The sequence below is a fragment of the Pseudoalteromonas luteoviolacea NCIMB 1942 genome (assembly GCF_001625595.1).
Taxonomy (GTDB): domain Bacteria; phylum Pseudomonadota; class Gammaproteobacteria; order Enterobacterales; family Alteromonadaceae; genus Pseudoalteromonas; species Pseudoalteromonas luteoviolacea_A.
Genome location: NZ_AUXT01000152.1, coordinates 1 through 57,671, shown reverse-complemented (window position 1 = coordinate 57,671; position 57,671 = coordinate 1). Strand labels below are relative to the sequence as shown.

The following is a 57,671-nucleotide window of genomic DNA, read 5'->3' as shown; positions in this document are numbered from 1 at the left end:
CTCTTGAGCCGCCTGCGCGATGGTTTGAGCACTCTGAGCAATTTGATTAATTTGGCTGACGCTTTGTTCTAGCAATGCCGCACTGTCATTTGCTGCCGCAATTGTTTCTCTCGTCGCTTCGGCTGATGCATGCATTTCAGATACAGCGGTTTGAGAGGTAGATTGCAAATTAGCGATCATAGTTTCAATATCCGCGGTAGATGCCTGCGTTTTTTGCGCAAGCTGCCGAACTTCGTCAGCAACCACTGCAAATCCGCGACCGTGCTCACCTGCGCGTGCGGCTTCTATTGCAGCGTTCAGGGCAAGTAAATTAGTTTGTTCTGTTACTGCTTGAATAACCTCGATAACGCGACTGATGTTTTGCGTGTTATATTCAACTTCTTTAATTGCTGATTCAGAATTCTCAACAGCACTGTTAAGTGACTCCATTTGTGCGACTGTTTGGCGCAAAGTCTGATTGGCAGAAAGAGAAGTTTGTTCAGCATCTAAACTGAGATCAGCCACATTACGCGCATTGTTCGCAACTTCGTCAATTGAATTAGAGGTTTGCTGAATGGCTTCTGCAACTTGCTCAATATTAGCATGCTGCTCTTGTAAGCTTGCATTTGCTTGCTCGCTCGCGGCACTTGTTTGTGTCGCAGTAGAGGCCAGCTGAGAGGTGGTTTCTACAATCGTGCCAATGACGCTAGTCAAATAAGTATTCATTTGCTTCATTGCACCGTAAACACCAATAGCGTGTTGCTCTGAACCAAAGTTCTCACGTAAATCACCAGAAGCAATACGCTCACTGATCATACGCATTTCAGTCGGTTCTCCACCCAACGGGCGCAGTACGGCACGTGAAATTATCACCGTAGCAACTGCAACACTTAACACCGTGAATACAAAGATGATTGCAATTACCCAGTACAGCTTATGAACAGGCGCAAAAGCTTCTGCTTTATCTACTTCTGCGAGTAAAACCCACTGTAAACCAGAGAAAGTGTAGGGGAGGTATGCAGAAAGTACTGGGTTACCGTTATAGTCGATAATGATCTCAGTATCTGAAATTCCTTGAAGCCCTTTTCTGACAGCTTCAGTGTCTGCTCCATTGGCTGCAACGGTACCTGCAAAGCTCGCGATAACGGTATGGTTAATTGGGTCTAAATAAGAATCTGAGCGCATGCGAAAATCATCACCAACAAGGTAAGACTCGCCTGTTTCTCCCATACCATCACGTTGTTGCATAATAGCATTGATGGCATCTATAGATAGCTGCAGAGCCATGACAGAATGGACTTGTCCATCAATCACAACAGGTATACCGATAAACGCTGCTGGTTCTTGGTTGCTCGGGGCGTACGGGCTGTAATCCGAAATCACAAATTGATTTGAGGTCACTACACGGTTAAAAAGATCTGCTAGACCTGAATCTCGGTAAGGACCAGTTATAAGGTTCGTCTGATAATCTGATTCTCTCGCAACGGTATAACTTATCAACCCGTTACGCTCTATTACAAACAGGTCGTAGAACCCTTTTTCATTGATAAAGGTGTCGAAAAGAGAGTGATAATTATGCGCGAGTTGAGCGTTAGTTTGACCTGAATTTTGTTGGACAACCAGTTGCCATTTTTTGGCGATGACCGACAAGTCACCTTTTCGAGCCGTTAAGTAGTCATCGATTTGCTTGTGTTTGATGTGTTTAATGGATGTGAGCTGATTGTATGCCTGTTCCTCAAGCGCCGAAGACGCAGTCCACAGTGAAATCATCGCGAGTATGCCCGCTGGCACTAAGCCAATAAGCATAAATGAAATGAGTAATCGGGTTTTGATTAGCATACTTCTTTTTTACCTTATGTGAAATTTAATATTGCTATTATGTCAATAAAATGAGTTACATATTTTAAACAAATGGGCCCGGTATGGATACACGCAAAAAGTATGGTTTAAATTAATATTACAATTAAATTAAGGTTAATTTTTAACCTTAATTTGAGGATAAAGCCATTTTGTTTAAAAATACTACGTAGTATTTACTGGATTTAATTATAAGAGATTTGTTTGAATGCTACTTTCGACTTAAGTAAAGGTTACGAACTCTATATGCCCTTGTCGTATAACAATATTATTTTTTATAACGGATTTGGGAAAATGACGTGGCGATAAATGACTAAATTTAATTAATTGTAAATCGTCTTGGAAAAGGCCCGAGTGGGCCTTTGGTTATTGTGTATACAAAATGTTTACATCGTGATTTATGACAATGCAGCAATTCTTTGCTCAAGTGGAGGGTGAGAAGCAAAAAGGTCCATCACACTTTTACCCGAAGCAATGCCAAACGCCATCATTGAGCCTTCAAGTTTCGATTCTTGATTGCTGCGAAGACGCTCTAATGCTGCTTTCATTTTGTGCGCACCCACAAGGTCAGCAGCCCCTTTATCCGCTGCATATTCGCGTTTACGGCTAAAGTACGCCACAATCATCGAAGCGAGGAAGCCAAATAGAATTTGGAATATGATATCGAAGATCATATATGTCCAGCTGAACCCTTCACTTTCTTCATCGCCATTTAAGAACCCGTCAACGATATTTGCAAGCACTTTAGAAATAAAGATCACGAACGTATTTACAACGCCTTGGATCAGCGTCAGTGTGACCATATCACCATTTGCAACATGTGACACTTCATGGGCCAATACAGCTTCAGCTTCACTTTGACTCATTCCCGCTAAAAGTCCGCTGCTGACAGCTACGAGACTGTCATTCTTGCTAGGGCCTGTAGCGAAAGCATTGATCTCTGGGCTGTCGTAAATTGCGACTTCAGGCATTTTAATACCCGCTTTTTGCGCTTGTTCGGCGACCGTTCTCACAAGCCAATGTTCAGTCTCATTGCGAGGTTGATCGATGACATACGCACCAGTTGATTTCTTTGCCATCCACTTAGAAATATACAGTGAGATAAAGGCACCACCAAAGCCAAATACAGCAGCAATAGTCAGCATACCGGCATAGCTTCTAGAGGAGACCCCTAGGATAGATAAGATAATGGACAAAACCACCATGATGGCTAAGTTTGTCGCTAAGAAAAGTAACACGCGTTTCATAGTCACCTCTTTAAAGTTTACTTACTAGTTTTATTCTTGCTAGATAAAAAACGTTTAACACACAACTACCAATATGGAGGCCGTGCGGAGTTTCTCAAGGGTAAGTATGACGAGGAAGTGTTACAAAATGTTGTGATGTGCAATTGTGCGTCAAACGACTTGGCTTATTTTGAAATAAACCTATGATACGAAAGGAGGATAAAAAAAATCCCTCTTACGAGGGATTTTGGGTAACTCAGCGCCTTTGGCACTGGGAATGAGGTCGGTACATTTATGCTAGCTATTGACTAGGTCTGTGACCATATTGATTAATCTATTCTGCAAACTGCATTTCTGGAATATCGCCATCGACGATAAGTTTACCCGCAGTTTTGCTGATAATTTCATCAACACTAACACCTGGCGCACGCTCAAGCAAATGAAATGCGCCATCTTTTACTTCTAACACAGCAAGGTCTGTGACAATCTTTTTCACACAATTTACCCCAGTCAATGGCAATGCGCATGACTCAAGTAATTTGGAATCGCCGTGTTTGCTAGCATGGGTCATGGTCACAACAATATTCTGTGCGCCAGCGACAAGGTCCATCGCGCCACCCATGCCTTTGATTAACTTTTTCGGGATCATCCACGATGCAATATTACCGTTCTGATCCACTTCAAATGCACCTAATACCGTTAAGTCTACATGACCACCACGTATCATGGCAAAGCTTTCCGCGCTATTAAAAATAGCTGCTCCTGTAGCAGCTGTCACGGTTTCTTTACCCGCGTTGATCATATCTGCGTCAACTTGGTCTTCAACTGGGTACGGACCCATACCTAACAGGCCGTTTTCAGACTGAAGCATTACTTCCATATTGCTCGGTACATAGTTTGCGACAAGAGTAGGAATACCGATACCAAGATTTACGTAATACCCATCTTGTAATTCTTGCGCGACGCGCATTGCAATTTGTTCACGATTTAAAGCCATGGTGATCTCCTTACTTGCGCGTTGTTACACGTTCGATGCGTTTTTCAAAGTTGCCTTTGATAACGCGATTGACATAAATACCAGCGGTGTGAATTTGGCTTGGCTCAAGTTCACCAGGCTCAACAATTTCTTCCACTTCTACCACAGTAATCTTACCAGCTGTCGCTGCCATTGGGTTGAAGTTCATTGCAGTGTGTCGGAAAACAAGGTTGCCATAGCGATCTGCTTTCCACGCTTTAACAATTGCAAACTCACCAGTAATAGATTCTTCAAGAATATACGGGCGACCGTCAAATTCTTTGACTTCTTTCCCTTCTGCAACGGGAGTACCGTAGCCAGTTGCGGTGTAGAAGCCAGGAATGCCTGCACCACCGGCGCGCATCTTTTCAGCTAATGTACCCTGTGGAGTTAATTCTACATCGATGATGCCATCAAGTAGCTGTTGCTCGAACAAGGCATTCTCACCGACGTATGACGCAATGATTTTTTTGATCTGGCGATCATGAAGCAAAATACCTAGCCCAAAATCATCAACACCACAGTTGTTAGATACAACTGTCAGCTCTTTAGTTTGCTTGCGCTTAATTTCAGCAATCAAACCTTCTGGAATACCACATAGCCCAAAACCACCTGCGATGATGGTGTCTCCATCTTTAAGACCCTCCATCGCTTCTGCGTAGCTGGAAACTACTTTATCGAAACCGGCCATTAGCCCACTCCTCGTTGTCAATATTGTCTTATTGTTAAGATTGGCAGGTATTTTTAAGTGCTAAAGATACCTTGCTAACAGGTGCCTTATTGAGTGCATCGCAAATTTGCCAACCTGCTTTTGCAAGCCTTTCTAAATCAATTTCGGTACGAATGCCAAGTCCTTGGAGTAAGTAAATAACATCCTCAGTGGCAACATTTCCTGACGCGCCTTTTGCGTAAGGGCAACCACCGAGCCCCGCGACCGCGCTATCAATAGTCGAGATCCCCATTTCAAGCGCTTTGTGAATATTTGCTAGGGCTTGTCCATACGTGTCATGAAAATGCACTGCAAGCCTTTGAGTTGGGATATGTTCGAGTAGCAAGCTAAGTAGGTTTTCTATTTGATTTGCCGTTCCAACACCAATCGTATCGCCAAGGCTTATCTCATAGCAGCCAAGTGCCAATAATTGTTTACAGACCGATAAAACTTGCTCTGGGTCTACTTCACCTTGATATGGGCAGCCAGCGATACAGCTAACATAACCTCTTACTTTTATGTTGTTTTTTTGAGCAAGTTCAACGACTGGCCGAAAGCGTTCTATGCTTTCTTCTATTGAGCAGTTAATGTTCTTTTGAGTAAAAGCTTCACTTGCGGCAGTAAAAATTGCAAATTCGTCGACTTTATTTGCAAGCGCGAACTCGGCACCTTTCAAGTTAGGTGTTAACGCGCTTATTTCAACATGGTCATGCCGAGTTAAGCCTTGTATCACATCTGCGGAGTCTGCCATTTGTGGCACCCATTTGGGTGACACAAATGCGCCGGCTTCAAGGTGTTTAAGGCCAGCATCAGCGAGAGCATTGAGCAATTTCACTTTGTCAGCGGTTGAAACTGCGGCTTCGTTTTGCAGGCCGTCACGTGCGCCAACTTCAACAATTTTCACTTGAGTCGGATAATTTGGCATATCATGCTTCCTCTACGATAGCGAGCATCGCCCCATGACTGACGAGCTCTCCCTCATCAAAACAGTAACTCGATAATGTGCCATTAAATGGTGCATTTAGCGTGTATTCCATTTTCATCGCTTCAATGACTACGATAGGGTCGCCCTTTGATACTAGAGCGCCAATTTCTTGCAAATGCTTAACCACTGTGCCGTTTAGCGGTGCTGCGAGTGGCGCTTCTTGATGCTCATGTTCACTTACATAGTGCTTGGTTTTGAGTTCAAAAGTGTGCTGATATGGGCCGTACATGACTGTGATGTCAGTTTCGCTGATGAGTACATCTGCAATCAGGCGCTTGCCATCGATATTTGCCGTAAGCTTATGGCCTTCAAGTTTGGCTTCAACACGATGTTCAAAATCTTGATAGTGCACCTGCCAATGGTGACCTTGCGCTTGTGCGACCACAAAATACTCAGTAAATGGCACGGTGAGTTTACGAGGCTGATTGAGCCTGAAACCAACTTGTTGCCATGGCGATTGCATTCTTGTCGCCTGTTTATGTGCAAGATAAGCAATACTTGCTAAACATACCAAAGTATCGCTAGGTGCTTTGGAGGCAGTTAATTCATCCGTTTGAGTATCAATGAAATGCGTATCAGGTGCACCTTCCATAAAGATGGGATGCTCCGCAAGGTGATGCAAAAACGCAATATTACTTTTTACGCCCGCTAAATGGACTTCATTTAGAGCAGAACGCAATTTAAGCAGGGCAGTGCGCCTGTCATGACCGTGAACAATGAGTTTAGCTATCATCGGATCGTAAAATGGGCTGATTTCATCGCCTTGCTGAACACCTGTGTCGATGCGCACACCGCGTTGTGCGGCTGGGAAACTCAAATGTGCAAGATTGCCAGAGTAGGGCATAAAGTTCTCTTCTGGATCTTCAGCATAAATACGTGCTTCGAAGCTGTGGCCTTGTAAAGTGATTTGAGCTTGTTCAAGGGGTAAGTGTTCATTGTTGGCGACGCGAATTTGCCACTCTACAAGGTCCTGACCTGTCACCATTTCTGTTACAGGGTGTTCTACTTGAAGACGCGTGTTCATCTCCATAAAGAAAAACTCATCACCACACAACAAGAACTCAACAGTCCCCGCACCGCGATAATTTATGGCTTGTGCACAGCGCACAGCCGCTTCACCCATTTCTTTGCGAAGTGCATCGCTCAAGTCTGGTGCAGGGGCTTCTTCAATTACCTTTTGGTGGCGACGTTGCAACGAACAGTCACGGTCACCTAAGTAAACGCAATTACCGTGATTGTCTGCAAATACTTGTACTTCAACATGACGAGGCTTATCAACAAAGCGTTCTAACAAAACTAGGTCGTTACCAAAGCTTGCGAGCGCCTCACGTTTAGCACCTTCCAGTGCACTGAGGAATTCATCCGCGCTTCTCACTACGCGCATGCCTTTACCACCGCCGCCAAAAGCCGCCTTGATGAGTACAGGGTAACCAACTTTCTCGGCTTCGGCAGTTAAAAATTCAGTATCTTGCTGTTGACCGTAATAGCCAGGTACTAGAGGCACACTGGCCTGTGCCATGATCTCTTTTGCGCGAGTTTTCGAACCCATAGCTTCAATGGCACTCGCAGGCGGACCCACAAAAACAATATTGTTATCATCACATGCGTTAGCAAAGGCGTCGTTTTCTGAAAGAAAACCATAACCTGGGTGAATGCAATCTGCACCACTTTGTTTTGCGACTTCCAAAATACGTTCGCTAACCAAGTAGGAATCTTTACTGGGAGCTGCGCCAATGCAGTAAGCTTCGTCCGCATTTTGTACGTGAAGTGAATTTGCGTCAGCGTCTGAGTAGACCGCGACAGTGCTCATTCCTAATCGTTTTGCAGTGCGCATAACACGACAAGCAATTTCACCACGGTTAGCGATTAAAATCTTTTTCAACATGCTGAACTCCTTATTCGCTTGTGGCAGGTTGCCAATTGGGTGCGCGTTTTTCAAGAAAGGCGCTGAGGCCTTCTTGCCCTTCTTCACTAACACGGATCTTTGCAATACGTTTAGCTGTATGTTCAATCAGAGACGCTTCAACCTGTTTACCCGCAACTTCGTCAATCAGTGACTTCGCACTTTTCACAGCCATTGGCCCGTTATTAAGCAACACTTCGATAAAGTGAGTTTCGCTTTGACTTAGGTCATCGGCAATTTCATGTATTAAACCTAGTTCAAGGGCCTTTTCAGCTTTAAATATCTCAGCTGTTAAAAAGTAACGGCGTGCTTGTCTATCTCCAATAGCTTTGATGACGTATGGGCTGATAACTGCCGGAATAAGTCCCAGCTTAACTTCACTTAGGCAAAACTTTGCGTCGCTTGTCGCTACCGCAATGTCACAGCATGCGATTAGGCCCAGCGCCCCACCAAATGCTGCTCCTTGCACTAAACAAAGTGTAGGGTGAGGTGAACTGGCCAGCACGTGCATTAACTTTGCAAGCTCCATTGAGTCGGCGATGTTTTCTTCATAATTGTTATCCGCCATTGACTTCATCCAGGCCAAATCTGCACCTGCTGAAAAGTGCTTACCTTGTGTCTTTAAAACTAAAGCTCTGACGTCGAGTTCATTCGCGTACTCAATTGTTTTGATGAGTTCTGCGATGATTTCTGCGTTGAATGCATTATGTTTTTCAGGGCGACTTAATTCTAAAATCGCCACCTTGCTTTTTGTAATATTTAAAGTGACAGACATGTACGCCCCCTACATTCTGAAAATACCAAACTTAGATTCTTTGCTCGGTGCATTAGCAGCAGCCTCTAGCGCTAATCCCAATACGTTTCGTGTCTCGGCTGGGTCGATGATGCCATCATCCCAGAGTCGTGCACTCGCATAGTATGGGTGACCTTGTTTCTCGTACTGTTCAACAATTGGCTTTTTGAATTCAATGACTTCTTCATCACTCATGCTCATGCCTTTGCGTGCTAACCCATCTTGACGAACCTGTGTCAATACGCCTGCGGCTTGCTCACCACCCATTACTGAAATACGCGCGTTAGGCCACATCCACATCATGGTCGGCTCGTATGCTCGACCACACATGCCGTAGTTTCCAGCGCCGTATGAGCCACCGATTAAAACGGTAAATTTAGGTACGTCTGCACAAGACACCGCAGTTACCATCTTGGCACCATGCTTTGCGATACCCTCGGCTTCATATTTCTGGCCAACCATAAACCCTGTGATGTTTTGTAAAAACAGCAGTGGAATGTCACGTTGCGCACAAAGTTGAATAAAGTGAGCACCTTTTTGTGCAGACTCAGAAAATAGAATGCCATTGTTGGCCACAATACCAACCGGACGGCCAAATATCTCTGCAAACCCAGTAACTAGGGTTTCACCAAAATAGCGTTTGAACTCGTCAAATTGAGAGTCGTCTACAATGCGTGCAATCACTTCACGGACATCAAAGGGCTTTTTGAGATCTGTTCCGACAATGCCGTAAACTTCACGGATATCATATCTGGGTGGTTTAACGTCTTTTAGAATAGGTTGGGTGGGGCGTTGGTGGTTCAGCCTTTCAATACATTGGCGAGCAATGGAGAGCGCATGCTCGTCATTTTCTGCATAGTGATCGGCTACGCCGGATACTTTACAGTGGACATCAGCACCACCAAGGTCCTCAGCACTCACTTCTTCGCCAGTGGCGGCTTTAACAAGAGGTGGACCAGCCAAGAAAATTGTCCCTTGCTCTTTTACGATGATGCTTTCATCTGCCATCGCTGGCACATATGCGCCGCCAGCTGTACACAAGCCCATTACTACCGCAATTTGCGGTATACCTTTTGCCGACATGCGCGCTTGGTTGTAAAAGATGCGCCCGAAGTGAAGTTTGTCAGGGAATACTTCATCTTGCTCGGGTAGGTTTGCACCACCAGAGTCGACAAGGTAGATACAAGGCAAGTGGCAACGCTCGGCAATTTCTTGTGCTCTCAGATGCTTTTTAACGGTCAATGGAAAGTATGTACCACCTTTCACCGTTGCATCATTACCTACAATCATGCATTCGACGCCTTTAACACGGCCAATGCCTGCAACAACGCCAGCACAAGGTATGTCTTGCTCGTACACACCAAACGCTGCAAATTGTGAAATTTCTAAAAATGGAGAGCCTTCGTCGAGCAGGGTGTCTATACGGTCACGGACAAATAGCTTTCCGCGACTTTGGTGGCGTGCGATGAGTGCTTCACCACCACCTTGACTAAGGTTTGCGACCTTATCGTTTAAATCAGCAACCAATGACGCCATCGCGTCATGGTTGTCTTTAAACTGTTGGTCATGCGTATTAATCGATGTATTTAATACTGTCATGCCAATTCTCCTTAGCGGCTTTCGTTGAATAGCTCACGGCCGATAAGCATGCGACGGATTTCTGAGGTGCCGGCACCAATCTCATAAAGTTTTGCATCACGTAGTAAGCGACCAGTTGAGTACTCGTTGATGTAACCGTTACCACCAAGAAGTTGAATTGCATCTAATGCTAATTTGGTGGCTAGTTCGGCAGCATATAGAATAACGCCCGCTGCATCTTTACGTGTTGTTTCGCCACGATCACATGCTTTTGCTACGGTATATACATAAGAACGAGCAGCATTCATTTGCGTATACATATCTGCGATTTTACCTTGAACAAGCTGGAATTCGCCGATTGATTGGTTGAACTGTTGACGCTCATGGATATAAGGTACAACGACATCCATACAAGCTTGCATAATGCCCAGTGGACCACCAGCTAGCACAACGCGTTCGTAATCTAGACCACTCATAAGTACTTTTACGCCTTCGTTCAAAGTGCCAAGAATATTTTCTTTTGGCACTTCACAGTCTTCGAAAACCAGCTCACAAGTATTGGAGCCTCGCATGCCCAATTTATCTAGCTTTTGAGCAGTAGAGAACCCAGGAAAGTCGCGTTCTACAATAAAAGCAGTAATACCACGAGGGCCGGCATCTAGCTCAGTTTTTGCGTAGATAACAAAAACATCTGCATCTGGACCATTTGTGATCCACATTTTATTGCCGTTGAGGACGTAATTGTCGCCCTTCTTCTCAGCTTTTAGTTTCATAGAAACAACATCAGAACCTGAATTTGGCTCACTCATAGCCAGTGCGCCAATATGTTCACCAGTGATAAGCTTTGGCAAATACTTTTCTTTTTGAGCTTGATTACCGTTGCGGTTAATTTGGTTTACACACAGGTTTGAGTGTGCGCCATAGCTTAAACCAATTGACGCACTTGCACGGCTTATTTCTTCCATCGCAATGACATGCTCAAGGTAGCCCAGGTTTGCGCCGCCAAACTCTTCTGGCACCGTAATCCCAAGTAAACCCATTTCGCCGAATTTTGGCCACATCTCATTTGGGAAAGTGTTTTCTTGGTCTGTCTTTTCAGCCAGTGGCGCGATTTCACTAGTCGCAAAGTTATTTACATGATCACGGATCATGTCTGCTGTTTCGCCAAGTCCAAAATTCAATTCTTTATATAATGATACAGTGCTCATTTGTTGTCATCCTGTGTGAGATTGTGTACTTCGTCCCCAGTTGGGAACCGGAGTGTGATTGATAAAGCCACTCCGGACAGACACTTACTGTCTAATAATTAGTCTTGTAATTCTTTTAGTGTATCTAAGCAGCGTCTTTCGGCAGTGACAAGTTCCATCAATACGACTTTTATGTCATCCATCTGTTGGCTAAGATCTGCTTTTTTTTCTTCAATTAGTTGCAGCATTGTATGTAGCTGCTTTTCGCTGGACTTGTCTGCATCATACAACTCAAACAATCTACCAGTTTCGGCAAGCGTAAAACCAAGTCGCTTCCCGCGCAGAATAAGTTTGAGACGAACTTTGTCCCTTTTTGAATATATTCGGGTTTGGCCATTACGTTCTGGTGAAAGTAATCCTTGATCTTCATAAAAACGAATACTTCGTGTGGTAATGTCAAATTCTTTAGCGAGCTCGCTTATTGAGTAGGTTGGTTCTTTATTGGTGTCTTGCATTATTTACACACTTAATTCGAAACTGATTAGACCAATATAAGTGAAGTTTACGTAAAGGTAAAGTGTCGTTTTTGCATCATGCTTTAGTCGCATATGCAAAATCTGGATCTTGAACTACTTTTAGCTCGCATAAGGCACTATATGCTTTGTTAAATTGCTCTTCAACATCGGATATAGCAAGGGAATACGCAGTAAAATGCCACCGTGGCAAGATAACTGTGCAAGTAAACTTTACATTTTTAATAAACGCAAAATGCTTGATTTTAGATTTACGTTGGCGTAAACGTAAATTTTAGGTATGCTCGACGTAATAGATTACTAAAAGCAAGCTATTTGCTTGTTAACAGGAGTTTTAAATGAGTAACGAAGCCGTAGTCATTGTAGCAGCAAAACGTACACCTATGGGTGGTTTTATGGGGAGCCTTTCAGGTGCAGCAGCAACTGATTTAGGTGCAACTGCAATAAAAGCTGTAATGAATGATACTGGTTTATCGGATGCCAGCATCGATGAAGTTATCATGGGATGTGTATTACCAGCAGGACTTGGCCAAGCACCTGCGCGCCAAGCGATGTTACATGCGGGCCTTGCTCGTTCTACTGGTGCAACAACTATCAATAAAGTGTGTGGTTCAGGTCTAAAAGCGGCGATGTTTGCACATGACCTAATCAAATCTGGTAGCATTAAATCAGCAGTAGCGGGTGGTATGGAAAGTATGACCAATGCGCCATATTTCATGCCAAATGCTCGTGGCGGTATGCGTATGGGCCATAGTCAAGTAGTAGATCACATGATGGCTGATGGTCTTGAAGATGCATATGATAAAAAAGCAATGGGATGCTTTGCCCAAGACACTGCAGATCAGTATGGCATTACTCGTGAAAATATGGACGAGTTCGCACTGAATTCACTAAGTAAAGCCAATGCTGCAATTGAAAATGGTAGTTTTGACAATGAAGTTATTCCACACATCATTTCTACACGTAAAGGTGATGTTGAAGTAACTATCGATGAACAACCAGGTAATGCGCGTCCTGCAAAAATTCCTTCGTTACGCCCTGCGTTCAAAAAAGATGGCACCATTACGGCTGCTAACTCTTCATCAATCTCCGATGGCGCGGCGGCACTTCTTTTAATGAGTGAGTCAGAAGCGAAAGCTCACGGCTTAACACCACTTTGTAAGATTGTGGCACATACGACACATTCTCAAGCTCCAGCAGAGTTCACAATTGCACCAGTTGGCGCGATGAACTCGCTTTTAGATAAAGCTGGTTGGTCAAAAGATGATGTTGACCTTTGGGAAATAAATGAAGCATTTGCCATGGTAACTATGCTTGCTATCAATGAAATGAAACTTGATAGCGCAAAAGTTAACGTCAATGGCGGAGCATGTGCATTAGGTCATCCAATTGGTGCAAGTGGCGCCCGAATTTTAGTTACACTTATTCACGCACTTCGCAATCGTGGCCTATCAAAAGGTATTGCATCACTATGTATTGGTGGTGGTGAGGCGGTTGCAGTAGCAGTAGAAGTTTAAATCGTCAAAGCGCCGTAACTATACTAAATTTTAACGCGGCGCTACTTTCAGTTTATTTGGGGAGGAGTGCAAAATGCACCAGGTACCATTATACATCAACGGTGAATTCACACAGTCGCAGTCTGACAAATGGTTAGACGTCGTTAATCCAGCAAATCAAGAAGTACTTGCACAGGTACCTTGCGCAACGTCACAAGAAGTACAGGCAGCAATTAACTCTGCTCAAGAAGCATTCCAAACTTGGAAAAACGTGCCAGTACCTGAGCGTGCTCGCATCATGATGCGCTATGCTGCGCTATTAAAAGAGCACCAAGAAGAGATCGCTACCATCATTTGTCATGAACTTGGCAAAACGTTTGAAGACGCTAAAGGTGATGTTTGGCGTGGGATTGAAGTAGTTGAGCAAGCAGCTAACGCGCCTGCAATGATGATGGGTGAGACTGTTGAAAATGTCGCGCGTAACATCGACACTTACTCTTACATTCAACCTTTAGGGGTATGTGCGGGTATCACGCCATTCAACTTCCCAGCAATGATCCCATTGTGGATGTTCCCAATGGCAATCGTATGCGGTAACACATTTGTTCTTAAGCCATCTGAGCAAGACCCTCTGACACCAATGCGCTTAGTAGAATTATTCGAAGAAGCAGGCGCACCAAAGGGGGTGCTTCAAGTTGTTCATGGTGGTAAAGATCAGGTAGACCAAATTTTAGAAGCACCTGAAATTCGTGCTGTATCGTTCGTAGGCTCTTGTGGTGTAGGACAATACATTTACAGTAAAGGCACTGAAAATCTAAAACGTGTTCAGGCATGTGTAGGCGCTAAAAACCATATGGTAATTATGCCAGACGCAAGCAAAGAACAGACAATCAACAACCTAGTGGGGGCATCTGTTGGTGCTGCAGGTCAGCGTTGTATGGGCATTTCGGTTGCTGTATTTGTGGGCAAATCTCAAGAATGGGTTGATGATTTAAAGGCTGGTCTTGAAAACGTACGCCCAGGTGTTTGGAATGACCCTGAAGCTGCTTATGGCCCTCAGACGTCAACTGCCGCCAAAGCTCGTATATTGTCTTTAATCGAATCAGGAAAACAACAGGGTGCAACCTGTTTGCTTGATGGCTCAGACTTTACAGTTGAAGGTTATGAAAACGGCAACTGGGTAGGTCCCACATTATTTACCAATGTGACAACAGACATGGACATCTACAAAGAAGAAATCTTTGGTCCAGTATTAAATTGTGTATTTGTTGACACGCTAGAAGAAGCTATTGCGCTTGTTAACAACAGCCCATACGGTAACGGTGTTTCATTGTTTACCGCAAGCGGTGCTGCTGCTCGTAAATTCCAGCAAGAAATTCAAGTTGGTCAGGTTGGTATCAATATCCCAATTCCTGTGCCACTACCATTTTTCTCATTCACTGGCTGGAAAAATTCATTCTACGGTGATGTTCACACTTATGGTAAACAAGGCGTGCGTTTCTACACCGAGACTAAGACCATTACATCTCGCTGGTTTGCTGATGAAGCAGTAACAGGCCCGAACATGAGTATTAACCTTCGTTAATTCTGCAATATCCCTAAGCCCAGTACCTATGCTGGGTTTTTAGTAGTACCGCCTGACGCTGTCAGGTGCAACAAGAATAAAAACAAGTGATTTGAATCACTTGGTATGACAACAAAGAGAGGTCTTTTATGGACTTTAATCTGAATGAAGATCAACAGGCATTCGCTGAAACCGCTTACCAATTTGCAATGACCGAGCTCGCACCAAATGCTGCTCGCTGGGACCAAGAGCATATTTTCCCTAAGGACGTGATTAAACAAGCTGGTGAGCTGGGTTTTTGTGGTTTATACACACCAGAAGAGGCCGGCGGCCTTGGCTTGTCTCGCTTAGACTCAAGCATCATTTTCGAGCAACTTTCAATGGGCTGTACCGCAACGACTGCTATGTTGACGATTCACAATATGGCGACTTGGATGATTGCAAGCTTTGGTACTGAAGAAGTGAAGAGTCAGTACATGGACCAACTAGTGATGGGTGAATTACTCGCGTCCTACTGCTTAACGGAACCAGGATCCGGTTCTGATGCTGCTTCACTTAAAACCAAAGCCGTACTAGAAGGTGACGAATATGTCCTAAACGGGTCGAAAATGTTTATCTCAGGTGCTGGTGAAACCGATGTATTGGTTGTTATGGCCCGCACTGGTGAAGACGGCCCTAAAGGGATCTCTGCGTTTGTTGTAGCTGCTGATGCAGTTGGTGTGATTTATGGTAAAGCAGAAGAGAAAATGGGCTGGAACGCACAGCCAACTCGTTTAATTACATTTGAAGACGTCAGAATTCCTGCTGCGAACCTAATGGGTAAAGAAGGTGAAGGATTTAAGTTTGCAATGCAGGGCTTAGACGGTGGCCGTATTAATATCGCGACATGCTCAATTGGCACTGCGCAACAGGCACTTAATACAGCAAAAGAATACATGCAAGAACGCCAGCAGTTTGGTAAACCATTGGCTGCATTTCAGGCGTTACAGTTTAAAATTGCTGACATGAATACAGAGCTTGTTGCTGCACGCCAAATGGTTCGTTTGGCTGCGTTTAAACTTGATAGCAATGACCCTGAAAAAACCACCTACTGTGCAATGGCCAAACGTTTTGCGACTGATGTAGGGACTAAAGTGTGTGATGATGCACTTCAGATCCATGGTGGTTACGGTTACATCAAAGAATATCCTCTCGAGCGCCATTTACGTGACGTGCGCGTTCACCAAATCTTAGAGGGCACGAATGAGATCATGCGAGTGATCATTGCCCGTCGAATTTTAGCTGAAGGCGCTGCGAGCGTTTTATAAGGAGCAAAAAATGTCTGCACAATTAAAACTTGAAAAACGTGGTCACATTGCAATTGTTACGATGTCTAACCCACCAGCAAATACTTGGACGCGAGACACGCTAGCTGGTCTTAAAGAGTTGGTAAATGAACTTAATGGGGATAAAGAAATTTATTCACTGATTATTACCGGTGAAGGTGAAAAGTTCTTCTCAGCCGGCGCTGATTTGAATGTATTCGCTGATGGTGACAAGGGTGTTGCTGCTGATATGTCACGCGTTTTCGGTGAAGCATTTGAGACTTTAAGCAACTTTCGCGGTGTCTCAATTGCTGCAATTAACGGCTTCGCTATGGGTGGTGGATTAGAAGTGGCGCTTGCTTGTGATATTCGTATTGCAGAAACTCAGGCACAAATGGCGCTGCCCGAAGCGAAAGTGGGCTTGCTTCCGTGTGCTGGCGGTACACAAAATCTAGCGTGGTTAGTGGGTGAAGGCTGGGCTAAGCGCATGATTTTATGTGGTGAGCGTTTAAAAGCAGATAAAGCAGAGAAAATAGGGCTAGTTGAAGAAGTGGTTGAGCAAGGTCAGGCGCTTGAAGCTGCACTTGCCTTGGCTACGAAAGTTGAAGATCAAAGCCCTGTGGCTGTTACAGCGTGTAAATCACTTATCCAAAAAGGTCGCACAGGCACGATTGATAGCGCGCTACCGCTTGAGCGAGAGCTGTTTGTAACGCTATTTGATACGCAAGACCAAAAAGAAGGCGTAAATGCATTCTTAGAAAAACGCAAAGCAAACTGGGTGAATCGCTAATGGTAGAATTACAGTTACTAAACCAAGAAGACGCGCCGGTCGTGTTCCAATTGGCGCACTGTAATAATGACATGAAGGTGGCTATTGCCACCTTGAATGCGCCAAAAGCGTTGAATGCGCTTAACTTGGATATGATCCGTCTACTTACACCGCAGTTAACTGCATGGGCCAATGATGACAGCATTGCTATGGTTGTGCTCAAAGGCGAAGGTGGAAAAGCATTTTGTGCAGGCGGAGATGTTGTTAGCTTGTATAATTCGATGGCTGCAAATGACGGCAACAATTATCTGGAAACGTTTTTTAGTGAAGAGTACCGCCTAGATTTTCAAATACATAATTACGATAAGCCGATTTTACTTTGGGGCAACGGCATAATTATGGGCGGCGGATTAGGCCTAATGGCAGGCGCTAGTCACCGAATTGTGACAGAAACCTCGCGTATTGCTATGCCTGAAATTACGATTGGTTTATACCCTGATGTGGGCGGTTCTTATTTCTTGAATAAAATGCCAGCGGGTATGGGATTATTCTTGGGTTTGACAGGTGCCTCTGTGAATGCGAATGACGCAAAGTTAGTAGGCCTTGCAGATCACTTCATCAATGCTGATCACTTTGACATCTTGCTTCATAATTTGCGTGAAGTGAATTGGGGTAAAACCAATGTGCTAAACCACGACAAGTTAACCCAGTTACTTCTTTCAATCGAAGACGGTGCCCACTCTTTACCTAATAGTGCGCTTAAGCCACTTGCGAAAGATATCGCCCACTTAGTAGAACTCCCCGATTTATCTGCACAAATTGATCATATTCTATCGATTGATAACAGCGAGAATAAATGGTTAAGCAAAGCGCAAGCTGGGTTAAAACATGGCTCTCCAATTAGTGCTGTGGTAGTGAGTGAGCAATTGAAGCGCCTAGCCGGAAAATCTTTAAAAGACTGCTTTTCACATGAGCTGACAATGTCCGTTCACTGTGGTGAGGTTGGTGAATTTCAAGAAGGTGTGCGCGCTTTATTAATTGATAAAGATGGCCAACCAAATTGGCGCTTTAAATCTATTAATGATGTAGAAATTGATGTAATTGAAGGGTTCTTTAAACCAAAATGGAATGAAGAAAACCACCCATTAGCGGATATGTAAGGAAATAAAAATGGCAAAAGTAGGATTTATTGGCCTTGGCAACATGGGTGGCCCAATGGCTGCAAATTTGGTTAAAGCAGGTCATCAAGTAACGGTATTTGACCTTAACGAAGAAGTTGTAAATCAACTAGTTGAACAAGGTGCGAGTGCAGCTTCAAAAGTTTCAGATACCTGTACAGATGCAGACTTTGTGATCAGCATGCTTCCAGCTGGAAAACATGTTCGCTCAATTTATACTGGCGAAGATGGATTAATCAACTACCTTAGTAAGTCGGCACTGGTTATTGACTGCTCAACAATAGATGCAGAATCAGCCCAGTTTGTTGGTAAAGAGCTAGCAAATGCGGGTGTATCTTTTGTTGATGCACCAGTGTCTGGGGGTGTGGCCGGAGCTGCTGCTGGGACGTTAACTTTCATTGTTGGTGGACGCGACGAAGATTTTGCTAAAGCGCACACAGTGTTGAAGGATATGGGTAAAAATATCTATCATGCTGGAGATATCGGTGCCGGGCAAGTCGCAAAAATTTGTAATAACATGCTGCTGTCAATTTTAATGGCAGGGACCAGCGAAGCACTCCAAATGGGTGTAGATCACGGCTTAGACCCCAAAGTATTAAGCGAAATAATGCTTAATAGCTCTGGGCGCAATTGGACACTTGAAGTGTATAACCCATGCCCGAATGTACTGGACAATGTTCCTTCTTCAAATGAGTACAAACCGGGCTTTATGGTGGATTTGATGGCAAAAGACTTAGGACTTGCAATGCAAGCAGCTCAGCAGAAAAATTCAGCCACCCCAATGGGCGCACTTGCAAAAAATCTTTACAACCTGATGCAAAACCAAGGCAAAGGGGCAGAAGATTTCAGTGCGATATTTAAACTTTTCTCTGAAAAGTCTTAAAACGTAAAGGTTTAAAAATTAATTATGAATGTAGAAAATAAAACGGTTGTTATTACTGGGGGCGCGCAAGGTTTAGGTCTTGCTATGGCACATAAGATGGCAAGCTTAGGCGCTAACCTTGCTTTGGTTGATATGCAAGAAGAAGTTTTGCAAGTAGCGGTAGAAGAGCTGAGCCAATTTGATGTAACCGTTAAAACGTATGTTGCAAACGTAAGTATTGAGAGCAATGTGGAAGAGGTCTTCGACAAGATCGTTGATGATTTTGGTTCTCTTTCAGTGCTTATCAATAATGCGGGCATTTTACGTGATGGCTTATTTGTAAAAGTCAAAGAGGGCGAAGTCGTAAATAAAATGTCTCTAGAGCAGTTTCAGTCATTGATGGATGTAAACCTAACGGGCGTATTTTTGTGCGGCAGAGAGGCTGCTGTAAAAATGATTGAGGCAGATCAAGGCGGCGTGATTATTAACATGTCTAGTGTGGCGCGTGCAGGAAATATCGGCCAAACTAATTACTCTGCAGCAAAGGCTGGCGTGGTGGCTATGACGACTACGTGGGCCAAAGAACTGGGTCGCTACGGTATTAGAGTTGGTGCAATTGCGCCAGGTGTTATTCGCACTAAGATGACCGATGCAATGAAACCTGAAGCGAAAGAGCGTTTGGTTAAAATGAAACCTGTAGGCCGCTTGGGCGAAACGCAAGAAATTGCACATACTGCTCAATATATTATTGAAAATGAGTTTTTCACTGGTCGTGTTGTTGAAATCGACGGTGGCATTAGACTTTAAAAATATCTAATATCTTCGTTATTTTGTAATAAAATATCGTTAGTATTCAAAGGATTCGCATACTTATGTTCCTTTATCTTCGAAAGAAGAGAGTGTGTAGAATAAAGCGGTGGGGGTGTGTCCCGCCGCTTTTTTATTTCAGTTGTCCATTCCTAACTATCTATAATTAAAAGTTTTAATTTGTATGGACTGATGTAACATGGCTTTTATGTTAAAAGTTGAGCACAACCCTCATATCTATCATGTATAAAATGCTCATCATCATATTAATCGCTGTGGTATTACCTGCTTGCCAGTCGAATAGAGCCATCATTAAAGATATCGATGCAATCCACAAGCAAGAGCGCAATGGGATCAAACTCTATCAACAAGGGCAGTATGCCAGCGCGTTTGAAGAGCTGGGTGAGCTTGCCACTTGGGGTTATAAAGATGCGCAATATTATTTGGCTTTCATGTTTTTAAAAGGCCAGCATGTTGAACAGTCTACTTTGATTGGTATGGGCTGGTTAGGCGTTGCCGCTGCGTCGGGCATTACCGAGTGGGTAGACTTTTACGAAGCATTGTATGCCAAAGCTACACCGCAAATGAGAGCTAAGATTGATACTGTGGTGGCTGATTACAAGCAAAAATTTGGCATGAAGGCACAATTTGTGTCTTGTAGGAGAACCCAAACGAGCACCTCTATGAAAGTTGTTATGATGTGTACCAAAGAGGATAAAATCATTAAGGTATATCCACTATACCTTAATGAATCTCAGCTCAATTTATCCTCGTTTCAATGAAGATAACGCCACTTTATACCAAATGACTTTACTTTTGCTGGTCGTTAATCAGTCTTTTTATTTCCTTGTAGGTAGAGGGACAAGTTCTAAGTTGTCATATGGAATCTCTGGAAAACGACGCTTTGCCAATCTAATTTGGCCTATTCAACACGTTCTTTGCTGAAAGACACAAGATTCCAGTATATATAAGGGACTACCTCCCATTTATCACCGCCGAGCAAAATCACCTTTGAGTCTTCTAAAGTTTTTACTTCGCTACTTAAATCATCTAATAGGACCAAGTCCCCCGGTTTGTAAACGTTACCTTCAATTCTAATTGCCCAAAAATAAGGCATATAGCGGTCTCCTGAGTATTACTGGGTAATTCTAATGTGTTATGTTTAGTTGTTATCAGATCCACATAAAACACTGGGGAGTATGTTTTGATTGGCGGCGTCACTCCATAAGCTTGTCCCGTAATCACGCGTTTCATGACACCATCTTTTACCAGTAGCTACACATGTATGTATGCCAACATGTTCAAAGCTAGGCGCAATGTCAGCGTATTTTTCGGGTAGGGCAATCCACGACTGTAGGCCATTAATGGTGTGGGGCTTTCCTCGTGTTTCAAAGCATTCTTGCTCTGAGTGGACACAATCCTCTTGCCAGCAGTCATCCAATTTGCATCACGGGCGTGATTTCAATATGGTTGCACAGAGAGTCTCGATGCATTAGGCTGCCCTTGATAAGATAAGTCAAGGTTGATAGCCCTGCGTGAGGGTGAGGTTGTACCTCTAATACCTTACCCTTGAGGAAAGTGGCTAGCGCCCATGTGGTCAAAAAAGATAAATGGTCCCACCATCTGCTTTTTCATGTGGGGTAATAGGCGATCAACCTCAATGCCGCCAATGTAGACTTGCTGTTAGTAACTGCGCCACAGATTTTCTCCTCGTATAAAATCAATACACGTCAATGATTATGGGTTTATTTTAGTATCAGATTTTTTGAGCGTAAAAAAGCAAAAATTGGATAGAAAGTTCTATTTTTGAGAGTTTTTTTAAAAATAACAAAGCAAGGACCAGCCGATTTGACGTTTTTTTCACATAAGACTTAGTAACGTGACTGCACACGATAGTTAAAAGGATATGTGTTATGAAGTTACTTTTCACTTTGCTATGTACAATGACTTTGAGTGGTTGCAGTGTCGCAAACTACGTTCGGCTCAAGTATGAGAATGATGACATCAGACCGCAGTGGCAAGCTCAAAAAAACAAAACTCAGTTGCAAGCAGACACGGGGCTTAAACCCTATGTGTACATGTCAATCAATGGCATTCAGGGGTTTAAAATGATGCTAGATACTGGCGCGTCAGTATCGATTTTAAAGGACTCGGAAAAAGTTAAAAGGCTCGGACTAAAAGAAGGTTACTCATTGGAACTGGGAGGCTGGGGAGATGGCGAAAATTCTTATGGGTTTCAAACTGATGTAAAGAGTATCAAGCTAGGTGATGTTCACTTCAATGATGTTAGCTTTGCGTACATGCTAGTAACAAAAAGCGAGTACTTTTTGAGGCCAGATGAGGCTGTGTATGACGGTGTTATTGGACACGACATATTAAAACATTTTGCCTGGCATATTGACCCCAGAGCAGGCACGATTGAGATCTCTAGTAATGCTTACAATGCTGAGTATGCGGGCGTATCCATACCAATGCGGATCTTTCTGAGCAAGCTGTACCTTGATAGTAAAATTGATTTAGGAGGTAACCAAACGATGGAGCAAGAAGTCGTTTTGGATACGGGGAGTCGACACTACTTTAAACTAAATAACTATTTTGTTCGTGATGCGGGGCATGCATATAGGGGCAAAACGGTTACAGGTTCAGATTTTGGTTTGAGTGGCCAAACAATTCATCAACGTGGCACTATCCCAAAATTACAAATCTCAGACTTAACGTTAAAAAATGTCAAAACTAATTTCATTGAGGGCGGTGATGATGGAAAGTCCGTTATCGGCAGCTCTATTTTAAACCATTTTAGTTATGTAATTGATTACCACAATTTAAAGCTACATTTAAACCCATACGAAAATAAGAGTTTTAAGGCGAAGTACAATTTATTGGGGATGGAGCTTAGAAAGCTGACAAACGGTGCGTTTGTAGTGCGTTATGTCATGCCTGATATGGCTGCGTTTGGCTCTGGCATTCAGGTGGGTGATGAAGTACTTAGCTTTAATGGCGTGAATGCGAGCGAGTTGGCACAAAAGGAGTGGTTAGCATTGTCAGCGACCGAGGGCGAACATCGATTATGTATTGCCAGAGACAATCTTTGTTTCGAGCTGCTTGCAAAAAATATTGAAGGGTATAGTCAGTGGTAGAAGCCTCATTCAAGTCCAATATCATGAAATAGATTTCAATTTTTATTACATACTCAATTAGGAGCGGTAGAGACAGGTACCTGCCGCCCATTTTTGCTAAATTAGTAGAACTAAGCGAGACCCTAGGCAAGCTACCATATATCTTATGGTATGTTATATTATATCATTTTGTGGGGCGCAAAAAGGCATGGGTCAAGAAAAAGTAGCAAGTGTCCTTGCTGAGAATACAGTTAAAGCATTTACCGATACACTGATCGATCAGGGGTTTAAGGGAGAAGTCGATACCAGGTACTCAACTCAAGTGGTGCACTCAACAGACAACAGTATTTATCAAGAAATACCGCAGGCTGTGCTTTTTCCTAAATCGAATTCAGATATTCAAATGGCACTGTCTCTTTCTGAGCGAACTGAGTTTAGCGAACTGTATTTTGGTCCGCGAGGAGGAGGCACAGGCACTAATGGCCAATCACTTACGAGTGGTATTATCATCGACTTGTCTCGTCATATGCGCGGTATTTTGGAGATTAACACTGAGCAAAGGTGGGTGAGGGTCCAAGCTGGTGTAATTAAAGATCAGCTAAATGATTTTTTAAGGCCGTACGGTTTTTTCTTCGCGCCTGACTTATCAACTAGTAATCGTGCGACGGTCGGAGGCATGATCAACACAGATGCTTCTGGACAAGGTTCTTTAGTTTATGGAAAAACCAGTGACCACCTTTTAGCGTTGAAGTGCTTTTTACCTGATGGCTTTGAACTAGATACGCAAGAAACCACAACAAAACAAGCGAAGGAAAGTGCCAAGAAAGACGATAGAGCAGGGAAAATATTAAATACCGTCCTCACTAGCTGCGAAAAAAATAGAGATAAAATCCTGTCTGTTTTTCCTAATTTAAACAGGTTTTTGACAGGGTATGACCTTAAAAATGTATTTAGTGATGATCTAACGTCGTTTGATCTAACTCGTATTATTGCTGGCAGTGAGGGGTCACTGGCAGTTGTAGCGGAAGCGAAACTCAATATTTTACCGATTGAGCCATACAAAACGTTGGTAAATATTAATTACGACAATTTTGATTCAGCGCTTAGGCACTCCCCATTTTTGGTTAGCGCAAAATCGACTTCAGTAGAAACTGTAGATAGTAAAGTCCTGAACTTGGCGAGAGAAGATATGGTTTGGCGCAGCGTATCGGACTTTTTAGAAACTCCCGCACATATTACATCCGATGGTCTAAATATGGTGGAGTTTAATGGTTCTGAAAAAAAAGGCATCGAAGAAAAAGTGGAGGCTTTAACTACCCAACTAGACTCGCACATCGCAAATAAGCAATCGGGCGTTTTATCATACTCGATCACCACAAATAAGACTGACATTCTAAAAATATACGCAATGCGTAAAAAAGCAGTGGGTTTATTGGGTAATAGTAAAGGCGCAAGAAAGCCTGTCGCATTTGTTGAAGATACCGCTGTTCCTCCCGAGAGTCTCGCGGATTTTATAACTGAATTTCGAGCACTGTTAGACTCTCATAATTTAACATATGGCATGTTTGGTCATGTCGATGCAGGGGTATTACACGTCCGTCCTGCACTAGACTTATGTGATGCCTCCCATCAGGCTTTGCTCAAGCCGATTTCGGATAAAGTCGCACTGCTGACCAAAAAGTACGGAGGGTTATTTTGGGGGGAGCATGGTAAAGGGTATCGCAGTGAGTATGGCCCTGAATTTTTTGGTTCAGAATTATTTTTAGAGTTACGAAAAATAAAAACTATTTTTGATAAACGTAACAAATTGAATCCAGGCAAAATATGTACACCACTGAATAATAATACTGGACTTGCCAAGGTTAATGGCCCTTTGAGGGCCCGTTATGATGCGTTAGTCCCCATTTACATCAAGACAAGTTTCCAAGATACTTTAAATTGCAATGGGAATGGACTTTGTTTTAATTATTCTGAAACGACCCAGATGTGTCCTTCATACAAAGTCACCAACGACAGAAGAGATTCTCCAAAAGGCAGAGCGACATTGTTTAAAGAGTGGGTTCGACAGCAAGGGCTGCAAGGGGTTGAACTGCCTGAGCTAAGCTCGGGCTACTATGACTCAAATTCGAACATGCCCAAAGTGGAGATTTCAGAAGCGGGAGTATTGAAAAAGCTAAACCATGAAGTAAAAGCAGCAATGGATACTTGTCTAGCATGTAAAGCCTGCGCCAGTGCGTGTCCGGTTAAAGTCGATATTCCTAATGCGAGGGCTTACTTTCTAGATTTGTATTATCAAAAGTATGGGCGGTCAACAAAAGACCATTTGGTCGCCAATATTGAGCGCTTGCTACCGGTCATGTCTAAATTTGCATCCCTACTGAACCCAATAATCGGCGCAAAATTTACGAATTCACTGGTCAAGAACGTTGTCGGATATCAAGACTTACCACTATTGAGTAAGCATAAACCAAATGCACTCAAATTTGATTTTGCTTCACTAAGTAAACTCAGTCAGCAGCAAAGAAACCAATTTGTGTTGATAGTGTCAGACCCATTTACCCGTTTTTATGAGGCCGAGTTGCTTGAATCAGCGATTAAATTGATTAATAAGCTAGGTAAACAAGCTGTACTGTTACCGTACCACCCAAATGGAAAGACACAGCATGTTAAGGGGTTCTTGAAGCAGTTTAAGGCGACCGCTACGAAAACAAGTGCATTTTTACAGCAAGTGTCAACGCTCAATATTCCAATGGTCGGGCTTGATTCGGCACTTGTGTTTGTTTATGAGGACGAATATCGCAAGGTGCTATCTGACACAGAGCGGGGAACCTTTGAAGTTCTAACCATCCATGAGTGGATACAGCGACAAGATTTATCGAGTCTTGAGTTAAAAGGCAGCTCTGGTGCAATAACATTGCTTTCTCATTGCACTGAAGAGACTAACCCAAGATCGTCCACTTCGATTTGGCAGTCTATTTTTAAGCAATTAGGTGTTGAACTAACTGCACCGAATGTCGGGTGCTGTGGAATGGCGGGTACATTTGGACATGAGTCGAAAAATCAATCTGCTTCTCGCCAGCTTTACGAAATGTCATGGGAAAAACATGTTCAGTCACAGGTTATTATTGCGACAGGCTTTTCATGCCGAAGCCAAGTAAAGCGCTTTGAAGGGGTTAAACCTAAACACCCCGTTGAATATCTTGCAGCACACATATCGTCTGTTCATTCATAGGCGTCCTTATGGCCGCCAGACTTTTTGATTAAGCGTCACTTAGTTTTTAGACGTTGTAGCTTATATTCAGCGCAGTCCTTATCTATATAAATATCATCTTTTAGATGCGTTAAATGTATACTCTGTGCGACACCTAGGACCTTTTGCGTCTCGGCTTTTGCTTTGTGATCTAATTTTGAAAATATCGGAATGAGTAACGTAACTAAGGCTATCGCAATTCCATCAACCACCATGAACCTAAATATGCCTATTAATACCTTCGCTCGTTTTCTATTTACGTCGTTGTTTTTGCTTTCTGGCATTACTCACTTTACGAATGTGCCTTATTATTTAAATTTAATACCACAAACTGTTCCATACAAAGTAACTTTAATTTGGGTCTCAGGTATTGTTGAGTTGGCAGGTGGCTGTTGGTGCTTTTCTTACTACCAGTGACTCTTGTTGTGCATGGATACGAGGTGCTTTATGCAGAACTCGAAGTCGTACGCGCTTTGCAACAGGCGCATTTCCTCAAAGGGTTTACACTGATTGGTGCTGCTTTGTTAATAGCTCAGATTGGCGTATCCCAAAAAGAGATAATGGGTAAAGTGACCAAGGATTAACTTGTCACCCAGTACATGTCAGCACAAAGATATTTGCGTCAACTTGATATACCTAGGCTTGCCGCGCTCGGGCGCACGGTTTTCATCTCAATTGTAGAATACGGACTGGGCACTCAAAGAGGGTTTTTGGAGTGGCCTGTTACTGCAATATAAGAGAAACTCAAAGCGCCAATAAATGCTCCCGTGACAAGTGCCCAAGTATACGCGCCTTTATATTCTCCAATCGTAATTATGAATAACATAACAGTTGTAATTACCCAAAGTGGGAATGCAAGAAATATGGCTAAAAACCTGATTACATTTCTAGTTAGTAACATTTTCATTTGGTGATGCTCCTTGTGTATAAGCTAGTCGTGTTTACAGTGGTTATGTATTTTTAGCTAGCGCGGTCGCAGTGTGCTAAGTCCGCAAGTACACTAGTCATGGCGTTTGGTGTATTAAATCGGTTCACCAGTCTTGGCCATATTTTTTTATTGGCTTCAAACGCCTCCACTTCTATGGGCGCACTGTTATAGCCGTATTGAGTAAGAACAGAAAAATGTCGAGTCACGACATTATCCAGCCCCATTCTTTCCATTTATAGTACACGAACAAGTTCATGAGCTAATTTGGGTTTATTTGAATCCAAGTCATTTCTGACATATATCGTGTAGCCAAATACTTGCGCATTATTGATAACCCCTTCACCTATAAATCCCAGTGTTTCGCCAAGTGTCTTTAGAGCAAAGTGTTCATAGGGGAAAGTAACTTCTTCAACATAAACAGTTTTAACTTTTTTCGGGTACTTGATACCAATTTCTTTCGCGCGGGCTTGTTCTTGCTCAGATAGTCCAATACCCACCTTCAGGCCTTGTTCTTCAATGGTATGGGCCCAGCCAGTATATTGCGGTAATAGAGTTAACGAGATGACCTTTTGGTGAAAAAATACCAGCACGAATAGGAGGGAGATAATAATTAAAGATAAGAGCTTTACAGTCTTCATAATCGATACATATATAATTTTTTAAATGGCACTCTCATTTATGTTAACATTTTATTTTATAAATTCTCTCATAAGGTTACCTATTGGAAAAGAACTGCTAGGTGTACGGTGTGCTTTTTAACATTGGGCGATTAAAGAGTCGCAACAAAGGCATGCCTTTGGGATTATTACGTACATGAATGCTTTTGATGCTTGTTCGAACTATGCCGCACCAAAATGTATTATTGAGAATAGCTAAAGCTTTTGAAGCACGAGCATACGATATCCAAATTCATTTGCATAATGTGTGCAAATATCAATTTCGTAATCAATGTCGTCATATGCTTTGACGCTCAGTCCATTCGCATTGAGCGCTTGCACTCGTTTTCGCAAAGGCTCATAATAATTTTCCGAAGCCTTGATGCTTAGAGGGAAGTCACTAACTATTTTTAATCCGATTTACTCTTTTAGAAACAGTTTGAATATCTGGATACTCTTTTTGCCAAAAGGCTATCGATTTGTCACTAGGAGTATCTGTTTGCCAAACTAATTCGCTGAATACTAGGGCTCCCGATTTAATTAAATTAGGCTTTCAGCGGCGTAAGGCATTTTCTACTCCCATAATATATGCGCTACCTTCCGACCAGATCAGGTCAAAGTACTCATTCGGATAGTCAAGTTCAGTCATGCTAATACTCCGTCTTGTTTGACGATGCAAAAGCTTCCGATACCGCATCGAGCGCAGATTGTTCGTTGTCTATCGTGGTAATATGGGCTTTACAATTTTGAGCTAGGACTCGAGTCGCTTGGCCTTTACCGCAGCCTATTTCTAAAATTTGTTGAACTGGTTTTGGCACTTTTTTAAAGGCTTTTAACGTATCTTGTTTACTTCCTGGCCCCCAACGTTCAAGGCCTTGGAAAACACGCATAAAATCAGCCATATATTTGTCATGTTCATTCATATCTTTTGATAACCACCTCAGGTGCAGTGCCTCCTTTTCTTCAAAACCTTGGTTTATCAACCAATCTGTGTGTATGTCTGGTGCGACTTTGTTTAGCTTTTCATGCCATGTCTTTAATTCTCCTTCGCTTAACAGTGCTGCAAGCAAGTTTCGTGACTGTTGTTTTTGTTCAATCTCTCTATCAAGTGCGTTAAGGCGACTTTTCAAAATGGCTTTATCTAGCTTTGTTTCAAGACATGCTTTGCATTCTTTCAGGGTTAAGCCGCCAGCGAGTAACTGCTGGATTAAACGCACCCGTTGTACATCTTTATGTGTATAAACACGATAACCATTTTCGAGACCGTTGGCCTGATATTAGTTGTTGTTTCTCGTAATACAGCAAGGCGGTTCTAGATATACCAACTTGTTTAGCGAGTTCAGATATTTTGTACATACCAAGCACACCTTCATTGGGGGAGAGTAGGGCCAAAGGCTAAGTTCCCCCCATTTATTATTGAAGGTACGCTACTGATTGAACTTTAGACTATAAAGTTGTAGGCAGGTCAAGACTCACTTGTTTGATAGGGACATTAGGAAAGTAATCATCTTTTAGAATGAGTACCCGCAGCGCAAATGTTGGCCGCGGGTAAATGAACTAATAGGCAATGTGAGCTAGACCCGTGCCAGTGGTGTTATTTTCTAGGGTGAAAAAGTCCATGGTTTTATTCATGTTGAGAGCTTGGTCGGCCATCGACTGTCCAGCAGCTGAGGCCTCTTCGACTAGGGCTGCGTTTTGCTGTGTCATTTCATCCATTTGAGTAACTGCGCTGTTTACTTGGACGATACCCTCGGACTGCTGTCTAGCTGACACTGCAAGTTCTTGCATCATCGCGCGAACTTTGGAAGTAGACTCGACTATTTCTAGCAAGGTTTCACCAGACTTATTGACTAAAGACGTACCTTCTTCTACTTTAGTTTGGCTATCACGAATAAGCTCCTTAATTTCCTTTGCTGCCTCTGATGAGCGTTGTGCAAGGTTTCTCACTTCACCTGCTACGACAGCAAACCCTCTTCCTTGCTCGCCAGCTCTTGCAGCTTCTACAGCAGCATTGAGTGCCAATAAATTGGTCTGGAATGCAATTTCATCAATAACACCAATAATTTCCGAAATTTCCTTACTTGAGTCACTGATCTCTTTCATAGCTGTCACTGCTAAGTTTACGACTTGCCCACCTTGTTCGGCGCGTTGTTCAGCCTCCATCGACAATTCACTGGCACTTTCGGCACGTTTACTACCTTGTTTTACACTATCTGTCATTGCATCCATACTCGCTGAAGTCTCTTCAAGACTTGAGGCCTGTTCTTCCGTACGTTGACTTAGATCCATATTGCCTTGCGCAATTTCGTTTGCGCTTTGTGAAATACTGCCTGCTGATGTGCGTATGCTTGAAATAATTTCAGTGAGCTTGTCTGCGGTGGCGTTAGTATCTTCTTTGAGCTTACCAAACTTACCTTGATAATCATTGGTGATCCGCTTTGATAAGTCTCCGTGAGCCAGTGAACCAAGCATCTGCATGACATCATCGAGGGCTACTTCAACCGTATCTAAAAGACCATTTAACCCCTGGCTTAGGTTACCAAAGAATCCTGACTTACCAGATAGGTCGATCTTTTTGCTAAGATCGCCTTTTGACGCAGCTTGTACTATTTTATCTATTTCTTTTTCAATATTGACTTCGGCGGTGCGGTCAACCCACTCAAGTACTGTGCCGATACGTTGTCCATCTACCTCAATTGGGTTGGCTGTTAACGCGAACACTTTGTTACCAATATGTTCCACGCTTCGATGGGTATTTTGTAAGTTTTCAAATACAAGCTTCTGTTGGTCTGGCTCAAGGTAAAAGTCTTGTATGCCAAAACCAATCAATTCATTTGCGCTAAAGTGGCCAACATGCACACGAATATCGCGCTCTGACTCGTCCATCATGTCTTGCAGCGCGTTATTTGCATAAATGACATTTAATTCAGGGTCGGCGATCATGACATTGCCAGATACACTGTCTAAAGCATACTTAACTCGAGCATTCTCAGATGCAACACGTGACTTTTCTTTTTCAAGTACCAGCCACTCAGTTTTATCTTGCCACTCGATAACCGTACCGACCCGTTTGCCTTCGACATTTACAGGGCTGGCAACAATGGAAAATGTTCTGCCGGCAATCACAAATTCACTCTCATGACTGGCGGTTAATTGATCATACTCGGCTAAATGTTGCGAGAAGTGGTCAAAGAAGTGGGTAAGGGACTGGTTCTTGACTTCAGCCGGGTTAAACTCTGGTAATGCCTTAATGATATCTGCGCTAGCAGTAACAAACATGTGTTCTAAAGCAGCGTTTAAATAAATCACTTGATATTTATCATCGGTTATCATCACTTGCCCAGATGAACCGTCTAAAGCGTATTTAACACGAGCATTTTCAGAAGCGACACGGGCTTTTTCTCGCTCGTTTGATAGCCAATCTGTTTTGTCTTCCCACTCATATACCAAACCGACCGTTTGACCATCAACAACAACGGGACTTGCAACTAAGGCAAAGGTTCTCCCTGCTATTTCGAATTCCCCTTCAAAAGCTTCAGCTAATTGTTGAAGTTGTTTTTCTATATCGGCGAATGAAGGCAATTGCTTACTCAAAGGGGTGTTGATGATTTTGGTATAGTCGAAGCTCGGATTCAAAATACAGATATCTCGGCTGGCCGCTTTAAACATAGTGTTGATGGCATCATTTAAATAAGTCACTTTACCATCGTTGTTGACTATCATGACGCAAGCACTGGCATTGTCCAGAGCACTTTTAATTCGCGCATTTGAACTTGCAATTCGCTTTTCCTCACGCTCTTTTTCACGACCTTGACGCAGGCTATCGCGCATCGATAGCATAGACTTGAATACCCCCTTCGGTGTATTTTCATCATATTTCAGGTCTAAATCACCGCGAGCGATTGCCATTGCAATTTGCTCTAACTCATTAGGATCTTTCCCCAATTGCGCCATAATATTGCGGGTTAAAATAAAGACCACGCATCCACTTAAAAGCAGTGCGATTGCAAAGGTCACTAGTATTTTATTAACGGCATATGCGTTGTCTGATTTTAACCTTGGGCCGAGCGCGTCTTGATCGGCTTTAACAGACAGCTTTAAGTCATCAACCAATTTGGCGAACTGCGGTCCAATCACGTCTAGCGTATTGGTCACTTTGTCATTTCGATCTACGATAATATCGTGAACGCTTTGATATGCTTGTTTGTACCCAGACTCCATAGACCTGATTTGACCAATCATTTGCTTGCTTGCATTAGAGGTGGTCAAAAGCTCAATTCTGTCCATTTGTTGTTCAAATTGAGAGAACTCCTGTCTGACTCTTTGGTCAGCACTTTCATCGTTACTCTCAAGATACTTTATTACATATAGGCGCGCTAACAGCAAGTTTCTCATTGCGACACCTGTCAGGTAGGCGAGTTGTGTATCATTACTCTCAGAGGCGCTATACATGAGTTTTGTTAATTCACGCTCCATTTGTGGGCCGAGCGCGTTCAGCTGCCCATTCACGAGCTCATCTCGTTGTACTCTATATGCTTTGATAACTTCAAACGTTTGATTGTACTGTGTAATTTCTTTACTAAGCTCTTTTACCATTGCGGCACGTTCGGGCTTATTAATTTCGCGCTTTGCGTCTCCTAGCAACTTTTCTACTTGTGTAAAGTACTGGCTGTACTGCTGTATATCTTTATCACTACCAGTCAACAAAAAGTCTTTCACATTCATGCGAACCATTAGCATATTTGACTGCAAAATACCTGCGAGGTTGCTGTCGCGAGCAAGTTCACGGTAGTCCTTAAAGCCATCTGATGCGGTTTTTAAAGCAAAGAAAGAAATTAAACCGATAATAGCCAGAGTGACCATAACGGCAGAAAAAGCTGCAATAAGTTTAGATCTTAATGTAGATAGCAGATTGAATCGGGCTGAATTAACCATGTTCAAAATTCCCTTAAGACGCTGGTGTAGCGAGAAATATCAAAAGTCCTGACACAAGTATAGAAGCTAAATAACAATGCGTTTCATTATTGCCAAAATATGTCATGCATGAATGTATACAGGAGAAAGTAAAGCAAGGTGAACTCAATGCAAAAGCTCATGAAAACATCAATGTTTACAGGTTGATAAGTGTTATTTACTGCGTTTACAGAGGCTTGATTTAGCGCCTGTTTTGTTTTTGACAAGTACTTCAATTAGCTGAAACAAATGTGTTTTTCATCGGTTAACAGTAAATCGCGCTACCGCATTTTCAAAACTAATCAATATGTAAATTTTCATGCACTTGTGTAACTACTGGTATTTATCATAAGCCTATGATATTCAAACATTAGGATGTTTTAAGGAGCGAAATGCAATGAGTCACGAGGTCACGATTAGAATAGCAAAGCAAGAGGAAATTCATTGGGTCAATGAGCAATATCAGCGAATTAGTTTTAAACTCTCAAACCCTGAACATGATTTAATCGCAATTGCTGTTATCGATGGGCAAAAAGTAGGTGTGGGGCGAGTTCAGACTTTATCAGATAAGGATGCTGAATTAGGCGGGATGTATGTGAACCCAGATTTTAGAGGAGTGGGTATTGCCGCTAAGCTCGCTTCATTCTTGGTTGAAAATGCTAATAATTTTCAGCGAGTGTATTGTTTGCCATTTTCTCACCTTGCTGAGTTTTATGAAAAACTTGGTTTTGCTCGTGTGAAAGAACAGAGCACAGCGCCTGATTTGATATTGAGCAAGCATCACTGGTGCAATGAAATCTATGACCATGAAACGCTTTTATTTGTAAAGAATAATCCACTGACAGTGACGCAAAGTTGAGTTGAACATCGCATGGAAGAAGTCAAAAACAGACAGTTATTACAGTCGATACTCACGACTTTTTTACCATTTGATGAGCAAGAGTTAGACAGCGCGTTTAAACATTTTAAGTTTAACGAGCATGCGTCTAAAGCCCATATATTTCGTTGCCAAGATATTGTTTCTGAAGTGTATTTTCTCATTTTTGGCGTTGGGTGGTACTATTATATTGACGCACAAGGTGAAGAGTTTAATAAATCACTTGTAAAACAGGGAGGCGCTTTCACAAGCATAGGTTCATTGATTGAACGTCAACCAAGCCCATTTTATGCACAGGCTTTAACCACTTGTATAACGGCGTCGATATCTTACGAGCGATTGCTCGGGCTTTCCAGAACGAACTTAAACTGGAGAGAGCATGTGCGTAAAGTCTACGAACGGTTAGCTTTGAAAAAAGAAAAGCGAGAAGCAGGGTTATTACTTTTAAGTGGTCAGCAGAGATATCAGCAGTTTTAGATGACTTTGGTGAGCAGGCTCAGCATATTGCCCTCAACCAAGTTGCTATGTATTTAGGGATAACGGATGTCAGCTTATCCAGAATAAGAAATAAAATGGGCTTAACATAGGTTAAGGTCAGCCAGTAACTTAAACAATAAACTGCTCGTTATTTCAAGGAGCAAAAAAATGCAAAAGTTACTTCCCCCCGTTTTATTTATTTTGACGCTTGTTACTATGAGTTCAATTTGCTGGTGGTTTGAACTCTCACACACTCTTGTATTTCCATTTAACTTAATAGGCTTGCTTTTTTAGGTTTGATGTTATCCGTGCAAGCAAAGCGTCTATTCACTCGTGTAGGAACCAACGTAATGACATTTGATGAGCCAAATAAACTTGTGGTGGAAGGTGTATTTAGGTACACACGTAATCCAATGTATTTGGGGTTTGTAATATCATTATTAGGGCTTTTCCTGCTTTTAGGAGCAAATGAGTTGTCTTTGGGGGTTGTTGTGTTATTCGTACTCGTATCCGATCGTTGGTATATTCGCTTTGAAGAACGAATGATGTTCGAAAAATTTAGAGAACAATACCAAGCTTATTGTCGTAACGTTAGACGCTGGATGTAGGTGGCTCAATTACGCAAGGTACAATCCAATAAAGCATGATGTTTTGACTCGCTGATTAACATTTGTTTTTCCTTTCGCCATAGCTATCTCACTACATGATGAATAGTGTTGAGAAAACCAAGTCTAATTGCCTTGCGATGTTATCTAAAGTTCGATTCGTTATTGTTAATGTGATATGCCATGGTGCATATAGAAATCTTCTAATCATATAAGCGACCTCTTGTGTCATAAAGGTCGCTTGAATAAGCCATTAAAATGGTATGCTAACAAGAGCTTTTGTTTTGTTTAAGACAAGCAAGCTTGTGGGTTAGTACAGGCCCAAATGGACTGGCATGCTGCACGCGTCTCGACCAATGGTTTACCGCCTGCAACGTTTGGCGTTAAATCTAGGTTCAATGAACGTTTGTTAGATAAGTGTTTTATTGTGCTTTTCTTTATTTTTAATTTCATTGGTATCTCCTTGATTTGTACAAAATTGTACCGTTTCAAAGCTAGCGAATTGGGAGCCTACATTCAATGTAAAAACATGAAATGTTACACTCATGGTGGAAAAGGACTAAATTTCGTTCCTTTTACGGGGTCTGATTCTGAAATATTTTATTACGGTTGTTTTAATAAAATTTCTTAATGAATTGTTTTATATACTTTCTTTTTGGCTAAAGTTTTCGTCCGAGTTGATGGGGTTTTTTTGAGAAGATAATTTCCCAATTGTTACAGTTTATGTCCAAATCAGGCTTATTGTGGTGAACTGGCTTACTGGCACAATCTTATGCACATGATACAATCGCGCGTCGATATTTTTTGGCAGCTTTACTGCCTATACAAGAGAGTTCAATAATATGAGTAAGTCGTATTCGGCCATTGGATTGGTTAACCCAAAATCACCAACCAATGTAGGTGGCGTATTACGTGCGGCGGGGTGCTATGGCGCACAGGCTGTATACTTTAATGGTAATAGGTATGCGAAAGCTGCTAAGTATCATACTGATACTAAAAATATTGCCGACCACATTCCGATCCAGCAAGTTGATGACTTAATCTCATTGAAAATATCGGGAAGGGCTCTGGTGTGTGTTGAGTTGGTAGAAGGTGCAACCCCGTTGCCTGAATTTCAGCACCCAGAAGATGCGCTTTATATATTCGGTCCAGAAGATGGCAGCTTGCCGCAAAGTATTGTAGATGCAGCAGACGCCGTTGTGTATGTACCAACAACTGGATGCATGAACCTAGCGGCCACGGTAAATGTCCTGTTATACGATCGAATGGCAAAGCGCGCGACTTCGTTTGATGCCACCCAAGTTCTGTCGAGTAGAGATACCAATAATAGGCTAATTGTTGGTTAGGTTTGCGGGCAAAGGTTGGTTTAGTAATTGTGGATTGAATCGGCATGTAATCATAACAATACACATTATAATAAATCGGTATCTACCATATTTGACCGTGTAAACTTTAAGCCTTTATAAGCAAAAGCCGCATGATGCGGCTTTTGCTTGAAATACTACTGTAGATCAAACCTGTCCAGTCTCATGACTTTGACCCAAGCTGTTACAAAGTCATCAACAAATTTTTGTTTAGCGTCCTGAGATGCATATACCTCAGCAATAGCGCGCAATTCCGAGTTTGAACCAAATATCAAGTCAACCGAACTTGCTTGCCACAACTTGTTGCCTGATTTCCTATCAAAACCAAGATACATACTCGGCTGATTATCTGACTTTTTCCATTTAGTACGCATGTCTAAAAGGTTGACAAAAAAGGCATTGTTTAAGCTTCCAGGTGTGCGAGTGAGTACGCCTGTTTTGGAATCATCTGTGTTGGTGTTTAACACTCGCATTCCACCTAGTAACACTGTCATTTCTGGGACCGATAAACCAAGCATATTTGCTTTGTCTACAAGCATTTTGGTAGGAGACATAAATGCACTCTCATGGTAGTAATTCCTAAATGCATCTGCTTTTGGCTCCAAATAACTAAACGACTGAATGTCCGTTTGCGTTTGGCTCGCATCAGTGCGTCCAGGGGCAAAAGGTACTGATACTTTGAAGCCAGCTCTACTGGCAGCGTCTTCAAGTCCAGCTGCGCCTGCCAGTACAATTAGGTCTGCCATTGAGAGCTGGTGTTTCGACTTTTTGTTGAATCGTGATTGGACACCTTCCAGCGTAGTTAGCACAGAGGCTAATTGTCTTGGGTTGTTCACTGCCCAATCATTTTGAGGAGCGAGTCTGATCCTAGCGCCATTGGCGCCGCCGCGCATATCTGTTATGCGGTGACTCGATGCAGCCGCCCATGCCGTTTCAATTAGGTCTGCATTGCTCAGCTCTGTATCACGAATGGCTTTTTTCAGCTTATTAATATCCGAATTTGAGACTTTCTTTCCCGTCTGTTCGGGCAGTGGATCTTGCCAGAGTAAGGTGTCTTTTGGTATCTCATTACCAAGATAGCGAGCGCGAGGGCCCATGTCTCGGTGAGTTAGTTTGAACCAAGCCTTAGCAAAAGCAAGCTCGTACTCTTTTGGATCGGTACGGAAACGCTCAACAATTTTACGAAATGCCGGATCTTCTTTGAGTGCAAGATCAGTGGTGAACATAATTGGAGCGCTGCGTTTGTTTTTGATGTGTGCATCGGGTACTAAGTTGGCAGCCGCAGGATTATCTGGGATCCACTGAATTGCGCCGGCTGGGCTTTTAGTCTGTACCCAGTTAAAGTTCATCAGGTTATCTAAATAGTTAGTTGACCAGCGCGTTGGAGTAACTGTCCACGCACCTTCGAATCCGCTGGTACTCGTATCAGCGCCTTTGCCGCTTCCACAGGTATTTTTCCAGCCAAACCCTTGCTGTTCAGTCGGCGCTGCTGCTGGTTCTTTTCCTACGCAATTGTTTGGCTTTTTAGCGCCATGGGCTTTGCCAAATGTATGACCGCCCGCGATCAACGCGACGATTTCTTCGTCATTCATTGCCATACGACCAAACGATAAGCGTATATCTTCAGCTGCTAAAATTGGGTCTGGTTTACCATGCGGGCCTTGAGGGTTGACATAAATTAATCCCATTTCTACAGCTGCGAGTGGACCTTTTAGCTTACCTTTTTTATCGCGTCTTTCATCGGCCAAAAAGGCTGTTTCAGGGCCCCAATAAACTAAATCAGGCTCCCAGTCGTCGTTTCTACCACCGGCAAAACCAAAGGTTTTAAAACCCATAGACTCTAGAGAGACATTGCCAGCGAGCACCATCAAATCGGCCCAAGAGAGTTGTTTACCGTATTTTTGCTTAACTGGCCAAAGTAAGCGTCTCGCTTTATCCAAATTGGCGTTATCTGGCCAACTGTTTAGTGGGTTAAAGCGCTGCTGCCCACCGGCTGCACCACCGCGGCCATCGTGAACACGGTAAACGCCAGCGCTGTGCCAAGCCATGCGGATCATCAAAGGTCCATAGTGTCCCCAATCTGCAGGCCACCAATCTTTCGAATCAGTTAAAGTGGCTTGAATATCGGCTTTTACAGCTTCCAAGTCGAGCTTGATGAATTCACTTCGGTAATCAAAGTGCTCGCCATATGGGTTTGACTTGACACTGTGTTGTCTTAAGGGACTAAGATCGAGTTGCTCAGGCCACCAAAACTGATTGGTTTTTATCTGAGTTGCAGATGGTGATGCGTTAGCGGCACTTGAAAGTGCCATGCTTACGGTTGCTGCTAAGGTTAATAAATGTGTACGCATAAAAAACTCCAAATGAGAATGCTCAGGCTCTGTCTGTAATCCACCTGAGTGAGTGCTCTTTAGAGCCTAAAAGTACAAACTTAAGAATTAAAATTGAATAACTTAAAGATAATCATCAGTTTTTTAGAATATTCATGAGAAGAGTACCTAATTAAGTGTATCTAATTGAAATTATTTATATTTATTTTATTGGCTTGAATCGATAGCTGGATTAGGCTGATTTCTGAGCGCCCGAGTAGGTGCATTATTTGATTTTGCGATTAAGATAGAGAAAACAATCTAAAATAAAGAATATATTGATGGTATCACTTAAACAAATTGTATATGCGCTGGCGGTCGAGAAAACATTGCATTTTAAAAAGGCTGCTGACACTTGCCATGTGTCGCAATCTACCTTGAGTACCGCTATCCATGAATTAGAAAAGCAGTTAGGTACAGTCATTTTTGAGCGTAACAACAAGCACGTCTTTGTGACCGAAGAGGGCAAGCAACTACTCGACAAAGCAAGAAAAATTAAGCTAGAAATGGACGAATTAATGACACTTGCCCAAACCAGTAAAGCACCTTTATGCCGCCCTATGAAAATTGGAGTGATCCCAACAATCGGGCCATTTCTACTCCCAAAAGTGCTGCCTGAATTACGTAATCAATACCCAGAATTTAGATTAAAAATTATTGAAGAGCAGTCTCATGTGTTGGTTGATATGTTGCGTCAAGGTGATTTAGATGCCGCTGTCTTAGCCTTGCCTTATCAAATAGAAGGGTTGATGGCATTTGATTTTTGGCATGAAGACTTTTATTGGGTGAGTCATAAAGACGAATGCACTACCAGTATTGAAGAAATTTCCAGCGAACAGTTTGAAATAGACAAACTTATGCTGTTAAAAGATGGTCACTGCCTTAAGGACCATGCGCTTAGTGCATGTAAGTTATCTAACGACCAAAAAGATACTTCTTTTGATAGCACAAGCTTACATACATTAATTCAAATGGTAGCTGGAAAAATGGGTACCACCCTTGTGCCACAAATGGCATTGGACCAGCTCGTTAAAGGGGAATCCGATTTGGTGGCTATTCACCTCAATGAACCAGGACCTCATCGTACGATTTCTTTGGTTGTTAGGCCAAATTATGTACGTACAAATGACATTACAATCTTGCAAAAATTGTTTGAACAAGAGCTCAGAAAAAACTGTGCGATGAGCTTTTGCAATATTTAACATTGATGCTTTAGCAGCCATAACAATTTAAAACATCACAATGCTTATTTAAAACAGGTGAAATTTACGATGTTATTCATCTTTTCACCTATCTCATTACGCTTGAATACATCAAAGTAGTTAATAATTACACTCGATAACAACTTGAAAATATCGCTTTGATTATACTTTTTCCAGTGACAATTGTAGGAGATGAAGATGAATTTAATCAAAGGGTTAGTGTTTTTAGTCGTGGTTGGTGTATTGGCGGGTTGTAATGACGATGACACGTACACAGCAGACGTTAGTGCCATTAATTTAGTGAACAGCGAAGTCGATGTGTACTGGCAATTCGAAAAAGGACATGAAGAAATGTCTTTAACGGATAAAAATGGCCTGTTGTTTGGCGAGAAATCTGATGAAAAGATGTTAGTGCAAGATGATTCTGATGGTAACGTTTTTGCATTTTACGGTGTTAAAGGTAACTCTCTTGAGACCGCGATAGAGTCTACTCGTTTTTGCTTTTCCGAGCACGCAGATTATGTTGTTTACACGTTTGGCCGTCTCGACAATGATTCTGCACAAGCCGCACAATTGGGTGCTGTCAAAATCAATGATGACGAAATCGCTAGTAGTAAATATCGAGTCATTATTTTTCATACCTATGTAGCTGATATGGGTAAGGTTGACATCTATGTGGGCGATGAAAAAGTGGCAGAAAACCTTGAGTATGGTGATACCACTGACTACTTGGATTTACCGATTGAGCGCAATGAGCTTATTGTTGTGAAGGCCGGACAGGGAGCAAATACACAAAACCCGATAGCCAAAGCCACGCTATCGCCACAAGCTGGAGATATTCAATTGGCATATATCACTTCGACCTCCGAAAATGAAGGCAACATTAAGTCATATAAAGTAAATAAGAACCAATGAATAAAGGGTAAAGTACCATAAGACCATCTTTTAGTGGGGTGGTCTTTTATGTCGTAGTGCACTTGCATATATCTATACACAAGCGGGCTTTTGAGTGCGCTGTTCAGCCCTCATCACTTCTATTCTCAATTACCTAGCTAGCCTAGCGCCTACTAGGTATAAATCTAAGTTTAAGATGACCAACATTATTTACTATCATTCTCTTTAAAAGAATGGTTGGCTCTATATTAACTAATTTTATCTTCTTTAATCGATAGTAAACTTGTTGGCAAGTCAGGCAGCAATGCCTAGAAACAAGTTAAAGTTTAGGAGCAAAAAAATGCAATTAGTAAACATTATCTCAAACAATGAAGGCCTTGCGAGTCTTGCAAACTTAGTCGGACGAGTAGGTTTATCTGTCATTTTCATTCTTGCTGGTATGAATAAAACCCAATACTTTGAAGATAATGCGCAGTACTTAGCTTCAGGTGGTTTACCTGAATTTTTGTTACCACTGGTGATTGCATTCGAATTGGTAGGTGGTCTATTCATACTCGCTGGCGCATTGACGCAAATAACAGCGCTGGCATTTGCAGGGTTTTGTGTTATCAGCGCACTGGTGTTTCACAACAACTTAGCTGACCAAATGCAATTTTTTATGTTTTTCAAAAACATCGCAATGGCGGGTGGTTTTTTAGCGCTGGCATCAGCAGGCGCTGGGCGTTTTAGTGTAGACCACAAACTGGCACAGCAATAATGCTCGCATGTGCTGGTGTATTGGCTAGAGCAGCACTCTATACATTGTTGAGGAAGTGGCTTTTACATAAGGTGGAAACAGGCAATGTATGCATCTAGTCAAAGCTGCTTGAATGATTTCAGATTTTGAAGGTTAGGAGATTGGTAATGGGTTTATTAGTAAATGGTCAATGGCATGACAACTGGTATGATACTGCATCGAGCAATGGTGAGTTTGAGAGAGAGGCTGCACAGCTGCGCAATTGGGTTACAGCAGATGGTGAAGCAGGGCAAAGTGGTGACGCTGGGTTTAAAGCTGAGAAAGGTCGCTATCATTTATATGTCTCATTAGCTTGTCCTTGGGCGCACCGTACTCTTATTTTTCGTAAGCTAAAAGGGCTAGAGGACTATATCGATGTGTCTATCGTTAGTCCTGATATGCTACAAAGTGGTTGGACGTTTGACAAAGAAACTGGCAGCAAGGGCGATGCCTTGTTCGAAAGCGCGTTTATGCATCAGATTTATACCAAAAACAAAGCTGATTATAGTGGCCGTGTGACCGTTCCTGTGCTTTGGGATAAAAAACATCAGCGCATTGTGAGTAATGAATCATCAGAAATCATTCGTATGTTTAACAGTGCATTCAACCATTTAACGGGAAATGAGCTTGACTTTTACCCTGCTGATCTTCGCGCTGAAATTAATGAAATAAATAGCTTTGTTTATGAAAACATCAACAATGGAGTATATCGCACTGGCTTTGCAACAAGCCAAAAAGCGTATTCATCTGCATTTGATAAGTTGTTTAACGCGCTCGATAAAGTCGAAGTACTACTGAGTGAAAATACATATCTTGTAGGGGATACATTGACCGAGGCTGACTGGCGTTTATTCACAACCTTGATCCGTTTTGATTCGGTGTATGTAGGGCATTTTAAATGTAACAAGCGCACCATTGAAAGTTATCCGCATATTTCAAACTATGTACGTGCTTTATATCAATACTCAGGCATTGCAGAGACGGTCGATTTTTTCCATATAAAGCGCCATTACTACTTCAGTCATACCATGATTAACCCAACTCAAGTGGTACCAAATGGCCCAGAGATAGACTACACCCGAGCACACAACCGTTAATGCGGGCTTGAAGAGCCCCTTTTTTAGGGGCACAAAGTCGATTGTGCACTGATAACCTGCCCATTTAACTGTTTTTTAGTCCAAACTCGCTTGAATGCAAACTGTCCGTTTGCATTTTGTCCGTCATACTCGCCCATTGTCATTATGTTTAAATCTTCCAACATAGTGCTTTTAATACAAAGTAGACCTGAGGCGTGTAAATCAAGGTCGTCTTGGTTTGATAAACGTAGACCTTGATGATTAATAAACACGAGATTGTCAGCCAATAATTTTGCTAATTGCTCTGTATCCGAGGAGAGCATCGCAGATTTTAGCTTTTGCTCAGCCTTCAAGGTTTGTTTTGTAATAATGCATTCCATGCGTGCGACGCTTAATTTATTGTTTATTTATTCTATATTAAACGCTTTAAAAACTATTTCTGTTGTTCATTTAGAGCGGTGTCGTCAATGAGTGCTCTAAGCGCTGGGCGAACAACGGCGACAATAAATATAACAATAACGAGCGTGCCCATAATTAACCTGAGTACAGGCATAAACCAAGGCTGCTGCCAAATTGGTATTTTCGCATATTGACCGAACTGTGATTCGAGTTTTGCACATGCTGTTGGCAAAGCGCTGAATAGCTCATACTTTGGGTACTCAAATACAAAACCTGCACGGGCAAGTGCAAGTCGTGCATCCTGAGTGTGTTTTTCATCTATGTACAGCATATGGCTTTCGATATCTGCGTAATAAGCAATTTTTTGCATGTCTAATACATCCGTAATTTTTACAGCATCCACTAGGCTAAGATCGTCTATTAAAGGGCGGAAATTTGGCGTCTTTGCCCATATGATGATGGCTGTAACTAGCATAGCTGAGCAGGTAAGTACTGCATAAAGAATAGCGTCCTTATGAGTCAAAGTGCGTTGAGTCCATTTTGTGTTTGCCACATTACTCTCCTTGGTCATTTTTCATCTTTGTTGATGTTACTTCATAGCCTAAAAAATAACTACTTGATAGATACCTTCAATCAGCGAATGTTTTTAAAAATGGACCAAACATCAACATTTGGTACGGGAACACTAGGCGGATGCTAAATGGGGTAGCATATTCGCCACTATTTAAAGTAAGAGAAAGCGGCTAGACTAGAACATTATTCATATAAACTGTGTAGTTTTGGGTGGGTAAATAATCGGTAACTCTAGATTTTTCTGTGAGTTACCGGTAGAGTTGCCAATAAAAGAGTCGTCGATGTTTAGAATAATCACTCAAGTTTCGTTGTGTTTACTCACTTTGTCAGGGTGTAATTTCTTTGATGAACGCAGTGATGCAGAGAAGTTGAAGGTATTGCTTGCTCAGCATGAGCAACAGCATCAAATACCGGCTCAAGGACTTTTGGTCTTGCATAAAGACAAAGAGTTGTTCAAGGGCATTCATAGTAGTGAGCTGTTTAAAAAAGAGCACTTACTTACCGAAGACAGTTTATTTCCGATTCATTCGATAAGTAAGTTGTTTGCCAGTGTTTTGGTTTTGCAATTTGCCCAAGAGCATAAAATCTCACTCGACAATCCAGCGTCTCTCTATGTACGGGACTTACCAAGACTCTGGCACAACATCCCTATTAGCGCATTCTTAAACCACGCCTCCGGTGTACCAGAGTACTTTGACCGTGAGGTGAATAACTTTGTTTTTGCAGCAGGTAAAAAAGAGACATTTGAACAGCTAAAGGCTAAGCCTGTGCGCTTTGCCCCCGGGGCTAAGATTAGATACACACAAACAAACTATTTAGTATTGGCAGCATTATTAGAGTCAGTTTCAGGGCTCAGCTATGAAGAGCTTGTTGAACAGCGCATATTTAATCCGCTTGCAATGAAAAGCACATTGTGGCTACAGCGCCCACAAAACCATCCTAATGTTGTTAAAACTTACCATGTCAGTGCAGGAAAGCTAGTTGAATCAGAGTTCATTCAATGGCCTGACTACAGTGCTGTGCACGGTGGTTATTATAGTAGCCTCGAAGACATTGGCAGGTTTTTATCCGCCGTAGCTTCTGGCAGATTAATTAAGCAGGCGCAATTACAGCAATACTTTCAGCCTTATAGTCTGCGTGATGGAAATATCAGCTATTTCGCTTCTGGATGGGATTATGGCCGTAATTGGCAGTTTCAGGAGTTAGGTCACGATGGCGGCGCGTTGAGCAGGGTACGCATTTTATACAAAGATAATTTGGATGATGCCTATATCATTGTTTATTTTACGAATGGTAACAGCGACGGGGTTAGGTCACGAGCTCTTGTTGATGCTGTTCAATCGAGCTTGTCACTATGACAGTTGTGTTGTTGTTTAAATAAGCGTTGTTTACAAATTTATATGGCTCCATCATATCAAAAGATAGGTTGCGTCTTTTTCTTTAAATCAAGCTTTAACCAAACCGTCACGCCAGTGTAAAAAGCCACCATTACTCTATCTGCAATAAATTGGTCTAGACCATGAAGCCCAACATTTGAGATAAAAGCAATGAGTAAACTAACACAAATCGCAGCAGCGATAGTTTTGGCTGGTAGTGCAAGTGTACATGCCTCCAACGGCAAATTAATAGGGGTAGTCGCAGACCCACATACAAGTTTATTGGGTGCAACTGTGCGTGTGAAGGGAAGCGAATTCTTTACGGTGACGGACTATCGCGGTGAATTTTCGTTATCAAAGCTGAGTCGTGGTCGATACACCTTGGTGGTTTCTTACATCGGTTATGGAGATACGGAGGTAGAGGCTGAAGTCGTAGATGGCAAATTAGTGACACTTGAGCCAATTATTCTCAATAGTAGTCAAACTATTGAAGAAGTTGTGAGTGTTGGACAAATTTTTAGAGCTGAAATGGCTGCTGCAAATACTCAGAAGAATGCCGAGAGTATAAAAAGTGTCATTGCTGCGGATGGAATAGGAAAATTGCCCGACAGAAATGCAGCTGAAGCTGTGCAGAGGATCCCTGGTGTTTCTATTGAACGAGACCAGGGTGAAGGTCGTTTTGTCGCAGTCAGGGGGCTTCTGGCGCAATGGAGCTCAACAAGTTTAAACGGCAATCGGTTGCCAACAGCAGAAGAAGAAACAACAAGCCGAGCAACCGCATTTGACTGTTCCCCAGTGAGTTAATTGAGTTCGTTGAGGTATCCAAGGCAATTACACCAGATATGGAAGGCGATGCAATTGGTTTGAGTGAGCAAGAATGGCAGACGTTAGATAACGCGCAGCAAGCGACGTTAACCCGACTAGCTTACAGCCAATTATCTGCTGCGGGGCGCACTACGTGGTGGACTCATTAGCCGATGTAGAAGCGGTTTTGATTGAAATCGAGTCTAAACTAGCTCGCGGTGAGCGCCCATGAAGCGCTTCCAGCCATTTTGGTTTGATGACGCAATTGCTGAGGCGGATTTAGTCTCAGCAAAGCCGCTACAGCATAACTTGGAAACCGGTGCTTGTATCGTTGGCGGTGGTTTTACAGGGCTTTGGACAGCTATTATGTTGAAGCAACAAAAGCCAGAGCTGGATGTTACAGTTATAGAAAAAGACTTATGTGGGCAAGGTGGATCAGGCAGAAATGGTGGAGCCATGCTGACTTGGTCAACAAAGTTTGCCAGTTTAGTAAAATTATATGGCTTAGAGCAAGCGCGTTTTTTGGCGCAAAGCTCCAAGCAGGCTGTGCATGAAATTAAACGGATTATCGATCGTCACGGGATCGATTGTGATTGCCGAGTGGACGGTACTTATTATACGGCGTCCAACCAAGCACAAATTGCGAGCCTGGCCCCCGTCGTTTCATTACTTGAAAGGCATCATCTAAATCACTGGCGAACAGTTGACAAAGAAGGTTTGCGAGCAACGGGATCTGAGGCTAATTTACATGCTATTTATTGCCCTCATGCAGGTAGCGTACAACCAGCAAAATTAGTGCGCGGACATAGATATATCGCGGTAGAGCTCGGTGTACGTGTGTTTGAAAAAACGGCATATCAATCACATACAGATTGAGAGATTGTCACTATCTTAACCAAGCAAGACGCTGTTATTCGCGCTACCAGCCTGACTTTTTCCGTCAATGCGTGGCTGCCTTCTCTACGTTCAGAATTTTCTAGAAATGTTGTTTTGGTCTCGAGTGATATGATGATTACTAAATCAATCCCTGAGTTGCTTAAACAACTTAAACTAACACATGGCGCGCCTGTTATAGATGCAAGGATTTTTGTCAATTATTATCGCACTACTTCTGAAGGCAGGTTAATGCTAGGGAAGGGAGGAAACTTCTTTAGTTTTGCTAATCAAGTGCACGCTTGTTTTGATGCAGCAAGCCGTTATTTAGATATTTTGCATAGTTCGCACGCGCACTTTTTCGATGTCCCTTTACCTATCGAGAGAGCATGGACGGGTCCGTCCGACCGCAGTGTTTCAGGAATGCCGTTTTTCGGTCATTTGAACGGGAAGAAAAACGTTTTATATGGCAGTGGTTACTCAGGTAATGGCGTTGTGCAATCCTATATAGGCGGCAAGATCCTTTCTTCATTAATAATTAAGCATCAAAACCGCTGTAGCCAATGTGCTTTGGTGAATGGCAAACTAGCCAAATTTCCTGTTGAACCAATTAGAAGTATTGGGGCATATGCGATTCGAAATGCGATAAGACGAGAAGAGCACGCACAAGATAGGGGAATGAGACCATCAAAGGTTGACACTTGGCTTAGCCGATTAAGTGGCAGTGCAGCCAAGTTGGATCCAAATATAAACAGAGCCTGATGGTGCTTCTAATTATATGACAGCATGGGTGTCGCTCTGCTCAGTGGAGAATAGTGAGATTTTAGATTAATTGAGAGTCCGATTGTCATAAAAGTCACGTAAGCTTGTCACATCATTGGGGTTTGTACTTTAAGAATGCGATGTTGCTATATCAAAAAATCCGTAATTATCTTCAAGATTTATTGGCTCAAGGGTCCATGCGTTCTGGGTCAAAGTTACCTTCAGAACGCAGTTTGCAGGAGGAGTTTAGCTCTACTCGAATCACCGTGAGAGAGGCACTTGCAAGGCTAGAAGCTGAGGGGGTGATATATAGTCAAAAACGCAGAGGTTGGTTTGTTACACCTCAAAAGCTTCGTTGGCATCCAGCTCGAAAAGTAAACTTTAATCACTTAACCAAGGAACAAGGTTTTGAACCCAAAACAGAAGTGATTAGTATTGAAGCGCCATGTATTGAACACTCAGTGGCCCACGAGCACTTTGAAGGCGAGGCTATTTACAAACTGACAAGAGTAAGAAAAGTCGATGAGCGTGCAATTTTGATGGAGGAGATATACTGTCTTGCTAAACGGTTCGAGGGACTTGAAAAACGGGTTTTAAACGGCTCAATCACAGAGGTGATGTCAACCCAGTATAATGTGGAGATAAGTCACGAGCAGTGCGTGATTAGTGTAACAGTCTTACCTGATGAAGCTTCCCAGAGACTTGAGAAAAACAGCGGAGCGCCTTGCTTAAAAGTGCAAAGAGCACGTTATGACACTCAAAAACAGTTGGTGGACTTTAATATTGAATATTGGCTTCATGACGCGATAGAAATGGTTGTAGAAGGAACCTAAAGTGAGAGGTGACGCGATAGCGCACTACCGCGTCATTGTGAGTGAAATTTTACATTGCTTGTAATAACAAAGCGACGCCGATCCCGCCACCTGTACCTATGATTACCCCCATTAACGCCATGAGAATGGCAACAGGTACTAGTGTCTGACTATAAGCTGCTGCGAGTACTGGCGAGGATGCAACGCCCCCGATATTCGCCAGCGAAGCAATACCACAGGTGAATAGGTCTAATTTAAAGAGTTTAGCGATGGTGGTAAGAATGAGACCATGAATAAGCAGAATTACAAAGCCCGCCAGTATGTATGCAGGCGCCTGTGTCAGCTCTGCAAAATTAGCGTTGGCAGCTATTAGTGCAACCAAAGTATACAGTAAAACGTTTGATAGTTGGGGCGACCCAGGAATTTTACCAAGTGGCGTCATCGCACAGATTACGCCAACAAAGGTGACTATCATGATACTCCAAGTCGTGCTGGTCAGCACTGCATTTTGTGGCAACAGCCCAGATGCATAATTTGCAAGTGCCGATAAACCAAAAGCACAGCCGAGTAACAACATCATATCTGGAAAAGTCGTTTCTTTACGAATTTGGTCGTTTGAAAGGGTCAGTTTTTCTTGCAGGTCGTCTAAGGTACTGGTATCTGCTTTTGTCCAATCGTTAAATTTGTGGGCAAAGGGCACTAGTGCAAGCAAAAACATAATCCACATTGCGTAGTCAATTGAGTCTATTAGTAGCGTATATCCCATGCCTGCATCGTTGAGGCCAAGTGCTTGTTGGACTGCCACCATATTCTGGGTGCCGCCAATCCAGCTTCCTGCAAGTGCGCCAAAGGTAAGCGCAGCGTTATCGTTTAAGTAACTTTGGAACAGAGCGAATGAGATTATAAAGCCAAGTATGATGCTGAGTGTCGCAGCAAAAAATGTTCCCAGTAGCTTAGGTCCGAGTTTAACTATGTCTCTTAAGTCTGCTCTCAATAACATGAGAAAAATCATTGCTGGTAAAATAGCGTTTCTAACTTCACCGCGTGCTTGTTTCACGGAATCTGTCATTTCCCAAACACCCAAAGTGGACATCACCATCGCTGAGAAATATATAATAATAACTGCTGGGACATATTTAAAAAAACGACCGTCTTTATATTTATTTTCATACCAAATGACTAGACCTGAAAAGAACATCAAAAATGCGATAAATGAGAATCCATCTTGGATCATGATTTCCTCTATTTTAATTATTATTTAACCAGAGCTATGCTAGCTGATCTCTTTGAGAAAAACGATGCTAATTTTTGACATCATGTTATTAAGCAATCTGCTTTTATCCGGTATTAAAGCCAATAACCCATGTCTGCCCTTAATTATAATTTGACTCTAGTAAGTGGAAATATAAAAAATCACCAAATTCTAGACTAATGGCTAATTGCTTTCACAAAGTTATATATGATTTCTATCTGTTTGTTTTAAATGAATTTTATTTTCACTGGCGAACAGTTTCTACGTGTCTATATTTAAGGTTCAATATGTATGCTAGAAGGAACAACTTATGCGAACGTTAAGGCAATGTAGTATTTATCAACGTCTCACGATTTTAATTGGGACAGTGATTGCCGCTTTGGTGGTCCAAAATATTCTTACTTTGCAGCGTCAATATGCTGCACTGGAATCACAACAATATGAAAAAACACAAAGCTTGGTTGAAAGTGCCCATAGTATTTTGCGCCACTTTTATCAACTACAGCAAAATGGCACTTTATCAGAATCAGAGGCGCGCCAAAGTGCATTAAATACATTAGCGAGCTTACGGTATGAAGATAATAATTACTTTTGGGTAAATGACTATCAGCCCGCGATGGTGATGCATCCTTTTAAGCCAAACCTGAACGGCAAGTCACTTACCGGTGTAAAAGACCCTGATGGTAAAGCGCTCTTTGTGGATATGGTTAATGTAGTGAAACGGCAAAACGGCGGATTTGTACCATACAAATGGCCAAAACCTGGCGCGCAACAGCCTGTTGAGAAAATCTCCTTTGTGAAAGGTTTTGAACCATGGCAGTGGATCGTAGGTTCAGGCGTGTATTTGGATACAATCTATGCAGAATATCAATCACAAAGAAATGACCTGCTCGTCGATTTTGGTGTGATTATTATTCTATCAATAAGTTTGAGTATACTCATTTCAAAAAGTATTTTGCATCCTATTAGAGAAACCGCAAATACCATGAAACGTATCGCAAATGGCGATGGTGATTTGACTTTGCGTCTAGATGAGTACGGTAAAGATGAAGTCGCTAAACTGACGAAGCACTTTAATGCTTACACAGAAAGAATGCGCAGTTCAATTTTGAAAGTTGCAGGCAACAGCGACAGTGTAAAAAATCTTGCCCATGAGGTGGACCAGGCAGGGCGCGGTAATTTAAATTTCATCGAAATGCAAAATGACAACAGTCGACAAGTTGCTACTGCAGTTGAACAAATGAGTATGCAGATACAAGAGATAAACAACAATGCTGAAGCTGCTGAGCGAGCTGCAAGCGATGCGATGAAAAACAGTACATCAGGTAAAAATACGCTTGCAAAGACAATTGGTACGATTGAGAGTCTTTCTTCAAACATCCAGCAAGTAAATGAGGTGACCAGTTCATTGGCTGAGGAAAGTAATAACATAGGCTCTGTGCTAGATGTTATTCGAGGCATTTCAGAACAAACAAACCTATTGGCTTTGAACGCAGCAATAGAAGCAGCCCGAGCTGGAGAGCAGGGAAGAGGGTTTGCGGTTGTCGCTGACGAAGTCAGAACGCTTGCAAGTCGAACCAGTGAGAGCACCGATGAAATTCAATCTATGATTGAGCGTTTGCAACAGGGAGCGCAAGCGGCGGTTATTGCTGTTCAACAAAGTCAAGCAACCTCAAAAGAGTCAGTACAGCAAGCTAAAGAAGCGGATACCGCTTTGACTGAGATTGAACGCTTAATCGAAGTGATTTCGCAGATGAACAGTCAGATTGCACGTGCGACGCAAGAGCAATCTCATGCGGCTCAAGAAGTAAATCGGCGTATAACTGATTTATCTGACTCGACAAATCTGTCATTAGATGCCACTCAGTCGCTAACAGATACAAGTAAAGCGCTGCGCAGCGCTAGCCAAGAGTTAGGGTTAGTTGTGGAAGGATTTCGAGTTTAAAGGCGAAAAAGAGGACCATCAGATGTCACGAGGATTAAGTGACATTTGACTGAAATGGTTGGTAAACTCCCAGCTAAAAAGCCTGAGGAAGGTGATCAACTAAATATGACACTGATGGTATGACAAGAGTAATAAGAGTAAAACCACAAGAACCTGTTGCTGAACCAAGTTGCCTGTCAGAGCAATTTACTTATGCTTGTCATAGTAAAATGAAGACAAAAGTGATTGAAGCATTCGACTACGTTAATGCTGGAAATATTGATAAAGCAATTGAAACCCTGAAGAGTATTCAACCTGTAGACTCATACGTTCTGGTTGTGGTTGATTACTATATTGGCAGTATTTCATTTCAGAATCAGATGCTAAAACAAGCAATAACGTATTTGAACCGTGCGGTTGATTCAAAAGAGCTCAATGCTAAACACCTCAAAAAAGCGATGGAGAGTCTACTCGAAATACACATCAAGTTGCGCAACTACGATCAGGCAGGCTAAGCAGCAACTTAAAGTCTATTACGCATATCTTGGCAGTCAGCTTGATAAAACTGCCGATCAGTTACTGCAATAGATGCAGCCAGACAAGCAGGTAGTGGCAAAACATGTTATACGCATAGCGCCTAAATATCCCGCACACGCGGCCCAAGCTAAAATAGAAGGGCATGTTCAACTTGTGTTCGACTTAAATAAGTAAGGCTTTCCAATAAATATTGATGTGACTGAATCAGTGCCCATTGGTGTTTTTGACAAAGAAGCAAAGGCGGCGCTGGTGAAATGGGAGTATTGAGTGCAACTTGATGAAAATGGAAATGTACTGAATGGGAAACGGCTAGAAGTGCAATTGAACTTCAAATTTAAATAGATTTGTCGATTAGTTTTAGACAATGTTTCAGACACATATCACAAAAGCGCAGTGCAAAATTGGCTATGCACTGCGTAAATAAATATTTTTCTTTTACCAATACTTTGCCTGAGCAACAGCCTCTAGTAAATTTTTGATGTCTTGGGGGGTTACTTCACCGATGTTACCAATGCGAAAGCAATCTGCATTGGTAACCTTGCCTGGGTAAATTACAAACCCTAGAGACTTTAATTGCTGATAAAAGCGTTTGAAGTCATATTCTGGTGATACAGGTGAATAAAAAGAGGTGATTATTGGTGATTGTAGCGCTTGTGGCAATAAAGCCTCAAACCCGAGTGCTTGCATGCCATTAACGAGAAGCACTTGTTTTTTTCATAGCGCTGATAGCGCGCTGAAATACCGCCTTCTTGTTTGAGCTCGATTAATGCTTGGGCAAACGCTCTGACAACATGGGTCGGTGAGGTGAAACGCCACTTCCCTTGATTTTGTTCCATGGTTTGCCACTGTGCGTATAAATCGAGGGATAGTGAACGAGCATTATCTTTAGCGTTGTGCATAAGTACTTTTTTGCAATGACAAAGCTAAACCCGGGCACTCCCTGAATACATTTATTGGCGGAGCTTATCAATACGTCAATTTTCCAATCTGCAATATCAAAAGGGATCCCACCAAAGCTACTCATTGCGTCTAGTATCATGACTTTCTTGTGTCTATTTACGACAGCTGCAATCTCTTTTGCGGGATTCAAAATACCGGTTGTGGTTTCACAATGTACCATAGCAACATGTGTGATAGTCGGGTCTGAAAGTAGTGCCTCATTGACATCTTTTATCTCTGGTTGCTGCGTCTCAGAATAATTTAGCGCTAACAAGCGATATTAAGGTATTGTGCAATTTCAAGTATACGCGCACCATAGGCCCCATTATTAATAACGAGTAGTTTGCCGCTATTGGGAATAAGAGTACCTATGGCCGATTCGACACTGCTTGTTCCACTTCCTTGCATTAAAGTCGCAGTGTATTCAGTACTGCTAGTAGCAAGTTTGCATAATTCGCTACGAATGGCCTGCACGATGTCTAAGTTATAATCGTCATCCCAAACACCAATCTTTTAGCATGGCTTCTTTTACACTATCTGACGTAGACAATGGGCCAGGGGTTAATAGTAATTAATCGTTGTTCATGATGCTTCTCTTTCTGGTCTATACCAGTAATTAAAGCACGAAATTAATGGCGATTTGATGACGACAATAAGCCAAAAGGCAGTTTTTAAGTTGTTGCGATAAACTAAGGAAGTTGAACAAAGAACCGTGATATCACACTTGATGTGGCGACATCACAGTTTATTAATGGTTAACCCCTTATACGGATTAGAAAGTGTAACTTAACCCTACATAAGCAGTTCTTGGCGCACCGGGTTGAATTCGCTCTCTACCGTAGCGCTTTTCAGCTTGAAGCGCGTATTTTTTGTCTGCCACATTAGCAAGGCGCACATGGAGCTTGAGTGCTTCTGACAATTGATAGTTTACTTTCAAGTTTGCAATCGTGTATCCGTCGTACTTTGCGGAGTTCTCGGCATCCATCCAGTAATCGCCGATACTTTTGAGCTCAGCTGTGATTTGTAGCCCTTCAAGTAACGAGCTGTTGTGATTTACTCTTAAATTTGCGACATATTCTGGTGCCATTTGCAAGCTATTATCAGTTAGTTCCCTTTCGTCTCTATCTTGTCGGTTTTGATCTTGAATATAGTGCCCAAACTCATGGTTTGATTGGCTGTAAGCTAATGCTAAGGACCAGTGAGGGTTAAAGGTATAGTTTGCACCAAACTCGAAACCTTGATGCTTCACTTCACCTGCATTGGTTCTGTAGCTAGCACCTAGATTATCATAGGCAGTAACAATAGCGTCTTTAACATCCATCACATAATAGGCGACCTCAACCGAGAGTTTGTCTAAGTTGGCTTTGTAACCAATCTCATAGGTGTCGGATGTTTCTTCATTTAGTGAGTCCAGTTGAGAGCTGGTTTCCTTGGTCTTAAGGTGATACATCTCTGATGCGGTTGGCAGGCGAATAGCACTTGCATAGCGCACATATACACTGGCATTGTCCTGGAGTTTGTAATTTAAACTGGCTTTAGGACTAAAGTGTTTAAATGTGTCACTGCGGCTAGGTATTGAACGGTTGTTAAAACCGTCGTCGTCATATGCTGGTAAGTGGTTGTCAAAATCATATTCGTTATGATCATAGCGCAGCCCTACCGCGTAACTTAACAGATCACTAAGATGACCAATGTGCTGAACATACGGAGAAATACCTGTATAACGGGTGGTATCATTATAGAAAATATGTCCTTCGGGAAAAGTTTTACTTGAACGACCAGATGTAGTGAGAGTGGTTGGCTGGTACGAGTAAGCCTCACCTTCAGAGCGTTCTAAATCAATACCTACCGTGGTTTCAAAGTCACTACTATGTTCAAAGTTACTTAAAGCTAACAAACCAATTGTTCTAACACTCGACTCGACATTGGGCATATTTGGTTGCCAAGTAGCGATATAATCATTACTTCTGTAGCGTAGATAGGGAATGACAGAGGCATAAAAATCTTGGCTCTCATACTGGTATTCAGAGCTCAAGCGCGCGTAATTTGTGTCTCGACGGGGGTCAATATCTAGGACATTTTGTGATAGGCCGGATTGTGTAGGATCAGCCGCAAACTCTTCACTGTTTAATGCATCAAGCATTTGTTGGTCGAGTGTTGATGCAATTAAGCTTGTTTTAAGACTTTGCTTGTCATCAATGGTCAATTCATGAAGTATATTAAACTCTGACTTTTTTACGCTACTGTGTGTTCGCCAGCCTTCATTGTCTAGGTGTGCCGCTGAGAATCTAACGCCATTATTATCGGACATTTTATGAACTAGAGCACCATTAAATTTCTGGTAGCCATTTTCTCCAAATGTGGTGGCTAGTTCATTACTGCTGGTATTAACTGATGTTGAAAGTACGTTTACCGTTGCAGCAACCGCTCCTGAGCCGTATAGACTGGTACCAGCACCTTTGATGACTTCTAACTTCGACGTTGACGAGTTAGTGCTAGCCCACCAAAGCGCATTGTGATTATAGAATGCAGCAGATTGCAGTGGAACGTTGTCCTGAAGGTAAAGGGTATAGCCGCCATAGTTTATGGGCATACGGATCGCTGCATTGTGTCCTTGTCCGCCAGAAAGTTGGTTTAATAATACGCCCGAAATTGTTTCCAAAGATTCTGAGACATGCTGTGCATTATCATTTCTTATTACATCTTCTGATACGCTACCAACACTGAGTGCCAAATCTGTATTCGCTTTGGATGTACGACTTGCTGTGACAATAATTTGCTCAATACCATCAGCTGCACCTTGTTGTGCAACGGCAATATCAGCTTGTAAAAGTGCAATAGTAATCAGTGAATAAGAAAAGCCTGATTTCATTATGCTTGTTCCTTAGTTATTTTTAGTAATTAGTTGTTATTTAAGTCACGTTGCTTTTTGGCCCGACGCTGGCGAACTGTTCTAGCAAAATATATGCTAGTGTCTAGTATTGCAACGGATACTAGCCCAAGACAAATTATTGCGATAACACTGTCGCGAAGACCTTTGCCGATAGGGTTTAAAAAATGATATTTGTGCAAGTAACCAAAGTGCCAGCTACGAGCATTTTGCCATATATCGTCTACTGCTGCGATATAACCAGTGTGAGGTTCGACGCTGTAAAGTGTGCTTGGGTTTTGCTCAAATCTGAGCTGGATAACGGGTAGACGCTTGTTGATAAAGCCATAAGTTGGCCCAAATTTATCAACCTTTTCAACGTGAAATACTTGGCCTTTTACATCTCATTGAGTATACAAAACTTGTTCAGCGAGGAGTTGGTTAGTTACATTTTCTGGTGCATCTTGCCAATATGAAAACTGCATTCTGCTTTTGCTAAAGGTAACGACTTGGCTATAAATTTTTCCATTAATTGTGACAAGCTGAAAGTTATCGCCATTTGCTAACGCAAGAGCTTATATAGGGTCATGTGTCAAAGCTTGCGTATCTAACGTATTGTTTGGTACGCCTTGCCTAAACGATTGAGGGTAAAACTTATCGATTAGAATGTGCATACTACTTGTAGAAAAGCCCAATAAAAATAAGCTTAGAGTTAAACTGGCTCCTCGGTGAATTGCATGATTATTTACACGTGTAGATTTAATGCGTGGCCAAAGTAGGCTATACGCTATAAGCCCCAGTAGTGCCATGACGAATAGGGCACCACTTATCAACAGCATTGGGATAATCCGTACAATACTATTACGATCACCTATAAACTGCCATTTATGTAGTTGCTTAAACCAATAAGACAGAGATTCGCGCATAGGTGTATTGTGTGCGGTAATTCTTTTGCCAAGAGTATCGATGTATAAGAGGTTGCCATTGTCCAATGGTAAAACGGTATACCGGCAGAACTCGGTTTATTTCGGGGTAGGCAGGACTAAACTTGATTCAACTATATTTGCTTCAGACCATTTACTCGCTAGAGATTGAGCATATTGATGGTCAGTTAGACTCGACACATGCCCATCAATGGGCAAATAGTGGACCAGTAACTCGTTAAACTTAACCTCCCTAATTTGATAGTAATAGCTCCCGTCATATTGTACTAGGGTTGCATGACTAAAACGTTCAATACGTGCTTTATTCAGAAGGTCTTGTAATTGTGCATAATTTTGTAAATATTGCGTATTAACCTGAACACGCGCTGCATTGATTCTTGGCGCTTTCTCAAATTGCTACATAATAGGGTGCAGTAAACCAGAAAGAGCCCAAATTACGAAAGGTACTGGGCAAAAAATGGCTATTCGCCTATGCCATTTGAGTAGCCGTTTAAGCATATTATTATTATCATATTGAGGATAATTTGCATATTATATGTAACGAGTGCCTAGAATGGGATGTGACAAATTGTCGCATTTTGGCTGCATTTAGTTAACAGCACCAGTACTTAGCAAGTTGTAAGCAAATGTGAGTACCTATATACAGGCTTCTTTTTGGCTGATACATTATTAAAAGAATCGAAATAGGAATATTCATAAATTTACTTAAATGAGGACCTATTTAGATCAAGCATTGATAGCACCTCAAATATTATAAAAAGGAACTGGCATGTTTATCGTCACACTAAGTTATTTAGTTGGTTTATCTGAAGTTGATAAGTATTTACCATTACATGTTGAGTATTTGGACAAGTGTTACGACGATGGTATTTTTTTAATGTCTGGTCGTACTGAGCCTAGAACTGGTGGGGTGATTTTGGCCACTTCTACCTCGAAAGAGCAGTTGGAGTCGGTTTTAAGTGAGGATCCCTTTTTTAAAACGGGTATTGCTGAGTATCAAGTCACAGAATTTGTCCCGTCTAAAACAGCGAAGGAACTAGATTACTTATTATAAAAAATTAGGGTGATGGCTATTAAAATGGCTGAATAATTTATAAATCATGTTCCCTTTATGAATTAGTAAATATTTAAATTAACAATTAATACTTTCTCACTTTACGTGAATGATGGATGGACTGTTTTTGGCGGCGCTATAAAAAGTTGCCGCTATTTAAACCTCTGAGTAAATCAACGTAAACCGAACCTCCAAACACCACCACTGCTGCAAGCCATTTACGAACACCAAATTATACATTTTGTGCAGGGTGCGAGCACACTTTG

The 57,671-nt window shown here is 42.2% G+C and carries 52 protein-coding genes and 2 pseudogenes (1 of these 54 running past the window's edge); 27 read left to right on the top strand and 27 right to left on the bottom strand.

The features are described 5' to 3' along the window. The 10 genes from N482_RS10280 to N482_RS10235 form a co-directional block, all read right to left on the bottom strand. Positions 1-1,818: the 5' portion of a methyl-accepting chemotaxis protein gene (locus tag N482_RS10280; protein WP_063376949.1), read on the bottom strand. Its footprint begins 177 nt before the window's first position; the window shows 1,818 of its 1,995 coding nt (coding positions 1-1,818); its start codon is at positions 1,816-1,818; the stop codon falls past the left edge of the window. Between the two features lie 416 nt (positions 1,819-2,234). Next, positions 2,235-3,083 carry a protease HtpX gene (gene htpX / locus N482_RS10275; protein WP_063376948.1) on the bottom strand — a complete coding sequence of 283 codons (849 nt, stop codon included), beginning with the start codon at positions 3,081-3,083 and terminating at the stop codon, positions 2,235-2,237. Between the two features lie 313 nt (positions 3,084-3,396). Further along, complete coding sequence (locus tag N482_RS10270) at positions 3,397-4,059, bottom strand: 3-oxoacid CoA-transferase subunit B (protein ID WP_063376947.1); 663 nt, start codon at positions 4,057-4,059, stop codon at positions 3,397-3,399. A gap of 10 nt (positions 4,060-4,069) precedes the next feature. After that, positions 4,070-4,768: a CoA transferase subunit A gene (locus tag N482_RS10265; RefSeq protein WP_063376946.1), complete on the bottom strand. Its 699-nt coding sequence runs from the start codon at positions 4,766-4,768 to the stop codon at positions 4,070-4,072. A 34-nt stretch (positions 4,769-4,802) separates the two neighbouring features. Further along, complete coding sequence (locus tag N482_RS10260) at positions 4,803-5,711, bottom strand: hydroxymethylglutaryl-CoA lyase (protein ID WP_063376945.1); 909 nt, start codon at positions 5,709-5,711, stop codon at positions 4,803-4,805. A gap of 1 nt (position 5,712) precedes the next feature. Continuing rightward, complete coding sequence (locus N482_RS10255) at positions 5,713-7,656, bottom strand: acetyl/propionyl/methylcrotonyl-CoA carboxylase subunit alpha (RefSeq protein ID WP_063376944.1); 1,944 nt, start codon at positions 7,654-7,656, stop codon at positions 5,713-5,715. A 10-nt stretch (positions 7,657-7,666) separates the two neighbouring features. Further along, positions 7,667-8,449: an enoyl-CoA hydratase-related protein gene (locus N482_RS10250; RefSeq protein ID WP_063376943.1), complete on the bottom strand. Its 783-nt coding sequence runs from the start codon at positions 8,447-8,449 to the stop codon at positions 7,667-7,669. A gap of 9 nt (positions 8,450-8,458) precedes the next feature. Beyond that, positions 8,459-10,066 carry a carboxyl transferase domain-containing protein gene (locus N482_RS10245; protein ID WP_063376942.1) on the bottom strand — a complete coding sequence of 536 codons (1,608 nt, stop codon included), beginning with the start codon at positions 10,064-10,066 and terminating at the stop codon, positions 8,459-8,461. Between the two features lie 11 nt (positions 10,067-10,077). After that, the gene (locus N482_RS10240; protein WP_063376941.1) at positions 10,078-11,253 is read right to left on the bottom strand and encodes an isovaleryl-CoA dehydrogenase; all 1,176 of its coding nucleotides are present in this window, start codon (positions 11,251-11,253) and stop codon (positions 10,078-10,080) included. A 98-nt stretch (positions 11,254-11,351) separates the two neighbouring features. Beyond that, on the bottom strand, positions 11,352-11,747 hold the full coding sequence (locus N482_RS10235) for a MerR family transcriptional regulator (RefSeq protein WP_023400459.1): 396 nt from the start codon (positions 11,745-11,747) through the stop codon (positions 11,352-11,354). A 356-nt stretch (positions 11,748-12,103) separates the two neighbouring features. Here N482_RS10235 and N482_RS10230 point away from each other — a divergent pair, with 356 nt between their 5' ends. The 8 genes from N482_RS10230 (at position 12,104) to N482_RS10195 (ending at position 20,527) form a co-directional block, all read left to right on the top strand. Continuing rightward, positions 12,104-13,282: a thiolase family protein gene (locus tag N482_RS10230; protein ID WP_063376940.1), complete on the top strand. Its 1,179-nt coding sequence runs from the start codon at positions 12,104-12,106 to the stop codon at positions 13,280-13,282. Positions 13,283-13,355: 73 nt separating this feature from the next. After that, the gene (locus N482_RS10225) at positions 13,356-14,846 is read left to right on the top strand and encodes a CoA-acylating methylmalonate-semialdehyde dehydrogenase (RefSeq protein WP_063376939.1); all 1,491 of its coding nucleotides are present in this window, start codon (positions 13,356-13,358) and stop codon (positions 14,844-14,846) included. Between the two features lie 128 nt (positions 14,847-14,974). Further along, the gene (locus tag N482_RS10220; RefSeq protein WP_063376938.1) at positions 14,975-16,132 is read left to right on the top strand and encodes an acyl-CoA dehydrogenase family protein; all 1,158 of its coding nucleotides are present in this window, start codon (positions 14,975-14,977) and stop codon (positions 16,130-16,132) included. Positions 16,133-16,142: 10 nt separating this feature from the next. Next, complete coding sequence (locus tag N482_RS10215; protein ID WP_063376937.1) at positions 16,143-16,919, top strand: enoyl-CoA hydratase; 777 nt, start codon at positions 16,143-16,145, stop codon at positions 16,917-16,919. Beyond that, a complete protein-coding gene (locus tag N482_RS10210; protein WP_063376936.1) occupies positions 16,919-18,058 on the top strand; it encodes an enoyl-CoA hydratase/isomerase family protein in 1,140 nt (379 codons plus the stop codon). Before N482_RS10215 ends, N482_RS10210 begins: the two co-directional genes overlap by 1 nt. Positions 18,059-18,068: 10 nt before the next feature. Then, on the top strand, positions 18,069-18,959 hold the full coding sequence (mmsB, locus tag N482_RS10205; protein WP_063376935.1) for a 3-hydroxyisobutyrate dehydrogenase: 891 nt from the start codon (positions 18,069-18,071) through the stop codon (positions 18,957-18,959). 24 nt (positions 18,960-18,983) lie between these two features. Beyond that, positions 18,984-19,745 (top strand): SDR family oxidoreductase, encoded by a 762-nt coding sequence (locus N482_RS10200; RefSeq protein WP_063376934.1) that lies wholly within the window; start codon positions 18,984-18,986, stop codon positions 19,743-19,745. A 251-nt stretch (positions 19,746-19,996) separates the two neighbouring features. Beyond that, positions 19,997-20,527, top strand: coding sequence for a sel1 repeat family protein (locus N482_RS10195; protein ID WP_155730557.1), 531 nt, complete (start codon positions 19,997-19,999; stop codon positions 20,525-20,527). A 140-nt stretch (positions 20,528-20,667) separates the two neighbouring features. Here N482_RS10195 and N482_RS25615 read toward each other — a convergent pair whose 3' ends face one another. Both N482_RS25615 and N482_RS25610 read right to left on the bottom strand, forming a co-directional pair. Further along, positions 20,668-20,862 (bottom strand): hypothetical protein, encoded by a 195-nt coding sequence (locus tag N482_RS25615; protein ID WP_231100831.1) that lies wholly within the window; start codon positions 20,860-20,862, stop codon positions 20,668-20,670. A 316-nt stretch (positions 20,863-21,178) separates the two neighbouring features. After that, a complete protein-coding gene (locus N482_RS25610) occupies positions 21,179-21,346 on the bottom strand; it encodes a pirin family protein (RefSeq protein ID WP_231100830.1) in 168 nt (55 codons plus the stop codon). A 312-nt stretch (positions 21,347-21,658) separates the two neighbouring features. Here N482_RS25610 and N482_RS10185 point away from each other — a divergent pair, with 312 nt between their 5' ends. Continuing rightward, positions 21,659-22,882 (top strand): aspartyl protease family protein, encoded by a 1,224-nt coding sequence (locus N482_RS10185; protein ID WP_063376933.1) that lies wholly within the window; start codon positions 21,659-21,661, stop codon positions 22,880-22,882. Between the two features lie 187 nt (positions 22,883-23,069). After that, complete coding sequence (locus tag N482_RS10180) at positions 23,070-26,093, top strand: FAD-binding and (Fe-S)-binding domain-containing protein (RefSeq protein WP_063376960.1); 3,024 nt, start codon at positions 23,070-23,072, stop codon at positions 26,091-26,093. Between the two features lie 35 nt (positions 26,094-26,128). Here N482_RS10180 and N482_RS10175 read toward each other — a convergent pair whose 3' ends face one another. Next, positions 26,129-26,395: a hypothetical protein gene (locus N482_RS10175; RefSeq protein ID WP_063376932.1), complete on the bottom strand. Its 267-nt coding sequence runs from the start codon at positions 26,393-26,395 to the stop codon at positions 26,129-26,131. Positions 26,396-26,506: 111 nt separating this feature from the next. Between N482_RS10175 and N482_RS10170 the strand changes: the two genes are divergently transcribed. Further along, entirely contained in the window at positions 26,507-26,695 is a 189-nt protein-coding gene (locus tag N482_RS10170; RefSeq protein WP_063376931.1) for a hypothetical protein, read from the top strand. A 113-nt stretch (positions 26,696-26,808) separates the two neighbouring features. Here the strand turns inward: N482_RS10170 and N482_RS10165 are convergent, their stop codons facing one another. The 6 genes from N482_RS10165 to N482_RS10145 all read right to left on the bottom strand — a co-directional run bounded on the left by N482_RS10165 (position 26,809) and on the right by N482_RS10145 (position 32,630). Then, entirely contained in the window at positions 26,809-27,018 is a 210-nt protein-coding gene (locus N482_RS10165; RefSeq protein ID WP_063376930.1) for a hypothetical protein, read from the bottom strand. Between the two features lie 53 nt (positions 27,019-27,071). Next, the gene (locus N482_RS25605) at positions 27,072-27,245 is read right to left on the bottom strand and encodes a hypothetical protein (protein WP_231100829.1); all 174 of its coding nucleotides are present in this window, start codon (positions 27,243-27,245) and stop codon (positions 27,072-27,074) included. Positions 27,246-27,272: 27 nt separating this feature from the next. Then, positions 27,273-27,677, bottom strand: a complete 405-nt coding sequence (locus N482_RS10155) for a hypothetical protein (RefSeq protein ID WP_063376928.1) — start codon at positions 27,675-27,677, stop codon at positions 27,273-27,275. Positions 27,678-28,345: 668 nt separating this feature from the next. Further along, positions 28,346-28,912, bottom strand: coding sequence for a MerR family transcriptional regulator (locus tag N482_RS25920; protein WP_269202112.1), 567 nt, complete (start codon positions 28,910-28,912; stop codon positions 28,346-28,348). Between the two features lie 13 nt (positions 28,913-28,925). Next, on the bottom strand, positions 28,926-29,051 hold the full coding sequence (locus N482_RS25595) for a MerR family DNA-binding transcriptional regulator (protein WP_269202111.1): 126 nt from the start codon (positions 29,049-29,051) through the stop codon (positions 28,926-28,928). A 201-nt stretch (positions 29,052-29,252) separates the two neighbouring features. Next, a complete protein-coding gene (locus N482_RS10145) occupies positions 29,253-32,630 on the bottom strand; it encodes a methyl-accepting chemotaxis protein (RefSeq protein ID WP_063376927.1) in 3,378 nt (1,125 codons plus the stop codon). A gap of 415 nt (positions 32,631-33,045) precedes the next feature. Here N482_RS10145 and N482_RS10140 point away from each other — a divergent pair, with 415 nt between their 5' ends. The 3 genes from N482_RS10140 to N482_RS10130 all read left to right on the top strand — a co-directional run bounded on the left by N482_RS10140 (position 33,046) and on the right by N482_RS10130 (position 34,610). Continuing rightward, positions 33,046-33,507, top strand: coding sequence for a GNAT family N-acetyltransferase (locus N482_RS10140; protein ID WP_063376926.1), 462 nt, complete (start codon positions 33,046-33,048; stop codon positions 33,505-33,507). 12 nt (positions 33,508-33,519) lie between these two features. Then, complete coding sequence (locus tag N482_RS10135; RefSeq protein WP_081227874.1) at positions 33,520-34,002, top strand: Crp/Fnr family transcriptional regulator; 483 nt, start codon at positions 33,520-33,522, stop codon at positions 34,000-34,002. Between the two features lie 299 nt (positions 34,003-34,301). Further along, positions 34,302-34,610 (top strand): methyltransferase family protein, encoded by a 309-nt coding sequence (locus N482_RS10130; protein WP_231100832.1) that lies wholly within the window; start codon positions 34,302-34,304, stop codon positions 34,608-34,610. 285 nt (positions 34,611-34,895) lie between these two features. Here N482_RS10130 and N482_RS24800 read toward each other — a convergent pair whose 3' ends face one another. Continuing rightward, positions 34,896-35,060 carry a hypothetical protein gene (locus N482_RS24800; protein WP_155730556.1) on the bottom strand — a complete coding sequence of 55 codons (165 nt, stop codon included), beginning with the start codon at positions 35,058-35,060 and terminating at the stop codon, positions 34,896-34,898. Positions 35,061-35,449: 389 nt separating this feature from the next. On the opposite strand from N482_RS24800, the gene N482_RS10125 reads away from it, so the two are divergent. Beyond that, positions 35,450-35,953, top strand: a complete 504-nt coding sequence (locus tag N482_RS10125) for an RNA methyltransferase (protein ID WP_063376925.1) — start codon at positions 35,450-35,452, stop codon at positions 35,951-35,953. A gap of 155 nt (positions 35,954-36,108) precedes the next feature. Here the strand turns inward: N482_RS10125 and katG are convergent, their stop codons facing one another. Continuing rightward, on the bottom strand, positions 36,109-38,322 hold the full coding sequence (gene katG, locus N482_RS10120) for a catalase/peroxidase HPI (protein WP_063376924.1): 2,214 nt from the start codon (positions 38,320-38,322) through the stop codon (positions 36,109-36,111). Positions 38,323-38,621: 299 nt separating this feature from the next. Between katG and N482_RS10115 the strand changes: the two genes are divergently transcribed. The 4 genes from N482_RS10115 (at position 38,622) to N482_RS10100 (ending at position 42,308) form a co-directional block, all read left to right on the top strand. Beyond that, positions 38,622-39,542, top strand: a complete 921-nt coding sequence (locus N482_RS10115) for a hydrogen peroxide-inducible genes activator (RefSeq protein ID WP_063376923.1) — start codon at positions 38,622-38,624, stop codon at positions 39,540-39,542. Between the two features lie 198 nt (positions 39,543-39,740). After that, positions 39,741-40,457, top strand: coding sequence for a DUF4397 domain-containing protein (locus N482_RS10110; RefSeq protein WP_063376922.1), 717 nt, complete (start codon positions 39,741-39,743; stop codon positions 40,455-40,457). A 319-nt stretch (positions 40,458-40,776) separates the two neighbouring features. Further along, positions 40,777-41,193 (top strand): DoxX family protein, encoded by a 417-nt coding sequence (locus tag N482_RS10105; protein ID WP_063376921.1) that lies wholly within the window; start codon positions 40,777-40,779, stop codon positions 41,191-41,193. A 146-nt stretch (positions 41,194-41,339) separates the two neighbouring features. Then, positions 41,340-42,308, top strand: a complete 969-nt coding sequence (locus N482_RS10100) for a glutathione S-transferase family protein (protein ID WP_063376920.1) — start codon at positions 41,340-41,342, stop codon at positions 42,306-42,308. A 23-nt stretch (positions 42,309-42,331) separates the two neighbouring features. On the opposite strand, the gene N482_RS10095 is transcribed toward N482_RS10100, so the two are convergent. Together N482_RS10095 and N482_RS10090 are read right to left on the bottom strand one after the other, a co-directional pair. Beyond that, positions 42,332-42,667, bottom strand: coding sequence for a nuclear transport factor 2 family protein (locus N482_RS10095; protein ID WP_063376919.1), 336 nt, complete (start codon positions 42,665-42,667; stop codon positions 42,332-42,334). A 53-nt stretch (positions 42,668-42,720) separates the two neighbouring features. Next, on the bottom strand, positions 42,721-43,239 hold the full coding sequence (locus N482_RS10090; protein ID WP_063376918.1) for a hypothetical protein: 519 nt from the start codon (positions 43,237-43,239) through the stop codon (positions 42,721-42,723). A gap of 301 nt (positions 43,240-43,540) precedes the next feature. Between N482_RS10090 and N482_RS10085 the strand changes: the two genes are divergently transcribed. The 5 genes and pseudogenes from N482_RS10085 to N482_RS10070 all read left to right on the top strand — a co-directional run bounded on the left by N482_RS10085 (position 43,541) and on the right by N482_RS10070 (position 47,907). Continuing rightward, entirely contained in the window at positions 43,541-44,617 is a 1,077-nt protein-coding gene (locus tag N482_RS10085) for a serine hydrolase domain-containing protein (RefSeq protein WP_081227870.1), read from the top strand. Positions 44,618-44,806: 189 nt separating this feature from the next. After that, a complete protein-coding gene (locus tag N482_RS10080; RefSeq protein ID WP_063376917.1) occupies positions 44,807-45,439 on the top strand; it encodes a carboxypeptidase-like regulatory domain-containing protein in 633 nt (210 codons plus the stop codon). 38 nt (positions 45,440-45,477) lie between these two features. Further along, complete coding sequence (locus tag N482_RS25915) at positions 45,478-45,609, top strand: hypothetical protein (protein WP_269202110.1); 132 nt, start codon at positions 45,478-45,480, stop codon at positions 45,607-45,609. A 58-nt stretch (positions 45,610-45,667) separates the two neighbouring features. Continuing rightward, positions 45,668-47,074 (top strand): annotated as a pseudogene (locus N482_RS10075) (FAD-dependent oxidoreductase). A 140-nt stretch (positions 47,075-47,214) separates the two neighbouring features. Beyond that, positions 47,215-47,907, top strand: a complete 693-nt coding sequence (locus N482_RS10070; protein ID WP_063376916.1) for a UTRA domain-containing protein — start codon at positions 47,215-47,217, stop codon at positions 47,905-47,907. Between the two features lie 49 nt (positions 47,908-47,956). Here N482_RS10070 and N482_RS10065 read toward each other — a convergent pair whose 3' ends face one another. Further along, entirely contained in the window at positions 47,957-49,120 is a 1,164-nt protein-coding gene (locus tag N482_RS10065; RefSeq protein WP_063376915.1) for a DUF819 domain-containing protein, read from the bottom strand. A gap of 328 nt (positions 49,121-49,448) precedes the next feature. On the opposite strand from N482_RS10065, the gene N482_RS10060 reads away from it, so the two are divergent. Next, positions 49,449-51,083, top strand: coding sequence for a methyl-accepting chemotaxis protein (locus tag N482_RS10060; RefSeq protein WP_063376914.1), 1,635 nt, complete (start codon positions 49,449-49,451; stop codon positions 51,081-51,083). A gap of 119 nt (positions 51,084-51,202) precedes the next feature. Beyond that, entirely contained in the window at positions 51,203-51,577 is a 375-nt protein-coding gene (locus N482_RS10055) for a tetratricopeptide repeat protein (RefSeq protein WP_063376913.1), read from the top strand. A gap of 457 nt (positions 51,578-52,034) precedes the next feature. On the opposite strand, the pseudogene phnW reads toward N482_RS10055, so the two are convergent. The 3 genes and pseudogenes from phnW to N482_RS10040 all read right to left on the bottom strand — a co-directional run bounded on the left by phnW (position 52,035) and on the right by N482_RS10040 (position 56,333). Beyond that, positions 52,035-53,088: pseudogene (gene phnW, locus N482_RS10050) on the bottom strand (2-aminoethylphosphonate--pyruvate transaminase). A 222-nt stretch (positions 53,089-53,310) separates the two neighbouring features. After that, the gene (locus N482_RS10045) at positions 53,311-55,410 is read right to left on the bottom strand and encodes a TonB-dependent receptor (RefSeq protein ID WP_063376912.1); all 2,100 of its coding nucleotides are present in this window, start codon (positions 55,408-55,410) and stop codon (positions 53,311-53,313) included. Between the two features lie 572 nt (positions 55,411-55,982). After that, positions 55,983-56,333: a hypothetical protein gene (locus tag N482_RS10040; RefSeq protein WP_063376911.1), complete on the bottom strand. Its 351-nt coding sequence runs from the start codon at positions 56,331-56,333 to the stop codon at positions 55,983-55,985. A 787-nt stretch (positions 56,334-57,120) separates the two neighbouring features. Between N482_RS10040 and N482_RS10035 the strand changes: the two genes are divergently transcribed. Then, positions 57,121-57,405 (top strand): YciI family protein, encoded by a 285-nt coding sequence (locus N482_RS10035; RefSeq protein WP_063376910.1) that lies wholly within the window; start codon positions 57,121-57,123, stop codon positions 57,403-57,405. Positions 57,406-57,671: the final 266 nt, after the last annotated feature.

Bases quoted from the DNA above. Each gene is read 5' to 3' on its own strand.
- N482_RS10125 (WP_063376925.1), top strand. From the start codon at position 35,450: ATGAGTAAGTCGTATTCGGCCATTGGATTGGTTAACCCAAAATCACCA.
- N482_RS25615 (WP_231100831.1), bottom strand. From the start codon at position 20,862: ATGCCTTATTTTTGGGCAATTAGAATTGAAGGTAACGTTTACAAACCG.
- N482_RS10255 (WP_063376944.1), bottom strand. From the start codon at position 7,656: ATGTTGAAAAAGATTTTAATCGCTAACCGTGGTGAAATTGCTTGTCGT.
- N482_RS10165 (WP_063376930.1), bottom strand. From the start codon at position 27,018: ATGAAAATGTTACTAACTAGAAATGTAATCAGGTTTTTAGCCATATTT.
- N482_RS10210 (WP_063376936.1), top strand. From the start codon at position 16,919: ATGGTAGAATTACAGTTACTAAACCAAGAAGACGCGCCGGTCGTGTTC.
- N482_RS10230 (WP_063376940.1), top strand. From the start codon at position 12,104: ATGAGTAACGAAGCCGTAGTCATTGTAGCAGCAAAACGTACACCTATG.
- N482_RS10200 (WP_063376934.1), top strand. From the start codon at position 18,984: ATGAATGTAGAAAATAAAACGGTTGTTATTACTGGGGGCGCGCAAGGT.
- N482_RS10220 (WP_063376938.1), top strand. From the start codon at position 14,975: ATGGACTTTAATCTGAATGAAGATCAACAGGCATTCGCTGAAACCGCT.
- N482_RS25915 (WP_269202110.1), top strand. From the start codon at position 45,478: ATGGAAGGCGATGCAATTGGTTTGAGTGAGCAAGAATGGCAGACGTTA.
- N482_RS10250 (WP_063376943.1), bottom strand. From the start codon at position 8,449: ATGTCTGTCACTTTAAATATTACAAAAAGCAAGGTGGCGATTTTAGAA.
- N482_RS10095 (WP_063376919.1), bottom strand. From the start codon at position 42,667: ATGGAATGCATTATTACAAAACAAACCTTGAAGGCTGAGCAAAAGCTA.
- N482_RS10085 (WP_081227870.1), top strand. From the start codon at position 43,541: ATGTTTAGAATAATCACTCAAGTTTCGTTGTGTTTACTCACTTTGTCA.
- katG (WP_063376924.1), bottom strand. From the start codon at position 38,322: ATGCGTACACATTTATTAACCTTAGCAGCAACCGTAAGCATGGCACTT.
- N482_RS10140 (WP_063376926.1), top strand. From the start codon at position 33,046: ATGAGTCACGAGGTCACGATTAGAATAGCAAAGCAAGAGGAAATTCAT.
- N482_RS10265 (WP_063376946.1), bottom strand. From the start codon at position 4,768: ATGGCCGGTTTCGATAAAGTAGTTTCCAGCTACGCAGAAGCGATGGAG.
- N482_RS10040 (WP_063376911.1), bottom strand. From the start codon at position 56,333: ATGCGCGAATCTCTGTCTTATTGGTTTAAGCAACTACATAAATGGCAG.
- N482_RS10070 (WP_063376916.1), top strand. From the start codon at position 47,215: ATGTTGCTATATCAAAAAATCCGTAATTATCTTCAAGATTTATTGGCT.
- N482_RS10115 (WP_063376923.1), top strand. From the start codon at position 38,622: ATGGTATCACTTAAACAAATTGTATATGCGCTGGCGGTCGAGAAAACA.
- N482_RS10055 (WP_063376913.1), top strand. From the start codon at position 51,203: ATGACAAGAGTAATAAGAGTAAAACCACAAGAACCTGTTGCTGAACCA.
- N482_RS10195 (WP_155730557.1), top strand. From the start codon at position 19,997: ATGCTCATCATCATATTAATCGCTGTGGTATTACCTGCTTGCCAGTCG.
- N482_RS10045 (WP_063376912.1), bottom strand. From the start codon at position 55,410: ATGAAATCAGGCTTTTCTTATTCACTGATTACTATTGCACTTTTACAA.
- N482_RS10105 (WP_063376921.1), top strand. From the start codon at position 40,777: ATGCAATTAGTAAACATTATCTCAAACAATGAAGGCCTTGCGAGTCTT.
- N482_RS10145 (WP_063376927.1), bottom strand. From the start codon at position 32,630: ATGGTTAATTCAGCCCGATTCAATCTGCTATCTACATTAAGATCTAAA.
- N482_RS10175 (WP_063376932.1), bottom strand. From the start codon at position 26,395: ATGCCAGAAAGCAAAAACAACGACGTAAATAGAAAACGAGCGAAGGTA.
- N482_RS24800 (WP_155730556.1), bottom strand. From the start codon at position 35,060: ATGAAATTAAAAATAAAGAAAAGCACAATAAAACACTTATCTAACAAA.
- mmsB (WP_063376935.1), top strand. From the start codon at position 18,069: ATGGCAAAAGTAGGATTTATTGGCCTTGGCAACATGGGTGGCCCAATG.
- N482_RS10235 (WP_023400459.1), bottom strand. From the start codon at position 11,747: ATGCAAGACACCAATAAAGAACCAACCTACTCAATAAGCGAGCTCGCT.
- N482_RS10240 (WP_063376941.1), bottom strand. From the start codon at position 11,253: ATGAGCACTGTATCATTATATAAAGAATTGAATTTTGGACTTGGCGAA.
- N482_RS10185 (WP_063376933.1), top strand. From the start codon at position 21,659: ATGAAGTTACTTTTCACTTTGCTATGTACAATGACTTTGAGTGGTTGC.
- N482_RS10155 (WP_063376928.1), bottom strand. From the start codon at position 27,677: ATGAAGACTGTAAAGCTCTTATCTTTAATTATTATCTCCCTCCTATTC.
- N482_RS10180 (WP_063376960.1), top strand. From the start codon at position 23,070: ATGGGTCAAGAAAAAGTAGCAAGTGTCCTTGCTGAGAATACAGTTAAA.
- N482_RS10260 (WP_063376945.1), bottom strand. From the start codon at position 5,711: ATGCCAAATTATCCGACTCAAGTGAAAATTGTTGAAGTTGGCGCACGT.
- N482_RS25595 (WP_269202111.1), bottom strand. From the start codon at position 29,051: ATGTACAAAATATCTGAACTCGCTAAACAAGTTGGTATATCTAGAACC.
- N482_RS10135 (WP_081227874.1), top strand. From the start codon at position 33,520: ATGGAAGAAGTCAAAAACAGACAGTTATTACAGTCGATACTCACGACT.
- N482_RS10245 (WP_063376942.1), bottom strand. From the start codon at position 10,066: ATGACAGTATTAAATACATCGATTAATACGCATGACCAACAGTTTAAA.
- N482_RS10080 (WP_063376917.1), top strand. From the start codon at position 44,807: ATGAGTAAACTAACACAAATCGCAGCAGCGATAGTTTTGGCTGGTAGT.
- N482_RS10110 (WP_063376922.1), top strand. From the start codon at position 39,741: ATGAATTTAATCAAAGGGTTAGTGTTTTTAGTCGTGGTTGGTGTATTG.
- N482_RS10060 (WP_063376914.1), top strand. From the start codon at position 49,449: ATGCGAACGTTAAGGCAATGTAGTATTTATCAACGTCTCACGATTTTA.
- N482_RS10270 (WP_063376947.1), bottom strand. From the start codon at position 4,059: ATGGCTTTAAATCGTGAACAAATTGCAATGCGCGTCGCGCAAGAATTA.
- N482_RS10065 (WP_063376915.1), bottom strand. From the start codon at position 49,120: ATGATCCAAGATGGATTCTCATTTATCGCATTTTTGATGTTCTTTTCA.
- N482_RS10225 (WP_063376939.1), top strand. From the start codon at position 13,356: ATGCACCAGGTACCATTATACATCAACGGTGAATTCACACAGTCGCAG.
- N482_RS10100 (WP_063376920.1), top strand. From the start codon at position 41,340: ATGGGTTTATTAGTAAATGGTCAATGGCATGACAACTGGTATGATACT.
- N482_RS10130 (WP_231100832.1), top strand. From the start codon at position 34,302: ATGTTATCCGTGCAAGCAAAGCGTCTATTCACTCGTGTAGGAACCAAC.
- N482_RS10035 (WP_063376910.1), top strand. From the start codon at position 57,121: ATGTTTATCGTCACACTAAGTTATTTAGTTGGTTTATCTGAAGTTGAT.
- N482_RS10215 (WP_063376937.1), top strand. From the start codon at position 16,143: ATGTCTGCACAATTAAAACTTGAAAAACGTGGTCACATTGCAATTGTT.
- htpX (WP_063376948.1), bottom strand. From the start codon at position 3,083: ATGAAACGCGTGTTACTTTTCTTAGCGACAAACTTAGCCATCATGGTG.